Origin of the sequence: Halomonas sp. Ps84H-12 (assembly GCF_024124725.1) — a bacterium.
Taxonomy (GTDB): domain Bacteria; phylum Pseudomonadota; class Gammaproteobacteria; order Pseudomonadales; family Halomonadaceae; genus Vreelandella; species Vreelandella aquamarina.
The window spans coordinates 113923-157114 of sequence record NZ_JAMXSJ010000005.1 but is presented as its reverse complement, the minus strand read 5'-3'; the positions used below and the strand labels follow the sequence as shown (position 1 = coordinate 157114).

36 protein-coding genes and 1 rRNA gene (1 of these 37 cut by a window edge) are annotated in these 43192 nt (G+C 56.1%); 18 read left to right on the top strand and 19 right to left on the bottom strand.

Going from position 1 to position 43192, the window contains the following annotated elements:
* Positions 1-503: ribosomal RNA gene (locus NH344_RS04185) — 16S ribosomal RNA — on the bottom strand; the annotation flags it as partial.
* 415 nt (positions 504-918) lie between these two features.
* On the opposite strand from NH344_RS04185, the gene NH344_RS04180 reads away from it, so the two are divergent.
* Complete coding sequence (locus NH344_RS04180) at positions 919-1905, top strand: cytochrome c peroxidase (protein WP_253027577.1); 987 nt, start codon at positions 919-921, stop codon at positions 1903-1905.
* Between the two features lie 40 nt (positions 1906-1945).
* On the opposite strand, the gene NH344_RS04175 is transcribed toward NH344_RS04180, so the two are convergent.
* From NH344_RS04175 to NH344_RS04150, 6 genes are all read right to left on the bottom strand, one after another.
* On the bottom strand, positions 1946-2938 hold the full coding sequence (locus NH344_RS04175; protein ID WP_253027576.1) for an adenosine deaminase: 993 nt from the start codon (positions 2936-2938) through the stop codon (positions 1946-1948).
* Between the two features lie 31 nt (positions 2939-2969).
* Entirely contained in the window at positions 2970-4676 is a 1707-nt protein-coding gene (cydC, locus tag NH344_RS04170; RefSeq protein WP_253027575.1) for a thiol reductant ABC exporter subunit CydC, read from the bottom strand.
* On the bottom strand, positions 4673-6349 hold the full coding sequence (gene cydD / locus NH344_RS04165; protein ID WP_253027574.1) for a thiol reductant ABC exporter subunit CydD: 1677 nt from the start codon (positions 6347-6349) through the stop codon (positions 4673-4675). The genes cydC and cydD overlap by 4 nt, the downstream gene beginning before the upstream one ends.
* A gap of 3 nt (positions 6350-6352) precedes the next feature.
* A complete protein-coding gene (gene cydB / locus NH344_RS04160) occupies positions 6353-7354 on the bottom strand; it encodes a cytochrome d ubiquinol oxidase subunit II (RefSeq protein ID WP_054644964.1) in 1002 nt (333 codons plus the stop codon).
* 3 nt (positions 7355-7357) lie between these two features.
* Positions 7358-8773, bottom strand: a complete 1416-nt coding sequence (locus NH344_RS04155) for a cytochrome ubiquinol oxidase subunit I (RefSeq protein WP_062360351.1) — start codon at positions 8771-8773, stop codon at positions 7358-7360.
* A gap of 220 nt (positions 8774-8993) precedes the next feature.
* Positions 8994-9968 (bottom strand): calcium/sodium antiporter, encoded by a 975-nt coding sequence (locus tag NH344_RS04150; protein ID WP_137093362.1) that lies wholly within the window; start codon positions 9966-9968, stop codon positions 8994-8996.
* A gap of 185 nt (positions 9969-10153) precedes the next feature.
* On the opposite strand from NH344_RS04150, the gene NH344_RS04145 reads away from it, so the two are divergent.
* The 8 genes from NH344_RS04145 (at position 10154) to NH344_RS04110 (ending at position 18535) form a co-directional block, all read left to right on the top strand.
* The gene (locus tag NH344_RS04145) at positions 10154-11497 is read left to right on the top strand and encodes a paraquat-inducible protein A (RefSeq protein WP_044628394.1); all 1344 of its coding nucleotides are present in this window, start codon (positions 10154-10156) and stop codon (positions 11495-11497) included.
* Positions 11490-13172: an intermembrane transport protein PqiB gene (pqiB, locus tag NH344_RS04140; RefSeq protein WP_044628270.1), complete on the top strand. Its 1683-nt coding sequence runs from the start codon at positions 11490-11492 to the stop codon at positions 13170-13172. Before NH344_RS04145 ends, pqiB begins: the two co-directional genes overlap by 8 nt.
* 15 nt (positions 13173-13187) lie before the next feature.
* The gene (locus NH344_RS04135) at positions 13188-13775 is read left to right on the top strand and encodes an ABC-type transport auxiliary lipoprotein family protein (protein WP_044628271.1); all 588 of its coding nucleotides are present in this window, start codon (positions 13188-13190) and stop codon (positions 13773-13775) included.
* A gap of 272 nt (positions 13776-14047) precedes the next feature.
* Positions 14048-15304: a DEAD/DEAH box helicase gene (locus NH344_RS04130; RefSeq protein WP_044628272.1), complete on the top strand. Its 1257-nt coding sequence runs from the start codon at positions 14048-14050 to the stop codon at positions 15302-15304.
* 76 nt (positions 15305-15380) lie between these two features.
* Positions 15381-15881 carry a hypothetical protein gene (locus NH344_RS04125; RefSeq protein WP_044628273.1) on the top strand — a complete coding sequence of 167 codons (501 nt, stop codon included), beginning with the start codon at positions 15381-15383 and terminating at the stop codon, positions 15879-15881.
* A 10-nt stretch (positions 15882-15891) separates the two neighbouring features.
* Positions 15892-17094: an MFS transporter gene (locus tag NH344_RS04120; RefSeq protein ID WP_044628274.1), complete on the top strand. Its 1203-nt coding sequence runs from the start codon at positions 15892-15894 to the stop codon at positions 17092-17094.
* 30 nt (positions 17095-17124) lie between these two features.
* Entirely contained in the window at positions 17125-18195 is a 1071-nt protein-coding gene (locus NH344_RS04115; protein WP_044628275.1) for an asparaginase, read from the top strand.
* 100 nt (positions 18196-18295) lie between these two features.
* Complete coding sequence (locus tag NH344_RS04110; protein WP_044628276.1) at positions 18296-18535, top strand: DUF2789 domain-containing protein; 240 nt, start codon at positions 18296-18298, stop codon at positions 18533-18535.
* Positions 18536-18544: 9 nt separating this feature from the next.
* On the opposite strand, the gene NH344_RS04105 is transcribed toward NH344_RS04110, so the two are convergent.
* Positions 18545-19213: a VTT domain-containing protein gene (locus NH344_RS04105; RefSeq protein WP_052509912.1), complete on the bottom strand. Its 669-nt coding sequence runs from the start codon at positions 19211-19213 to the stop codon at positions 18545-18547.
* Entirely contained in the window at positions 19206-19622 is a 417-nt protein-coding gene (locus NH344_RS04100; protein WP_039182150.1) for an SRPBCC family protein, read from the bottom strand. Before NH344_RS04100 ends, NH344_RS04105 begins: the two co-directional genes overlap by 8 nt.
* A gap of 193 nt (positions 19623-19815) precedes the next feature.
* Between NH344_RS04100 and queC the strand changes: the two genes are divergently transcribed.
* From queC to NH344_RS04080, 4 genes are read left to right on the top strand one after another with little or no spacing between them, the layout of a single operon-like run.
* Positions 19816-20526, top strand: a complete 711-nt coding sequence (gene queC / locus NH344_RS04095) for a 7-cyano-7-deazaguanine synthase QueC (RefSeq protein ID WP_253027573.1) — start codon at positions 19816-19818, stop codon at positions 20524-20526.
* A complete protein-coding gene (queE, locus tag NH344_RS04090; RefSeq protein WP_253027572.1) occupies positions 20526-21188 on the top strand; it encodes a 7-carboxy-7-deazaguanine synthase in 663 nt (220 codons plus the stop codon). Before queC ends, queE begins: the two co-directional genes overlap by 1 nt.
* On the top strand, positions 21188-22021 hold the full coding sequence (locus NH344_RS04085) for a 6-carboxytetrahydropterin synthase (protein ID WP_228219143.1): 834 nt from the start codon (positions 21188-21190) through the stop codon (positions 22019-22021). Before queE ends, NH344_RS04085 begins: the two co-directional genes overlap by 1 nt.
* The gene (locus tag NH344_RS04080) at positions 22018-22299 is read left to right on the top strand and encodes a YkgJ family cysteine cluster protein (RefSeq protein WP_044628280.1); all 282 of its coding nucleotides are present in this window, start codon (positions 22018-22020) and stop codon (positions 22297-22299) included. The genes NH344_RS04085 and NH344_RS04080 overlap by 4 nt, the downstream gene beginning before the upstream one ends.
* A 4-nt stretch (positions 22300-22303) precedes the next feature.
* Here NH344_RS04080 and NH344_RS04075 read toward each other — a convergent pair whose 3' ends face one another.
* Together NH344_RS04075 and NH344_RS04070 are read right to left on the bottom strand one after the other, a co-directional pair.
* On the bottom strand, positions 22304-26209 hold the full coding sequence (locus tag NH344_RS04075; protein ID WP_253027571.1) for an AAA family ATPase: 3906 nt from the start codon (positions 26207-26209) through the stop codon (positions 22304-22306).
* Between the two features lie 29 nt (positions 26210-26238).
* Complete coding sequence (locus tag NH344_RS04070; RefSeq protein ID WP_054640852.1) at positions 26239-26895, bottom strand: tRNA-(ms[2]io[6]A)-hydroxylase; 657 nt, start codon at positions 26893-26895, stop codon at positions 26239-26241.
* Between the two features lie 524 nt (positions 26896-27419).
* Between NH344_RS04070 and acnB the strand changes: the two genes are divergently transcribed.
* From acnB to NH344_RS04055, 3 genes are all read left to right on the top strand, one after another.
* Entirely contained in the window at positions 27420-30023 is a 2604-nt protein-coding gene (acnB, locus tag NH344_RS04065; RefSeq protein ID WP_253027570.1) for a bifunctional aconitate hydratase 2/2-methylisocitrate dehydratase, read from the top strand.
* A gap of 150 nt (positions 30024-30173) precedes the next feature.
* Complete coding sequence (gene rraA / locus NH344_RS04060) at positions 30174-30668, top strand: ribonuclease E activity regulator RraA (RefSeq protein WP_062360376.1); 495 nt, start codon at positions 30174-30176, stop codon at positions 30666-30668.
* 6 nt (positions 30669-30674) lie between these two features.
* A complete protein-coding gene (locus tag NH344_RS04055; protein ID WP_253027569.1) occupies positions 30675-32618 on the top strand; it encodes a glycerophosphodiester phosphodiesterase family protein in 1944 nt (647 codons plus the stop codon).
* A 15-nt stretch (positions 32619-32633) separates the two neighbouring features.
* Here NH344_RS04055 and ggt read toward each other — a convergent pair whose 3' ends face one another.
* Together ggt and ppsA are read right to left on the bottom strand one after the other, a co-directional pair.
* The gene (ggt, locus tag NH344_RS04050; protein WP_044628286.1) at positions 32634-34421 is read right to left on the bottom strand and encodes a gamma-glutamyltransferase; all 1788 of its coding nucleotides are present in this window, start codon (positions 34419-34421) and stop codon (positions 32634-32636) included.
* A 151-nt stretch (positions 34422-34572) separates the two neighbouring features.
* Positions 34573-36957: a phosphoenolpyruvate synthase gene (ppsA, locus tag NH344_RS04045; protein ID WP_253027568.1), complete on the bottom strand. Its 2385-nt coding sequence runs from the start codon at positions 36955-36957 to the stop codon at positions 34573-34575.
* 236 nt (positions 36958-37193) lie between these two features.
* Here ppsA and NH344_RS04040 point away from each other — a divergent pair, with 236 nt between their 5' ends.
* Positions 37194-38027: a pyruvate, water dikinase regulatory protein gene (locus NH344_RS04040; RefSeq protein ID WP_044628288.1), complete on the top strand. Its 834-nt coding sequence runs from the start codon at positions 37194-37196 to the stop codon at positions 38025-38027.
* A 12-nt stretch (positions 38028-38039) separates the two neighbouring features.
* Here the strand turns inward: NH344_RS04040 and NH344_RS04035 are convergent, their stop codons facing one another.
* The 4 genes from NH344_RS04035 to NH344_RS04020 all read right to left on the bottom strand — a co-directional run bounded on the left by NH344_RS04035 (position 38040) and on the right by NH344_RS04020 (position 40929).
* Positions 38040-38618, bottom strand: coding sequence for a hypoxanthine-guanine phosphoribosyltransferase (locus tag NH344_RS04035; protein ID WP_089675309.1), 579 nt, complete (start codon positions 38616-38618; stop codon positions 38040-38042).
* A 47-nt stretch (positions 38619-38665) separates the two neighbouring features.
* Positions 38666-39676: a beta-N-acetylhexosaminidase gene (gene nagZ, locus NH344_RS04030; protein ID WP_253027567.1), complete on the bottom strand. Its 1011-nt coding sequence runs from the start codon at positions 39674-39676 to the stop codon at positions 38666-38668.
* A gap of 82 nt (positions 39677-39758) precedes the next feature.
* On the bottom strand, positions 39759-40274 hold the full coding sequence (locus NH344_RS04025; RefSeq protein WP_253027566.1) for a L,D-transpeptidase: 516 nt from the start codon (positions 40272-40274) through the stop codon (positions 39759-39761).
* A complete protein-coding gene (locus NH344_RS04020) occupies positions 40252-40929 on the bottom strand; it encodes a TetR/AcrR family transcriptional regulator (protein ID WP_044628292.1) in 678 nt (225 codons plus the stop codon). The genes NH344_RS04025 and NH344_RS04020 overlap by 23 nt, the downstream gene beginning before the upstream one ends.
* 228 nt (positions 40930-41157) lie before the next feature.
* Here NH344_RS04020 and lexA point away from each other — a divergent pair, with 228 nt between their 5' ends.
* Positions 41158-41835, top strand: coding sequence for a transcriptional repressor LexA (gene lexA / locus NH344_RS04015; protein ID WP_253027565.1), 678 nt, complete (start codon positions 41158-41160; stop codon positions 41833-41835).
* 21 nt (positions 41836-41856) lie between these two features.
* Here the strand turns inward: lexA and NH344_RS04010 are convergent, their stop codons facing one another.
* Together NH344_RS04010 and purU are read right to left on the bottom strand one after the other, a co-directional pair.
* Positions 41857-42528 carry an energy-coupling factor ABC transporter permease gene (locus NH344_RS04010; RefSeq protein ID WP_054640849.1) on the bottom strand — a complete coding sequence of 224 codons (672 nt, stop codon included), beginning with the start codon at positions 42526-42528 and terminating at the stop codon, positions 41857-41859.
* An 18-nt stretch (positions 42529-42546) separates the two neighbouring features.
* A protein-coding gene (purU, locus tag NH344_RS04005) for a formyltetrahydrofolate deformylase (protein ID WP_044628295.1) crosses the window boundary here: on the bottom strand, positions 42547-43192 show its 3' portion. It continues 209 nt past the right edge of the window; 646 of the gene's 855 nt are visible here — the last part of the coding sequence; its start codon lies off the right edge, out of view; the stop codon is at positions 42547-42549.

Sequence of the window (43192 nt, the reverse complement as noted above, 5' to 3'; positions counted from 1 at the left end):
GTTAGCCGGTGCTTCTTCTGCGAGTGATGTCTTTCCTAGCGGGTATTAACCGCTAGGCGTTCTTCCTCGCTGAAAGTGCTTTACAACCCGAGGGCCTTCTTCACACACGCGGCATGGCTGGATCAGGGTTTCCCCCATTGTCCAATATTCCCCACTGCTGCCTCCCGTAGGAGTTCGGGCCGTGTCTCAGTCCCGATGTGGCTGATCATCCTCTCAGACCAGCTACGGATCGTCGCCTTGGTGAGCCGTTACCTCACCAACTAGCTAATCCGACATAGGCTCATCCCATAGCGGGAGCCGGAGCCCCCTTTCTCCCGTAGGACGTATGCGGTATTAGCCTGGGTTTCCCCAGGTTATCCCCCACTATCGGGCAGATTCCTATGCATTACTCACCCGTCCGCCGCTCGTCAGCATCCAGCAAGCTGGATCTGTTACCGCTCGACTTGCATGTGTTAGGCCTGCCGCCAGCGTTCAATCTGAGCCATGATCAAACTCTTCAGTTTAAGATCAATGCGATCCTTACTCGCTGCCCGAAGGCAACAAAAGCGGATCAAACTTGGCTCAAGGTTCAAACGAATTCACTGTGATACTCCGAAGAGTATCCTGGTGTTCGCTTGCCTTGATATTAGGTGATGATTCACCCTCATCGGCAAGCGCCCACATGAATTACCTGATCAAATTGTTAAAGAGCTTTTCGAAGGGCGTCGCCGTTCGATGTGGGCGTATTTTACGCATTTGAATCAGCGCGTCAACACTTTTTTCGCATTAGTACTCTGACCGAGAAAGCCTCACATAAAGACTTAACATTTGACCCAGCGCAACCTTCCAGAATCGGCCCTTTTTTAAGCTAATACTCACGTCACACCACCGCTAATTGTCGGCGTGTCGTTAAAAAAGAGCCAGATGAGAGAGGGAACTATGCGTAACAAATATGAAGTGATTTCAGCGCTCGGCGCCACTCTATTGCTTTCTGCTAGCGCAGCGCAGGCAAGCGATGGCCTAGATGAGTATCGCCAGAGGTTTGAGCCTTTACCACACCTACCACCATTACCTGCCACTAACTCCCAGACAGAGGAAAAAGTTGAGCTGGGTAATATGCTGTTCTTTGAACCGCGCATTTCCTCTAGCGGGGTTATTAGCTGTGCCACCTGTCATAACCCTGCGTTGGGATGGTCAGACCGCATACCTCGCGCCGTTGGCCATAACGGCCAAGTTGGCGAGCGCAATACGCCCACTGTACTCAACAGTGGATTTTTAGATGCACAGTTTTGGGACGGTAGAGAACCCGACCTTGAAGCACAAGCATTAGGACCCATCCAAGCAGACGTTGAGATGGCGATGCAGCTAGAGCATGCCTTGGAGCGCCTAGCTGAATTTGAACGGTACCAAGATAAATTTTCAGCCGCATACCCTGATCAAGAAGACCCGATCAACGCTGATAATTTAGGACAAGCATTAGCCGCTTTCCAGCGAACGCTCAACACCCCGGATGCGCCCTTTGATCGCTATTTAAGAGGGGACATGGACGCGATTAGCGAACAAGCGAAAAACGGCATGGTAGCTTTTGTTAATAATGGCTGCATTGCCTGCCATCGCGGCGCCAACTTTACCGATAGTCAGTTCCACGCCATTCAGGTGCCGGGGTCGACAGATTTGGGTCGCTACGTGGTGACCGGCGAAGAAAGAGACAAGTACCGCTTCCGCACCCCCACCTTGCGTAATGTCGGCGTCACTTACCCGTACATGAACAATGGTGCCACCGAAACGCTCGAAGAAGCCGTGGCCATTATGGGCCAGGAAATGCTGGGACGTGAGTTTGACGAACCCACCATTGATAACATCACGGCATTTCTGCACTCCCTGACAGGTGAAATGCCCGATTTCGAGGTGCCCGCTCTACCCTGATGCACTATGCCGCCGCCCATAGGGGCGGCAGCAGGCTGTATCAGGCTGCTTCCAGGCGCTTCAACAGTTCGGCGCGCCGCGCGTCGCTGACGAAGGCTTCTTCCATGGCATTGCGATTCAGCCATTTGAAGGTATCTTCTCCCCAGCCAAAGGCATCGGCACAGGCGATATGATTTTCGAGCAGCCCACCACCAAAATAGGCAGGATCGTCAGAGCTGATGGTGACCTTCAGACCCGCTTCCAACAACGCCGGTAGCGGATGCTGATCCAATTGATCGACCACTTTCAGGCTGACATTGGAGAGCGGGCACACGGTCAGTACCGTCTGGGACTCCTTGAGACGCTGCACGACGTCTTCGCTTTCGAGACAGCGCACACCGTGGTCGATGCGCTGAACGTCCAACAGGTCCAGGGCTTGCGTAATGTAAGCGGCAGGCCCCTCCTCGCCCGCATGAGCCACACGCACCAGCCCAAGCTCCTTGGCGCGCGCAAACAGGGCCTGAAACTTCTCGGGCGGGTTGTCACGCTCGGCGCTGTCCAGGCCAATGGCATCCAGCATTTTCCAGTAGGGTGCCGCCTGCTCGAGAACGTGCAGTGCCTCGTCGGCTGGACGATCCCTCAGAAAGGCCATGATCATACCCACTGAAAGGTCTAGCTGGCTCTCGGCCTCCTGTTTGGCCCTGAGCAGTCCCGCCATGACCACCTCCAAAGGTACACCACGCTGCAGATGCGCCTGAGGGTCGAAGTGCATATCGATATGCAGCACGCCTTCCGAACGGGCACGCTTGAAATAATCCATGGCCAGGTCATAGAAGTCCTGTTCGCTGCGTAAGACGTTCATGCCCTGGTAATAAAGATTCAGAAACCCTTGCAGGTCTTTGAAATCGTAAGCTGCCTTGGCCTCTTCGACCGTGGCATAGGGGAGTTCGATGCCGTTACGTTCCGCCAGTTGGAACATCAGTTCCGGCTCGAGAGAACCTTCGATATGCAAGTGAAGCTCAGCCTTGGGAAGGTACCGTAAAAAGTCGTTCATGGTCGCCGCCTACTTGCCGATTCGGTGAATATCAAAATGAAGTATCGTGAATTAACTTACCACCATCAAGCCGCCATTGATAAGCCAAACCCGGCACCAGAGCCGCATCATCCACTTGATGAACAAAGAAAATCGCCGTACGGCCTACCAACCAGGCGTCCAGCGAGGCCGCCACGTGCCGGGCGGTTGCCGCATCCACTCCCGCGAAGGGCTCATCCAGCAATACCACCGAGGGCGAGCGTAAGAGCAGCCTCGCCAACGCCACTCTGCGCGCCTGCCCGTCTGAAAGCTGCTGCCCTCTTTCACCCACCTGAGTCGCCAACTGACGAGGCTGGCGTTTCGCCCAGTCCGAGAGAGCGACCTGGGCAAGCACCTGCCAAAGCTCTTCGTCTGTCGCATCAGGCTTGGCGATCCGCAGGTTATCGGCCAGCGATCCATCGAACAGGTCTATTTGCTGGGGGAGGTACCCCATATGTGCTGCACTACTTTCGAGGGTAACGGCAGAGGGTGCATGCTCGGCCACCCACACATCCCCTTCAGTGGGAGAGATACGGCCCATGATCAAATTGGCCAGCGTCGATTTGCCCGAACCCGAAATACCCATGATGGCACCACGTTGACCGGCAGGCAGAGTCAGAGAAACCTGACATATCGCCCAGCCCGCCGCATCAGGATAACGGAACATGACCTCACGCAGTTGCAGGGCATGGCCACCCTCGTCATCCGGAAGCGAGTCCACACGCGTTTGCTCTTGTGTCGCCCGCAGAGCATTCAGCCGCTGAGCCGCCCCGTGGCTGGTGCCAAACCGCACAAACGCGGCGGGCAGGCTGGCCAACACTTCATTGATACCAAACACGGCAATCACGCCCATGACCATGATGGGGCCCACCACGCGCTGCTCGGCCAGTGCCAGACTCCCCAGCCAGAGCACACCGATGATCAACAGCCCCGTTACCGCCATCAGTAGCGCATTTCCCAGCGCGGCCTTCACGGCCAACTGACGCTGGTTATCCAGCGCTTGCTGTTCGTGAGCTCGTATTTTCCTGCGGTACCAGTCACTGGTTCGGTAGCTCATCAGCTCAGCGGACGCCTGTACCTGATCCAACACCAGCCGCCGAAGCTCCTCCTGATCATCCACTTGCCGATGGCTGTTGGTGAAACCCAGCCTGGCAAAGCCCAGGGTGATGACCAGCCACAGCAGCGTCAATACACTGGCCACGACGGCTCCCACCAGCGGCAACCAGATAGCGATGAAGCCTGCAATGATCCAGACACTCAACAAGGCCACTACTGGCGGCACTAGCAGGCGTAGATATAGGCTATCCAGGGCATCGATATCCGCCGTCAGGCGACTCAACCACTCACCGACTCGCCGACGCCGCAACGATGCGTCATCCAGGCGCGTCAAGTCACCAAAGACGCGATAGCGTAAATCCGCCAGCAGCGTCAGCACGGTATTGTGGTTGTAGAGCCGCTCGGTATATCGAGCGACAGTGCGCAGCAAGGCAAAAAAACGAATGCCGCCGCCGGGCACATAAATATCCAGTGATGATGGCAACCCGGCAGCCAACGCAATGCCCGCCAGGGCACACGCCGCAATGAACCAGCCGGACAAACCCAGCAGCGCAAGGCCCGCCAGCAACGTTACCCATACCAGCAGCGCACCCACGAGGAAACGCTGCCTGCGCCTTAACATGAGCGCCAGCCATGGGCTCAGGTCATTGTGCAGAAACTTCATGGCGCCACCTCGTGAAGCTGGCCGTCTCGACACACCCAGTGGCGAGTGGCAACGGCCATCACCGCAGGGTGATGTGTTGCCATGACTAACGTTCGCCCTTCCGCCGACCAGGCCAGCAGTGCGTCGATCACGCTCTTTTCCGTCGCCGAATCAAGGCTGGCCGTGGGCTCATCCAACAACACCAGCGGTGCCTGGCTGAGAAATACCCGAGCCAGGGTCAAGCGCTGCGCCTGACCTCCCGACAAGCCGACCCCGCGCTCCCCTACCACCGTCTCCAGGCCATGAGGCAAGGCAGCCAACAATTCCCCCAGGCCTGCGTTTTCCAGGGCCTCCTGCATGGCAGCCGGTGTCGCATCAGGCGCCGCCAGGCGCAGGTTATCGGCCAACGAGCCTTGAATGATGCAGGGTGATTGATCCAGCCACGCCACTTGCTCGCCCTGGCGGACTCTGCAAGCGCCACGCAGAGGCGCCATAAAACCAGCCATCAGCGACAGCAAGGAAGATTTGCCACTGCCTGACTCTCCGGTAATAACCACCACATCTGCCTGACGTATCGTGGCCGAGACGCCCGTCAAGACCGCCGAGTGCCGACCATAGCCCACCTCGACATTCACCAATTCAATCAGTGCATCTGGTTCGACGGGGGCGTCGAACCGGGTCGGCACCACGTCAGGCTCATCGAGGATGGTCACGATGCTCTCTGCCGCCCCCAGCGCCGCAGCACGGTCGTGATAATGCTGCGAGAGGGTTCGCAAGGGCTGGAAGAACTCCGGAGCCAGTAGCAACACCGCCAGACCGCTGAACAGGGTCAGCGAGGGGGAAGGACCGTAATCGATATAGCCTAACAGACCAAACCCCACGTACATGGCGACGACGGCGATGGCCACCGAGGCAAAAAATTCCAATACCGCTGACGAGAGAAATGCCAGCCTGAGAGTGCGCATGCTCAGGCGGCGATACTGGTCGGTGGCATACCAGACGTCCTGCTGGGCAGCACGCGTATGACCAAATAGCTGCAACGTCGTCATGCCGCGTACGCGGTCGACGAAATGCGCCGAGAGCCTGGCAACGGAAGCAAACTGCTCCTTGTTGAGACGCTCTGCCCCCATGCCGACCAGCGCCATGAACAGCGGAATCAATGGCGCAGAGAGCAGCAAGAAGATGGCCACCAGATAATCGAGCCAGCCCACCACGACGGCTATTAGCAGTGGCAGTAACAGCACGATGCGCATTTGCGGGAGGAAACGCGCGAAATAGCCATCGAGGGCTTCGATGTGCTCGACCGACTGGGTCGCCAGGGCACCGCTCTGCTGCCGCGTCATCCAGACCGGGCCTAGCGCGGCGACCTTGTTCAAGACCTGCTCCCGAGCATACTGACGGATGCGCAAGCTGGCAGTTGCACTCAACGACTCTTGTAGGGCAAGAAACAGTGAGCGCAACGCCACGGCGACCACCAGGCCGAGCAGCACGGGCACCAGCGTGACAGGTGAGCGGCCATGAACGACCAGTTGCTCGATCGACCACGCCAACCCGACCACCAGCAAGATCGTCTGAGCGCCGGACAGCACGCCGAAGCACGCCGCCAGCGCCAGCCGAGCACGCTCACGACGAGCCAGCGTGCTCAGCCAACGGCGCGGCGTCAACGAATTTGACTGGGCCGCAGGAGGGGGCATGAATCAGTGGTACCCCTCTCCTACACGCACCTTGCCGCGGAAGACCCAGTAGGTCCAGGCGGTGTAGGTCAGGATGATCGGAATGACGAACAGCACACCGATCAGCAGGAACAGCTGAGATTCAGGAGCGGAAGCGGCATCCCACAGCGTGTAGTTGGGGGGCACGATGATGGGCCACTTGCTGACGATCAGCCCCAGGTAAGTGAACACGTAGATGCCGATGGTGGCTACAAAGGGAATGCCCTCGTCACGACGTTTCACGGAGCGATACACCATGAAAGCCGACAGCAGCGCCAATGCCGGGAACACCCAGATCAGTTGCAAATGACCGAACCAGCGCTCCCAGACCACCGGATTCACGAACGGAGTCCAGATGCTGATGATACCGAAGACGCCCAGTACCAGCGCCAACAGCAGCGGGGTGATCTTGTACGCCCACTCCTGAATGTGGCCCTCGGATTTCAAGATCAGCCAGGTGGCTCCCAGTAACGCATAACCTGCCATCAGGCCGAAGCCGGTCAGTACCGAGAATGGCGTCAGCCAATCGAAAGCGCCACCTGCAAAGGCAAAGTTTTCGACATGAAACCCCTGAATGTAAGCACCAACCACCGCCCCTTGAGCGAAAGCGGCCACGCCGGAGCCCCAGCAGAAGGCGCGGTTCCACCAGCGACGATTGCGCCGGGACTTGAAGCGGAACTCGAAGGCCACACCCCGGAAAACAAGCCCCGCCAGCATCAAGAACACACCAATATAGAGTGCGGGCAGGAAGACCGAATAGACCAGCGGGAAAGCCCCGAGCAAACCGGCACCCGCCAGCACCAGCCAGGTCTCGTTGCCGTCCCAGACCGGCGCCACGGAGTTCATCATCACATCCCGGGCGTCTTCGTCCGGGGCGAAGGGATACAGAATCCCAAGCCCCAGATCGAAACCGTCCATCAGCACGTACATCATCAGTCCGAACCCGATAATGCCTGCCCAAATTATCGTCAGATCAAACATTTCCATGTCTCAGTTCCTCACCGGGTCGACATCGTCATCAAAGGGAGTTTCCGTGGCCGACAGTGGACGCATGGGGCGTCTGAAATTGTCGCCTGCCGCTTCACGCTCTTCCTTGGGCAGCATGCCGTTACGCACCACGCGGGTCAGATAGTAGATACCGGCATAGAACACCACCGCGTACACCAGCACGTAGCCCACCAGCGTAAACAGCGCCATGGGGCCGGTTAGCGAAGGCGTAACGCCTTCCGCATGGGTCATCATGCCGTATACCAGCCATGGGGCACGTCCTGACTCGGTCACGATCCAACCAGCCAGCACGGCGACGAACGGCATGGGGATCATGTACACCAGCGTCTTGAGGAACCCGGTGTGCTGATGGAATTTGCCTTTGCGACGCAGCAACAGTCCTATCAGGGCGGTGGCAATCATCAACAGTCCGATCCCTACCATCACGCGGAACGCCCAGAAGACGATCCAGACCGGTGGCTGCTCTTCAGGAGCAAATTCATTCAGCCCCTGAATAACCCCATCCGTAGAGTGGGTCAGTATGAGACTGGCAAGATTGGGGATACCGATTTCAAAGCGATTGGTTTGCGCTTCCTGGTCCGGAATGGCGAACAGCAGCAACGGAACGTTGCCAGAGGTTTCCCAATGCCCTTCCATGGCCGCCACTTTGGCCGGCTGGTGCTCCAGAGTATTCAAACCATGGAAGTCCCCCACGACCGCCTGGGCTGGCGCCAGAAACAGCAGCAACCAAAGGCACATGGAAAGCGCTCGACGGTTGGCTTCCGGGTCGCGACCACGCAGCAGGAACCAGGCACTCACACCGGCCACCACGAAGCCACCGGTCAGAAAAGATGCCATGGCCATGTGCGCGAAGCGGTAAGGAAAGGAGGGATTGAATATCGCTTCGGTCCAGGAAACCACGTGGAACCGATAGTCGATGAGTTCTACCCCTGCCGGCGTATGCATCCAGCTGTTGGCAGAAAGAATCCAGAACGACGAAATGAAAGTACCGATCGCCACCATGATGGCAGCAAACAGGTGAACCCCTTGTGGCACCTTGCCTCGGCCAAAGAGCAGGACACCGAGGAATGCCGCCTCAAGGAAGAAAGCGGTAACGACCTCGTAGCTGAGCACCGGCCCGAGGAAGTTGGAGGCCGCCTGGGAGAAGTTGCTCCAGTTGGTGCCAAACTGGAAAGACATGACGATCCCGGAGACGACGCCCATTCCGAAAACCACGGCAAACACCTTGGTCCAGAACAGTGCCAGGCGGTCCCAAGCGGGGTTGTTGGTCTTGAAGAACAGCCCATGAAGCAGCGCTATGTAAGACGCCAGACCGATGGTGAAGACCGGAAAAATCGCATGAAACGATACAACGAAGGCGAACTGCATTCGCGATAGTAAAAGGGGGTCGAGTTCCATCACACGCTCCTAAGACCTGGATTAAAATCCCATCAATGGGTGTCACAAGCTTAGTTGAGCCTTAATGGCGCTGCATTTTAGTTATAAGCACTAAGCTTATTCTTTACATGTGTTGTAGTTTAACGTTTCGAGCGCCGTTATACAGCGATAGTTTGCCTGAAAAGCTGTGTCGCATTGACGCATACTCCTCAGACAAACCACCATTTTTCGGTGCAATCGTTTAAGACATCACCACAATGCTGACCATATAGCCTGTGTAGGCGATAAAAATGGCGAAGAGAACACCGCCTTCAACGCGGTTGATACGCCGTGGGCGACCACGCCAAGAAAATGCGAAGAGCACCATCATAAGCGTCATAAAGGTCATGACACTCCAGTCACGCACCAGCACCTCACGACCCACTTCGATAGGTGTGATGACACCCGCCAACCCTACCACGGCCAAACTATTGAACAGATTGGAGCCCACCACGTTGCCCAGCACCATATCGTGCTCTTTACGCCGCAGTGCGCTGATTGAAGAAGCCAGTTCCGGCAAAGAAGTACCTACGGCGACTACGGTTAAACCGATAATTAAATCACTGACTCCGAAAGCTACCGCGATCTCGACAGCTCCCCATACCAGCAGCCGCGAACTGGCAATCAACAGCACCAAGCCAATCAGCGTCCACATGATGGCCTTACCGCGCGACATCGGGTTGCTATCAAGACTTTCGGTCACTTCACCCAACAACGGATCATCCTCCTGACCTCGAGAACGAATAATGCTGATCGCCATAAATATGCCCAGCGCCACTAGCAGCACAATAGCTTCAGCACGGGAAATCCAACCGTCGAAAAGCATATAGCCGGTAAGCAGCATCACCGCTACCAACAGGGGCATTTCTTTACGGATAACACCTGAATGAACAGCTAACGGAGAGATAAGTGCGATAAAGCCCAAAACCAAACCAATATTGGCAATGTTGGAACCGTACGCATTCCCCACCGCCAAGCCTGGGTTGCCTTGCATCGCTGCCAGCACCGACACCATCATTTCCGGTGCAGAAGTACCAAAACCGATTACCAACATACCAATCAGCAGCGGCGACAGCCCCAGCCACCGCGAAGTTGCCGCAGCGCCATCAATAAATTTTTCTGCGCTCCAGATGAGCAGGACCAAGCCTACTACCACAGCAATAAAGGCAAGTAACATTTCAGTTCCTTGATGTCATAATGTTAGGCACTATCGCGGCTGCATCCTTGTCTAACTCTGGTATTTGGTCAAGTACTGTTTGCAAGTAGTTATCAGGTTACCTAGGTTGACACACACGATATACCATCGTATTGGTTCTAACCGTATTATGCACAGAGAGTTTGCTGTTGCCCCATTACGCCTTTATGAAACGGCCTTCGCTGCCGGTTAATACACCCCAGGTTGATTGCTCCCCCCCTGAAACTCGCACCCAGCGAAGGCGTTTGCGTGCGTGCCATGAATGTGACTGGGTATCTGCGCTCCCCCCCCTGAACTCTGGTGAAAAAGCCACCTGCCCTCGCTGCTCGCATGTGTTAGTGAAGCGCCACCGTTATCCTGCTCAGCGCAGTATGGCGCTAGCGTTAGCCTCATTGGTCGCATTAATAGTCGCGGTATCTTTTCCTTTTGTCAGTTTCAGCGTTAGCGGTGTTGGCAACCGCATTGATCTATCGCAGACCGCCACCACGCTGATTGCTTTCCACCAGCCGATAGTAGCTATTGCGGTCATGATGACTATTGTCGTGCTGCCCGCCGTATATCTTGTAAGCGTCGTCTGGCTTCAGTTTGGCTTACTGCAGTCTCGCCCTATGCCTTTTAGCCGTGACATTGCCCGCTCCCTGGCACATCTAACCCCATGGATGATGGCCGATGTATTCATCATCGGCGCACTGGTAAGCTTAATTAAAGTTGCTGGCATGGCGCAGATTGAACTTGGCATCTCCTTTTGGGCATTCTGCTTGTTCGCCATACTGTTATTAATGACGGTGCAGTCCATTGACGCTGACTGGATGTGGTTCTCATTGGAAGGCGAACCCCTTGCTCCTGAAGGCACGCTCACTGGCACCACCGCTGCTAGCCAGCATGTCACTGGCTGCCCTACCTGCGGATTGATTAATCGCATTCAGTATGGAAAAGAACGCTGTGTTCGCTGCCATGAAAAACTGCATAAGCGCCTACCACATAGCTTACAGCGCACCTGGGCGCTTCTCTTTGCAGCTAGCATCATGTATATACCCGCCAACCTTTACCCCATCATGACCACTACCAGTTTAGGCAGCTCAGCACCCTCCACTATCGTTGGCGGCGTTGTCCAGCTCATTCAAATGGGGTCCTGGCCGGTGGCTGCGGTGATTTTTATCGCCAGTGTGATTGTGCCTGTTGGCAAACTGGTGGCACTCGCATGGCTATGCTTGATGATTAAGCGCAGCAACGAGCTCAACGCACAGAGCCGTACCCGCCTCTATCGATTAACTGAATTTATTGGACGCTGGTCAATGGTTGACGTATTTGTCGTGGCCATTTTGGTCGCCCTCATCCGCGCTGGGTCATTAATGTCGATTACACCAGGTCCTGCCGCGCTAGCTTTTGGTGCCGTCGTAGTGCTCACCATGCTGGCTGCCATGACATTTGACCCTCGTTTAATCTGGGATACCCACACTCCACGCCCTCTTCGCCGTAAAGCGGCCACCAAGGAACCTGTTGATGGCTAATGATTCAACACCTCAGAATACCTCAAACGCTGAAAACAATGAGTTACATAAAGCAAAATCGTCGCCACAAACTCGGCTATCGCCTATTTGGATAGTTCCTTTGGTGGCCGTCATTATTGGGCTGTGGCTGGTTTATGATAACTACTCAAGCCGGGGCACCATGGTGACGCTGACCATGGACAGCGCAGAAGGTATTGAGGCGGGCAGTACGCTGATCCGCAGCCGCAATGTTGAGATTGGCCGCGTACAGAGCGTTCGTTTGTCTGATGACCTGTCTCACGCGGTGATGATGGCTCAAATTCAACCCGAAGCCGAAGCCATGCTCCGCGAAGACAGTCGCTTTTGGGTCGTCAAGCCGCGCATTGGTCGCGAAGGCATCAGCGGCCTGGGCACGGTACTCTCGGGGGCTTATATACAGCTTGAGCCTGGGCAATCAGAGGAGCCTAAGCGGGAGTTTGAGGTAAGCGATCTCCCACCGGTCGCGCCTGCTGGGCAAGCAGGATTACAAATTAGCCTTGTCAGCCAATTAGGCAATTCGCTGCGTGTTGGGGATCCCGTCTCTTATCAAGGTTACACGGTAGGGCGCGTAGAAGACGCTCGCTTCGATGCAGACACACGTACCATGCACCACCAAGTATTTATCGAAGAACCCTACGCCCAGCTCGTGACCGATAGCACCCGCTTCTGGACCGCTAGCGGAGTGGACTTCCGCCTGGATGCTGACGGCGTGCGGGTCAACGTAGAATCGCTGGAAGCTCTGCTGGGTGGCGGTGTCACCTTTGGTGTGCCTGAAGATCTTCCCATGGGTAAGCCGGTAGAAGCCAATACACGTTTTAACCTCTATGCTGATGAAGATACTGCCCGGGAAGGCACATTTAACCGCTATCTAGAGTATGTATTGCTTGTTGATGACACGGTTCGCGGGCTATCACGAGGCGCACCGGTCGAGTTTCGTGGCGTCCGAATTGGTACCGTGGCAGCAGTACCCTGGAATTTTACGGCGCCACAGCCCGATTCGCGGGCTCGTTTCGCCATCCCTGTGCTCATCCGCATCGAACCACAACGCTTAGGGATCGAAAACACCGATATCGACCTGGAGGAGTGGGATAACCGCTTTAAGCGCATGTTCGGCCTAGGCCTTCGGGCATCACTCAAGAATGGCAACCTGTTAACGGGTGCGCTGTTTGTGGACCTTAACTTCCGGCGTGACCTTACCGACGAATACGTCGCGGAAGTTTTCTCCGAGCGGACCGTATTCCCGACGGTAGCGGGCGGTTTTGCACAGATTCAGGCTCAGGTGACTAGCCTGCTTGAAAAACTAAACGCCTTGGAAGTAGAACCTTTGATAGCCGGGCTGGACCGCAACCTGCAAGCTTCTGAAAGTGTACTGAACGAAGTGCGTGCAGTCAGCGCGTCTATCAATCAGTTGCTCAATGATCCAGAAACGCAAGCCATCGGGAGCAACCTCAACGGCACGCTGGAAGAGCTGCGCAGCACCCTTCAAGGGGTCTCGCCTTCATCGCCCGCCTATCAAGAGCTTACCGGCGCCATTGAGCGTTTGGATCGGCTGATGCGTGACCTACAACCGCTCACTCGGACGCTGAACGAGAACCCACGCGCGCTGCTGTTCGACAATTTAGAAACGCAGGACCCGATTCCTCGTGCTCCCCGTTAAGAAGGATTGAACGTCATGTTACGCCGATTACCGCTACTACTGCTGATCATCAGTTTGAGCTTGCTGCTTTCCGCCTGCGCTAGCAGTGTCTCTCCCCCTGCACGCTATATGCTTCCTGCCAGCCCAGCAGTGAACGCACCGGCTAACGCCCAGGCCACACTGCAAGTGCGCACACCTCGACTAGCCCACTATTTAGACGTGGACGGGATTGTGATGCAGTTAGACGACATCACGTTAAACGAAGCGCGGGAGCACCAGTGGGCGGAGGGTATTGGGCGCCAGCTTGAACGCGCCTTACGGGCCGAATTGGCAGATCAGTTACCCAGCGTGCAAGTGGTACGAGCAGAAGGTAGCAGCCCTGGGGCGCTCACCCTGTCCATGGAAGTGGATCAATTCCAAGGCCGCTTTGACGGTGTCGCGGTAGCCAGCGGCCAGTGGCAGCTTCGAGATACCGATGGCGAGTTGCTCGCACTCAAAAGCTTCACTGCAGAAACCACTCTTGAACAGGATGGCTACCCTGCCCTGGTCCGTTCGTTGGGCGAAAGCTGGGAGAGTGTTGCTGCACAAATTGCTCAGCAGGTTCGACAAGGCGGCTACTTCTAAACCTTTATTGCAATCGCTAGGGGAACAGCATTGGTGTGAGACTTTCGTGCTACACTCTTTGCCAATAAATGACATCACTGTCAGCGCTACCCTGTCACCCCCTTGTTATGCCTGGTATGGCGTTACAAGACGTATAAATGCCCGTCGCGGCACAGCGTATTATCTGGCAAACTTCGCTGCCGCGACGGTGTACCATCCTCGCTTTTTGAACATTACGCCTAGCAACGCCGCCGAGCTAGTGGCGCCGATTGCTATGCGATTGCGGAGAACGCATGAGTTTTTCTGATCTTGGTCTGCATGACGATTTATTGCGCGCGGTAACTGCGCAGGGCTATACACAGCCTACGCCTATTCAACAACAGGCCATCCCCATCGTTCTTGAAGGTCGCGACCTTCTTGCCAGCGCACAAACCGGTACCGGCAAAACCGCTGGCTTTACGCTACCGATGCTACAGCGCTTGGCAAATGGCAAACGCCCTGGCAAACGCCAGGTTCGCGCACTGGTCCTCACACCCACCCGCGAACTGGCTGCACAAGTGGGGGAAAGCGTGGCTGCTTATGGGCAGCACCTCTCACTACGTTCACACATTATTTTTGGTGGCGTGGGCCAGCAGCCCCAAGTCGACGCTTTAAGAGCCGGCCTGGACATTCTAGTAGCCACCCCTGGGCGCTTGCTTGATTTGCACCAGCAAGGGCATGTCGACCTCTCCGCCATTGAAATTCTGGTGTTAGATGAAGCCGACCGTATGCTAGACATGGGCTTTATCCACGATATCAAACGGCTATTGCGTCTGGTGCCGAAACAGCGCCAAAACCTGCTGTTTTCTGCCACTTTCTCTAACGAGATCCAAACGCTGGCCCAGCAACTGCTGAATAACCCTGCCCTCATCGAAGTGGCTCCACGCAACACCACGGCAGAAAAAATTGAGCAGGCCATCTACCGCGTTGATCGCGACAAAAAACGCGATCTATTGGCCCATCTGATCCAGCGCCACAACTGGTTCCAGGTGCTGGTGTTTACCCGCACCAAGCATGGCGCTAACCGGCTCGCTGAACAGCTCTCCAAGCAGGATATTCCCGCGATGGCGATCCATGGCAACAAAAGCCAAGGAGCACGTACTCGGGCGCTGGGTGCTTTCAAGAGCGGCGACCTACAAGTGCTGGTAGCCACCGATATTGCGGCACGCGGGCTAGATATTAATGAACTTCCTCACGTGGTGAATTTCGATCTGCCCAACGTGGCTGAAGACTATGTCCACCGTATTGGGCGCACAGGGCGCGCGGGTAGCAATGGCGAAGCGGTGTCTTTGGTGTGTGTCGATGAACACGGCCTACTCAAAAACATTGAGCGCCTGATTAATCAAACGCTGCCGAAACATATTGAGCCAGGCTTTGAGCCAGACCCCAACGCCAAGCCAGAACCGATCGAGAATGGCCGCCGCGGCCAGCGCCAGCCAAGGGCTAACCGCAAGCCTGGCGGCCAAGCTGCCAATGCTGGTGGCGAGCGCCGCCGTCGCACTCGCCGGTAGCCCGAACGCCCGGAATATGCGAAGGTAGCGCCTCGCTTATTCCGGCGTTTTTGCTGAATTAATTCATGGAGTGATTATGGCGTCTTCACAACTCATGGCAGATTATCGTCAATGGCTGACTTTTCAGCGTCAGGAGCAACTCAGCCGCGAGCATCAAGGTATTTCTCAGCGCCTAGAGGACGCCCGCGCCTCAGCTAATCAGGTCTTGCAGGCCTATCGCAGCATGGCTGAAAAAGCCTCAAACGAAGGTGCCTGTTATCGCACTCTGTTTTTACGCGAACGCGATAACGCCTCACTCCCCTGTGAAGGTTGGTTATTTGTACGGCGCGTACTAAGCGAAGGCAACAGCACCCGCGTTCGGGTCACACTATTGGAAACTTTTACCCTAGAAGATGGCATCATCGCGCCAGGTGATAAACCGGCACGCAAGCTAACGCTGGAAATTTACGACAAGCTTGATATCAATAAAGGCATGCGTACCCAGGCACGTGTTGATTGCTTGGATACCACGCAAGATTATCACTTCATCACCTTGCTAGATGCGGTGCGAGGCGACCTTCGCCCCTACTTAAAATAAGCGCCGCTTCATGATCTCACGCCACGCTTGCCGATTCATTTTGCTGATGTTTATGGTGGGGCTAAATTTACGCCCTGCCATGTCCTCGGTCGCCCCCCTGCTAAGTCGGCTGCAAGAAAATGCGGGGCTTTCCGCCTCAGCGGCGGGCTTGCTAACCACGCTCCCCGTTCTTTTTCTTGGCTTAACCGCCCCCTTGGCACCAATGATTGGCAACCGTATAGGGAGTGAGCGTGCACTTAGTGCCGCATTACTCCTGCTGGCCAGCGGCTTGCTGTTACGGGTTTTGCCTTTTCCTGGATTGCTTTATCTAGGTACCGCCATGGCCGGTAGTGCTATTGGCTTGGCGGGCACGCTGTTACCCGCGCTAGTCAAGCGTGAGCTGCCTCAAAATGCGGATTTGCTCACCGGGCTCTACACCATGGCACTCTGCTTGGGGGGCGCTCTAGGCGCTGGGCTCAGCGTGCCGTTAATGCAGTGGCTGGGCAACTGGCAAGCCAGCCTAGTCAGTTGGTCACTGCTCGCACTAGCTACACTCATCGTATGGATCAGCTATGCACCATCTCCTGCGCCAAAACCAACGCTTAACCTGCCCACCGGCATCCCCCTCGTGTCGCTACTCAGGCAGCCGCTAACCTGGCAGGTGATGCTCTTTATGGGCATTCAATCTTCCATGGCATATATCGTTTTCGGCTGGCTGCCAACTCTTCTGATTGAGCGCGGATACAGCGAGGCAACCGCTGGCTGGACGATGGCCGTTTCCATTATGTGCCAACTGGTCTCAGCACTGAGTGCGCCTTGGATTGCGCGATTGCATCACGACCAGCGCCCGGCCCTGCTGTTGGTATTGGTATGTACCGCCCTAGGGCTTGTCATGCTGTTAGCCGCTCCGTTGGCATGGCGATGGCCCGGTGCCGTGTTGCTGGGGCTTGGGCAAGGTGGAAGTTTTAGCCTTGCATTAAGCTTATTGGTACTGCGAACCGCGAACGAACGCCTTGCAGGCCAGCTTTCTGGCTTGGTGCAAGGGGGCGGCTATACCCTGGCCGCACTGGGGCCCTTTGGGGTTGGTCTGATGCTCCAAGCCGGTGCTACCACGCAGCATATTGCTTGGCTACTGATTGGATTGATCGGCGTTTGCTGCGGCTTTGCGTTCTTTGCGGGACGCAAACGGCAGCTTGATGACCAAAGCGGCCAACTACAGGTATATCACCGCTAACTACTTCTTAGCTTTCAACAGGATACAGCGATGAGCCAGGCTCCTCTCCTTGCAGATGCTCAAAGCAGCCAAGAGCGGTTGCTTGTGATTTACACCGGCGGCACGATCGGCATGCAGCCTCAGGCTAACGGGCTCTCACCTGCCGGTGATTTTCCTAAACGCTTGGCCAGCGCACTGAGCCAGCTGCCGTTGCGGGACCAACAAATGCTCCCTGCTTATGATGTCATCAGCTACTCACCTCTGATTGATTCCAGCGCGGCGACCCCAATAACATGGCAGCAGTTAGCCGCCGACATCGCCGAGCGCTTTACAGAGCATCGTGGTTTTGTGGTAATTCACGGTACCGACACGCTAAGTTGGACCGCCGCTAGCTTAGCCTACCAATTGCAGGGCTTAGATAGGCCTGTGGTGTTGACGGGTGCCATGGCTCCCCTAGAGGCTCCTAACAGCGATGCCTTACAAAATCTCTACGGCGCTCTACGATTTGCTGCCCATCCCGAACTGCAGGAAGTGGCCATTTATTTTGCCAACCGCCTGCTCAGAGGCACGCGCGCCATCAAACAGCACAGCGAGGCTGTCGAGGCGTTTTCATCACCCAGCTACCCACTGCTGGGCGAGCGCATCGGCGACGACTTTATTCTGTTCCCCAGCCGCGGCTTGTCTTACCAGCAGCGCGGGGCTCCGCGCTTTGAGCTGGTGGACTACCAGCCTGTCGCCAATGGCGAGGTGGTTCGCATTACCCTATGGCCTGGCATAGCGCCCTGGCAATTAGAGGCGTGGCTTAGCCATCCAAACGTGAAAGGCGCGCTGCTACAGCTATGGGGCGCAGGCAACTTACCGGATAATCCCGCACTACTAGAGGTGATTGCCAAGGCGAGCGGAGAAGGCAAACTCATCGCCGCCATCAGCCAATGCCCACAAGGAAGTGTGCATATGGGAGCTTATGCAGCAGGGCACGGTCTCAACAATGCTGGGGTGCTATCCGGCGATGACATGACGCCCGAGGCCGCCTACACCAAACTGGTGCATGTACTAGCGCAACCAATTTCATTAGAGGATCAGAGGCGACGGTTTTTAACGACGCTAGTGGGCGAACGTTAAATGATCTAGCCAGTACTACACTGGCATAGTGGATTATTCCCGCTATGGTTAAACAATGTCCTTAACGTGTATTAACCACCCACTGGATAGGAAGCCACTTATGGATCAACCGGTACATCACTTTAGCGAACTATTTGAGCAGTTAGGGTTACGCTCGGATGCTGAATCCATCGAACGCTTTATTCAGCGGCACTCACCGCTGCCAAAGGAGATGCCACTGGCAGACGCCCCCTGCTGGAATGAGGGCCAAGCTGATTTTCTACGCGAAGCAGTTGAAGAAGATGCCGACTGGGCCGAGGTCGTCGATCATCTGGATGCCTCGATGCACAAAGCCGAATAGGCCTTCGCATCACGCCTGCTCCTGCGCCGCTTCCAGGCGGCGCCGGTACCAGGCCCCCGCCAGCAACAAAGCCGTCAACGCCAGAAGCGGCAGCAGTACGTCCATCTGCAGCGGGTCTTCTTCTTCGATGGCTTCCAGCGCACCGTAAATGGCACTGCTGTAGACAGCCCATTTCACGGCCAGCCCCAAGGCTGCAGCCAGCAGATAACGCCCCAGGGCAATATGCCCCAAGCCTGCCGCAAAATTGATCACTGAATGTGGAAAGCCCGGCAACACACGCATGGCACATTGCGTCAGCAGATCGCTACGCGCTTTCAGCGTGTCCATGACCTTGAGGGTCAGCCCCTTGGGCTGCCAACGCTCGCCGACCCGTGCAGCAAGCAGATAGGCTCCCCAGGCACCCGCGACGCTGCTGATGGTCAACATCACCGTAGCGACCAAGGGGGGATAAAAGGGGGCAATCAACCACAGTCCAATACTGCCAGGCAAGCCAATCGCCAGGGTGACCGCCATGGTCAGCATGACCGTCACCACGACCACGGGATGATGAGACATGGTCGCGGCCCAGCGTTTCACCGCCATCAGGTCCGGAGAGTACCAAAGCCATATGTAGGCCAGCATGGCAGCCACCGCAAACGCGGCCGCCCAACGCCAGGAATAGAGAGATAATTTACGCATTGAGGCGTGCTTCAACCCGCTCGAGAATTTGTCGACTGACCTTTCCGACCAGCGGTTTGGCCGCCTTGTTCACCGCTTTTTCCATCAGACGATTGCGGATGTCATAGCTCAGCGTCAGCGACACCTCAGTCCCTTCGGGTACGGCACGCAGCTGATAGCGCCCCTGGTTTTTGACACCTTCCAGGGATTCCCAGGCCAGCACCGTTGGAGGATCGATATCGGTTACCTCCACGTCAAACGCCCAATCCATGCCCACTGCCCGCACGTGCCAGCGGTAGCGGTTTTCGCCAAGACGATCGATCGAGCGTATCAGGTCCGAATAATCCGCAAAATCTTCCACTCGGCGTAACAAGTCAAATACGCGCTCCGGGGAGGCTCTAACGATTTCACTATGTTCTATGGTGGCCATGCGTCCATCTCTAGCGGCTGTAGATGAGTAGCTTATCACGCCAATTCCCTTGGCACACCGGATGCCACCACCCAGAACACTGGTCAGCAAGCGCGGCATTGCGTAAACTGCCCGCCTTCCGGACCGGACCCCGGAACACCGCCCTGCTGCTTGGGCAGGCACGACATAAATTCTCCGACCATGAGTACCCAGCATGTCATCCACTGCATCATCCGGCGCCCAGGCGCCATCCACCGTCGTCATCTACTCCGGCGGCATGGACTCCTATACCGTCCTTCACCGTGCGCTACGCGAGGGCCTCGCTGTCCATGCGCTATCCTTCGATTACGGTCAGCGCCACCGTCGTGAACTGGACGTTGCACGTCAGGTATGTGAGTCCTTGGCCATCCCTCATCAGGTCGTCGATATTCGCGCCATCCACGGGCTGATCGACAACTCGGCATTGACCAACGCTGCGTTGACCATGCCTCAAGGGGAGTACGATGCCGACTCGCTCCACAGCACCGTGGTGCCCAATCGCAACATGATTCTGCTGTCGTTAGCCATTGCCAAGGCAGTCAATATCGGTGCCAGCCGTGTGGATTATGGCGCCCACGGCGGCGATCACATCCTATATCCCGACTGCCGCCCCGAGTTTGTGGAAGCCATGAACCACGTAGCTGGCATTGCCAACTTTGAGCCTGTTGCGCTGCATGCCCCTTACCTGCATGCCAGCAAGGCGGATATTCTTCGCGACGGGCTGAGCATGGGCTTGGATTATCGCCAGACCTGGACCTGCTATGAGGGCCGCGAGCTTGCCTGCGGCCAGTGCGGTAGCTGTCGCGAGCGGTTGGCCGCCTTTGCGGCTAACCACAGCGTCGATCCTCTCGACTACGCCATCGACACTTCACAGGTGGCGCACTGATGTATCACGTTAAAGAAGCCTTCTACACCTTACAGGGTGAAGGCACCCAGGCAGGTCGTGCCAGCGTGTTCTGCCGTTTTACAGGCTGTAATCTTTGGTCAGGCCGGGAAATAGATCGAGCGAACGCAAAATGTACCTTTTGCGACACCGACTTTAACGGTACCGACGGAGTTAATGGCGGCCGGTTTAACACAGCCCAGGCGCTGGCAGAACACATCAAAGCGCTGTGGCCTCAGGAAGCTAACAACGCCGTGCCATACGTGGTATTTACCGGCGGCGAACCGCTGCTACAGCTCGATACCGAGCTCATTGCCACGCTGCATAGCGAAGGCTTCGAAGTGGCAGTGGAAACCAACGGTACGGTGCCCGCTCCTGCGGGCATTGACTGGCTCTGCGTTAGCCCTAAGGGTAGCAACCCGCTAGCGATCACCCAAGGCGATGAGTTGAAACTGGTTTTCCCCCAGGCCGATGCGCCACCGGAGCAGTTTTCTCACCTCGCCTTTAGCCACTTCTTTTTACAGCCGATGGATCTCAGTGCCGTCGCTCAAAAGAGTATTGCCACCGACGGCGCAGCGACCGTTCAGGCCACCACCGCGTACTGCATGGCCAACCCACAGTGGCGGCTGTCACTGCAAACGCACAAAATCGCAGGATTCGAGTAATGGCGCTATTTGTTAATCATCTGACCCATATCGATGTCTCTCTTTGGTGCCCCACGAAAGGGTTGGTTGGCTGTAGCTGGCAAGTGGATGCTCAACTAGAGGGTGAACTAGGCGAGGACGGAATGCTGTTCGACTTCGGTGAAGTAAAGCCGTGGATCAAACGCACCCTGGATAGCGGACTGGACCACACCCTACTGGTGCCCACCCAAGCACCCGGTGTTGAGGTCAGCGAATGCGATGAAGGGCTCTGCATTCGCACCACCACGCCCTACGTGATGGAAGTTCGTGGACCGACAGAGGCATTTACCCTGCTTCCCTGGGCATCGATCACTCTAGAACGGGTGACTCAGCACCTCAGCGCCCAACTCACCGAGCAGCGGCCAGCCAATGTTGAACGCGTGACGCTCACGCTAAGCGATGAGCTTATCAATGGTACTGCCTATGGCTATAGCCATGGATTAAAACGTCATTCGGGTAACTGCCAGCGCATTGCCCACGGGCATCGCTCTCGCCTGCATATCTTCCAGGAACAACAGCGACAGCCGCAGTTGGAACAGCAATGGGGAGCGTGGCTGGATAATCGTTATCTTTTGGAAGAGGCAGATATAGCAGAGCATAGCGAGTCACAGCTCACCTGCCGCTATGAAGCAGCCCAAGGCAGCTTCTCAATCACCTTGCCATCTGAGCGCTGTAGCGTGCTGCCAAAGCCCACGACGGTAGAAAATATTGCCCTCTGGCTGGCCGATCAGATCGCCAAGCAAACGGGGATCGCCACTCACGTATACGCCTTTGAAGGAATCGACAAAGGCGCGACAGCACAAGCGAGCCCATGAGTGAGTTGATCACCAGTGACAGCAGCGCCACATGCCGAGCAGGCTGCGGCGCTTGCTGTATAGCTCCGTCTATTACATCGCCGATACCCGGAATGCCCGAGGGCAAACCGGCGGGGGTGCGCTGCGTTCAACTCGACGCCAACAACTTATGCACGCTGTTTGGCAGCCCGCTGCGCCCGATGGTGTGCGGGCAGTTCGATTATGACCCCACCGTGTGTGGCGAGCACCGCGATGAGGCGCTCGCCACGCTGTCGTGGCTAGAAGAGAGCACTCGCTAAACGTTTAAGCCTCGTTTTCAGCACTCAGCGAGTGGGGCAAACGGCGACCCAGTAGGCTAACCCAGCGCACCAGCACCGGTGCATCACTGTGGCTAACCTCGCTCAATAGGCGACGGAACGCCTCTTTTGCCTGCTGATCATGGGGTGAAATCCGCGTAAGCCAAAGCTCCAAGGCCGCTAACTCTTGATGGCGGTTGCCGTGTTCCCGTGACTGCACAATCGCCATTTCGGCAAGCGCCTTTACTTCACTGGCCGGGTGCCCCAGCAAGTCACGCACTCTGGCCAGTTGAGTCGCCAACTCGGGCAAAAAGAGCGTGGTGCGCTCTCGGGCAATCACCAAACACTGATCCAGATACTCCTCGGCGGCCTTTAACTCGCCAAGTTCAATACAGGCATCTGAGTACCAAAGGACGGGGCGCTGGAAACGATCTCGCCCATTCAGCTCAGCCATCTGGTCCAGACTATCTCTTAATTGAACTAAACCAGCGTGATCCCCCGCCATGGCCCTCTGCCAACCCAACACACCTTGGGCGGAGAGTTGCCACAGCTGAAGGTCCGGCGTGCCCGTCATGGCGGCCGCGCGCTCAGCATGGCGTGCCGCAAGATGCACATGCCCTAATTGGCGATAGAGCGCTGCGGCAAACATTAACGCCATGGCAAGCGTTCCCGGATGACCAATTTTCTCAGCAAGACGGATGGCTGACGAGACGTGACGCTCGGCGCGCTGATAGTCGCCACGTAAACAGAGTGCCCAGCCCTGGAAGCAGGCAGCTGTCACTTGCGGGTGATCCGAGAAGGGCAGCCACTCGATCATCATTTGCGCATTGAGCGGGTCGATTTCATCCAGGTGGTCATGGGCCTGCTGAATTCGTCCGGCCCAGTACTCACAGTGCGCCCGGGCATAGTCGGCCAAACGGCGATAGCGCGGGTCTTCCAGACGCTCGGCAATATCCGCCAAGGTAGAGGCAAGTGCAAACGCATCGGCATGGGCGTAGCGCTGGCTGCGGCCTACCCACAGCCCCCACTTGACTAGGAAAATTTGTTCTAAATCTTCCGGGTCGTCCGGCGAATCACCACCGGATTGACGCAGCAGCTCCCGGGCGCGCACAAAGCTTTCGTGGGCAGTGGGCGAGCCATGGCCTTCCAGCGCAAACGCTGCCTGCCCACGCACGGTAAGTAGGCTGACCTCACGCTCCACTTCATGGTCAACGTGGCGCAAACTGGCCAAACCGAAGTCGGCCATCCGCAGCGCCGTACGGTTCGCGCTCACCTTCAGCGCTTCACGAGCAGACAGTTCGAAATAGCGCGCGCCTCGAGCGTAGTGGCCGCTGCGGCGCAGATGGGTGGCAAAATCCCCCGGATGGCGGCTGATCCACACAGGGAAGCGCTCTTCAATCAGCGTAACGACCTGCTGGTGCAGCTTGACCCGTACATCCCGGGGGCAGGAGAGATAAGCCGCTTCTTGTAGTAGCTGATGGCTAAACTGGTACTCGTGCTCGCCGCTCTCTTTATCAACCGGCTCAATAATTTCCAGCAGGCGCATATGCTCTACGGCTTGAGAAATCCGCGCTTTATCCCAGCCGCTGCATTCAGCCAGGAAGTCGAGGCGGAAGCGTTTACCCAGCACCGCCGCAATATGGGCAATTTCCCGATCCCCTTCCAGCTGATCGATACGGCTGGCCAGCAGGCCAAGCAGCCCTTTGGGCAATTCATCGAACTGAACACTACGCCCTTCGCGACGATCCATATCCAGGCGACGGCAAATCTCCTGCATATAGAGCGGCACGCCATCGCATCGCTCAATAATTTGGTTACGCAGTCGAGGGCTTAAATGCATACGATAGCGGCGCGATAGCTGGGAGAGCAGCCGAGACGACTGCAGCGCATCGAGCTTGCCGAGGGTAATTTGCTGATCCCAATGCAGCTTCACTGGTAGCGCTTCACGACCGTGATGACTGGCCACCAGCATGAAGGCTGTATTGATGGGCAGACGAGCTTGTAAACCGGCCAATACTTTGAAGGAGGGTTCGTCCAACCACTGTAGATCATCAACCATCAAGACGAGAGTCTGGGCGCCAGCGCGCTGGTCGATCAGACGGTGCAGCAGTTTCACGACCAACTCTACCGCTTCCCCGCTTTGGGTAAGCTGAGTAATTTCCTGAACGTCCCTAACCCCCAGCGCCTCTTCCAACAGCTGTTGGCGAGCATCGTCTAGCGCTGTATCACCCAACGATGCCTGCAACTCATACAATGCTGCTTGAGTAGGCGTGGCGCCTAGATGCCACGCCAAGAGAGAACGGGCCACCCCGTAAGGCTCTAACACCGACAAGCGTGTGGTTGGCTGCCAACAGATAGCGGCGTCGCGGCTAAGTTCAAGCTGACGAAAACCAACCATCAGCGCCGATTTTCCCATGCCTGAGGCCCCCCGCACCAAGACACTTTGCCTTAAGCCGATACCCGCTCTTGCCAGCGCATCACGCAGCGTACGCAGAGACGTTTCGCGGCCGACCAGACTGGGCGGCAGCGCATCCCGGCCGCCTTCATTCTGGCCTAACACCAGCGCCCGCAAGCGCACTCGACCATCGCTTGCCATCAAGCGCGACACCAAGCGCGGCTGCAGGTCCAGTGCCGGGGGCATGTGCTGGCTGGCTTCTTGAGAAATCACTAGTTCACTACCTTCAGCAGCGCCCATTAGCTCAAGGGAGATCTGTGTGACTTGGCCAAGCGGGTCAGCCAACTGGCGTTCAGGCAGATAGACCACACGGCCGCTATGTAACCCAGCCGCCAGCTCAAACGAAGGCGCTTCCCCTTCCCCACTCCAATGGCGCTGAGTTTCCTGCGGCAGCGCTTGGCGGCAGTGTTCATAGAGCGCTACCAGCTCGGCAAGCTGATGCGCAGGGCCGTGGGTGCCGAAACACGCCAGTCCCAAACCGCCGGTGGCCCCAGGCAGCCAGAAGCCACCTAAGTGATGGCACTGCTGCTCTAGCCAGCGCAATAGTTCCAGCTGAAGCGCTAGACAGTTACGAGTTGCCGCCCGGTCTTGCCAGTCGCCTTTCAGACGTAAGCGAATCGCCATGACCGACAGTTGGCGAAGCTCAATCTCATCTTCACGCAGCGGCTTACTATCGGCTGCCAGTGCACGAGAAAAAGCGCCCTGGGGCGACAAGGCTCGCGGGTCGTGGTGGCCGTCCGACCAGTAGCTGGCCAACTGTAAGAAACCGGGCTCCGGCTGCTGGCCCGACAGCGCGAGCAACTGCAAATAGCTGTTGTACTGTTCATGAGCAGCGGCCATTTGATTTTTTTCGGCCAGTTGACGCACCAAACGTTCATGGAAAGGCCCATAGCCTGAAAAGCGGCTCACCAGGCCTTCCAGCATGTCGTCTGGCGTTTCGTCATGAGCCTCGAGCACTTGCTCGGCAAACCGGATCACCCGCTGACGCCACTCATTGCGCACCTGCACTAGCCAGCGCTGAAATTCGCTGCAACTTGCCAACTGCAACTCTTCAATTAGATCGCCTTGGTAGCATGACATCACCTCCTCAAGGGTTTCTAAATCCTTGGGGCCTTCTAGCAACTGCTGCAGGTCATGTAGATCTACCTGCCAGTGGGCAGGTAAATGAAAGGCGATAGTCTGTCGCGATACGTTCAATACCTGATCGGCGTTATCACCCATGGACTGACGCAGGCAGTGCAACGCGTGGCGCAAGTTGGTACGACCTGACGAAAGCCCCTGGTCTGGCCAGAGCAGCTCAGCCAGTGCCGCACGATTGACCGGCTGGCGATGCAACAAAAGATACACCAACAGGGCCTTAACTTTGTCGTAATTGAAATGAGTGAGTACATCCTCCCCCTGGGTTAAGGAGAAGTGACCAAACAAGGTCAGCTGGTCTGTCTGTTGAGCATCGCGCATGATACACATCCCGCCTAACTAGCAGCGCCTTAAGCGGGCACGCCGCTATGGAAACGAAACGCCGTATCCGGAGTCGTCATCAGCTCCGCTTCACGTGCGACAAAGAAGGCAATACGGTCATCAATCGGCTCAGCGGTCTGTTGGCGCGCCAACAGCAGATAATCTTCAAAATGGCGCCCTTCTGACTTCACCAGCGTGCGGTAGAACTTCGCCAGTTCTTCGTCTAAGTAAGGGATAAGGCGGGCAAAACGCTCACAGCTTCGTGCCTCAATTAATGCGCCAATAATCAGTACATCGATTAAGCGCTCAGGATCGTTACTGCGTAAATGTTTGCGCAGCCCCTCGGCATAGCGCGAGGCAGTGAGGTGATGATAGGCCACACCACGCTTTTCCATCAGGCCCACCACTTGTTCAAAGTGCAGCAGCTCTTCGCGGGCAAGCTGAGACATTTTGCTTAATAAAAGCGGCTGATCGACATAGCGGTAAAGCAAGCTCATCGCGGTGGAAGCCGCCTTCTTCTCACACTGCGCATGGTCAATCAGCAGCGTTTCAGGATTGGCAAGCGCCCACTGCAACCACGCATCAGGCGTTGGGCAGGCAAGAAACTGATGCAGACTTTCTGGTAGCAAATCATCCGCTGAAAGGGAGTGATCTGCTGTTTTTAGTGCCATTAGTTGTATAGACATAATACCGCTACCGAGCGCTTATCTCACTATTGTATAACATATAAACGCCGTTGGCGTTTGTTCCCTAGCTATCCGAAGGCCACTTATTTAATGGCGCCTCAATTCTCATATAGCATATTTCTAATATATAAGCCCAGCTTATTTGGCGCTCCACACACCGCCTAAACCACTTCACTACGTTACTTAATAACGAATTAATCGTATGCCTATGGTAACGCGGCATCACAATAATCACACCCGCGCTTACCTCAAAACACCCCTGCTGGTAAAAAACTTTCAGATTTTGGGCACATTAACTAAAAAAGCCGCAAGAAAGGAGCTCAATATCAGCGCCTCAACATAAAGTACAAGCAGGCACTTAGCTTGGCTTCTTAACATTGTCGACAGTTTCCCGTAGAATCCCTCTCATCCACCAGACGCTGTTTGTCAAGCGTCTGTCACGTGTCCGAACGCTTCACCCACCGTGCTAGTAGTCGTTCGGCACCACTGATTCATCACTACTAAGAAGATGAGAGGGCCCCAACGTGCTTGAAGCTTACCGCCAACATGTCGAGGAACGCGCCGCAGAGGGCGTCCCACCTAAGCCCCTAACCGCCGAGCAAGTCGCCGCCTTAATTGAGCTGCTCAAAGCGCCCCCGGCGGGTGAAGAGGAATTCATCCTTGACCTGATCACCAACCGCGTTCCGCCCGGTGTTGATGAGGCCGCCTACGTAAAAGCGGGCTTTTTGACCGCGATTGCTAAAGGGGAAGCCACCTCTCCATTAATTGATAAAATTCACGCCGTTAAACTGCTAGGCACCATGCAAGGCGGCTACAACATCGCCACCCTGGTCGAGCTGCTGGACGATGCCGAGCTCGCCAAGGAGGCCGGCGAACAGCTCAAGCACACCCTGCTGATGTTCGATGCCTTCCACGACGTGGAAGAGCGCGCCAAGGCCGGCAACGCGGTGGCCAAGGACGTCATGCAGTCCTGGGCCGAGGCCGAGTGGTTCCTCTCCAAGCCGGCACTGGCCGAGAAGATAACCCTTACCGTCTTCAAGGTGCCGGGCGAGACCAACACCGACGACCTCTCCCCCGCGCCGGACGCCTGGTCGCGCCCCGATATTCCACTGCATGCCAACGCCATGCTCAAGAACGAGCGCGAAGGCATCGTGCCTGAAGTACAAGGCACCACTGGCCCGCTCAAGCAGATCGAAGACGTCAAAGCCAAAGGCTTCCCGGTTGCCTACGTAGGTGACGTGGTAGGTACCGGGTCTTCACGCAAGTCAGCCACTAACTCCGTGCTGTGGTTCTTCGGCGACGACATCCCCTACGTGCCCAACAAGCGCGCTGGCGGCTTCTGTTTCGGCGGTAAAATCGCGCCTATCTTCTTCAATACCATGGAAGATTCCGGTGCACTGCCGGTAGAAATGGACGTTTCCAAGCTGGAAATGGGCGACGTCATTGACGTTTATCCCTACGAAGGCAAAGTGTGCAAGCACGGCACCGATGAAGTGTTGAGCACTTTCGAACTAAAAACTCAGCTGATTCTTGACGAAGTGCGCGCCGGTGGCCGTATCCCGCTGATCATCGGCCGTGGCCTGACCGGTAAAGCGCGCGAGTCGCTAGGCTTGGCGCCTTCAGACGTATTCCGCCTGCCCGACCAGCCTGTCGATACCGGCAAAGGCTTCACCCTGGCGCAGAAGATGGTCGGCAAGGCCTGCGGCATGGATGGCGTACGCCCCGGCATGTATTGCGAGCCGAAGATGACCACTGTGGGCTCGCAAGATACCACTGGTCCGATGACCCGTGACGAACTGAAAGACTTGGCTTGCCTAGGTTTCCAGGCAGACTTGGTAATGCAGTCGTTCTGCCACACGGCGGCATATCCGAAGCCAGTAGATGTGGACACTCACCACACCCTGCCCGACTTCATCATGAACCGCGGCGGCGTCTCGCTGCGTCCGGGCGACGGCATCATCCACAGCTGGTTGAACCGCATGCTGCTGCCGGACACCGTGGGTACTGGCGGTGACTCCCACACCCGCTTCCCGCTGGGCATTTCGTTCCCTGCCGGTTCTGGCCTGGTGGCCTTCGCCGCTGCTACGGGCGTCATGCCGCTGGACATGCCGGAATCCGTTCTGGTGCGTTTCAAAGGCAAGCGCCAGCCGGGCGTCACCCTGCGCGACTTGGTTCACGCCATTCCGTTGTACGCCATCAAACAAGGCCTACTGACCGTCGAGAAATCCGGCAAGAAAAACGCCTTCTCTGGTCGCGTGCTGGAGATCGAAGGCCTGGAAGACCTCACCGTTGAGCAGGCATTTGAGCTTTCCGACGCGTCCGCTGAGCGTAGCGCCGCTGGCTGTACCATTACGCTGTCTGAAGAGAGCGTGACCGAGTACCTGAAATCCAACATCACGCTGCTGAAGTGGATGATTGCTAATGGCTACGGCGACGAGCGCACCATCAGCCGTCGTATCGAAGGCATGGAAGCGTGGCTGGCCAACCCGAGCCTAATGCGCGCCGACAAAGACGCCGAGTACGCCGAAGTCATCGAGATCGACCTCAGCGAGATCAAGGAGCCTGTTCTCTGCGCTCCCAACGATCCGGACGACGCTCGCCTGCTCTCCGACGTGGCTGGCGAGAAGATCGACGAAGTGTTTATCGGTTCGTGCATGACCAACATCGGTCACTTCCGTGCCGCCGGTAAGCTGCTGGAGAAACAGCCTGCGGGCAGCCTGAAGACCCGCCTGTGGTTGGCGCCGCCGACCAAGATGGATCAGCACCAGCTGACCGAAGAGGGTTACTACGGCATCTATGGCCGTGCAGGCGCCCGCATGGAAATGCCGGGATGTTCACTGTGTATGGGTAACCAGGCACGCGTTGCAGCGAAGAGCACCGTGGTGTCCACGTCTACACGTAACTTCCCGAACCGTCTGGGCGATGGTGCAAATGTTTACCTCGCCTCGGCAGAGCTAGCAGCGGTTGCTGCTGTAGAAGGTCGTCTGCCCACCGTTGATGAGTATCAGCGTTACATGGGTGAGTTTGACGCCATGGCAGGCGAGATCTATCGCTACATGAACTTCCACGAAATCGAGGAGTATCAAAAAATCGCCTCGAACGTGATTCCGGTAGCCCAAGAGGCTTAATCGCCAGTGGCACCGACCCATCGCCGATGCTCGCAACATCGCAGCCTGGGTAATCCCTCGCTGAGCCGATGACAGAACGCCCCTTCCTATTGAGGTTGGGGCGTTTTTTATGACGCTGTGAACATAGCGCTGTAACCATAGGAGTAACTCATGACAACGACAACCCAAATGGTCACCCCCGATCTATGCGACGCTTACCCCGACGTAGAGGTGCTAGAGCCCCTCTTTGCTAACTTCGGCGGTGTCGACAGCTTTTATGGCCCAATTCGCACGGTAAAGTGCTTCGAAGATAACTCAATGGTCAAACAGGCTGTAGCGGAGCCTGGCGAAGGTGCCGTACTGGTTGTGGATGCCGGTGGCTCTCATCGCTGCGCGATGTTAGGCGATATGCTGGCAGAGCAGGCAGCGCAAAATGGTTGGGCAGGCGTATTGATGTACGGTTGCGTGAGAGATGTCGACATTTTGGCCACGCTTCCTTTAGGCGTGCAGGCACTCGGCAGCCACCCGCGTAAAAGCGAAAAGCGCGGCGAAGGCCAGCGGGATATCGCCGTAACGTTTGCGGGCGTTACTTTAAGAGTTGGCCAGTGGCTGTATGCTGATAATAACGGCATTATCATCGCCGAGCAGCCCTTAAAGCTCTCCTAATCCCGCTTGTCAAGGGTGGCAGTTAGTGCCACCCTGATGCTTCACTCTGACACTTTTGTGACTATGCAGCCGCTCACTCAATTAGGCAACGCCCTTCTTCGCACTCTCCGAGATCACCTCCGTCCGCTCATAGCTTATCACTTGCTGTTTACCCTACTGGCCTCTGCCTTATTGGTACCGGCCGTTGCCTGGGTATCGCAACGCTTTTTGGCACAGCTAAACCGCACGGTGGTCACCACGGATGCACTCTTAGCGCTGCTCTTCAGCCCATTAGGGCTATTGGTCATGCTGGTGGGCCTTGGCTTTACGTTTTTACTCATTTACTGGCAGCAGGCTGGCATGTTGCAAGTGGCTGTCCGGCCAAAAGATAACCATTACCGGCTAGCGTTCGAGGCGCTCTGGTTGAGCACACGACGGCTTCCCGCTCTGGCGGTGCTGGTGATTCTCCAGGTCGGGGCTCACCTATTGCTGCTTGCCCCTTTTATGATGGCGCTTACCTGGCTATACGATCTATGGCTTAGCGGTGTCGACCCCTACTATTTGCAGCGCATTCGCCCTCCTGTGCTGTGGTACTTTTTAGCTTGCGCGACACCGTTGGTGGTTATCTGGATGATCTTAGCAGCGTGGCTGTATCTGCGCTGGCTGCTGGCACTGCCACTAGTGTCGCTGGAATCTTGCTCACCGTATCAAGCACTCACGCGAAGCGTTTATTTAACACGTGGCTGGCACCGCTCTATTGGAGTGGCTGTGCTCACCCTGCTACTGATCATTATTAGCTTACCCATTATTACCACATGGCTGTTTGACATGCTGGTCACGCCCTTATTGTGGTGGCTACCAGAGCACAACACGGTGCTGATTCCAGCGATGCTGGCCTATTTAACCGGCTATGTGCTGGTAACACTCACCATCACTTTCCTTGGTATTGCTACTAACGCTCTGCTGTCCGCCTGCCTCTACTTACAGCTGGCCCATCACGAACCACGCCCTGCGCCGCCTTCCCACGATGCCCACCCTGGACGCATGGCATGGGCGATTGAACTTAGCGTGCTGCTGCTCGCTGGGCTACAGGCGTGGTGGATTCTTAACAGTTTTGAGATTCGCGATAACGTGGCCATCATCGCCCATCGCGGAAGCTCCATGGTGGCACCGGAAAACACCCTTGCTGCCGTGTCTCAAGCGCTGAAGGATGGCGCTGACGCCGTAGAGCTGGATGTTCGCCTGAGCGCCGATAATCAGGTCATGCTCTATCACGACCGAACGCTCGCCCGCCTCACCAGTGATCCTCGAGAATTTGGCGACCTCACCCGTAGCGAACTCAGCGAGTTTGATGTGGGTAGTTGGTTTGGCGACGCCTTTCAAGGGGAGCGCATAGCGGGGCTGGATGAGGCGTTGGCCGCCGTCCGCGGGCGCGCATCGCTGATGATCGATATGAAAGCCCTACCGGGACAAGAAGAGAGGCTGGCACAAGCAGTCATCGATGCACTGGGGCAGGAAAGCGACATACGCTATCGCTGCTGGGCCACCCAGCAAGAAGCACTAACAGCCGTGACGGCCTGCGGCTTTCCTAACGCACTGATGGATATGCGTCTGGCGACCACGTCGCCTGCACTGGTGCGCTACATCAAGCAACAGGCCCCGGGGCTGCGTGTTACTCTGCTAGCACAGCTCATTCTTCCAGGCACCCTAGACCGACGCCAATTTGATGCATTAGGCCTGCGGCATAACCGCATTAGCGCCCAAGAGGTGCGCCTGGCGGCGCTTTTCGGTTACGAGATTCATGCCTGGACGGTCAACGATCGGGCGCGCATGTCGGCACTGATAGACCTCGGCGTTGATGCCATCATTACCGATTATCCTGATCGCTTGCACGCCTTAACAGAAGACCGCCGTGCGCTAAGCGACGGCGGTCTTATGCTGGTCAAGCTACGCAACTGGTTACGTCAGTAACAGTCGGGGCGTCGTTTACTCACCCATCACGACGCCTTCCCGACGCGGGTCGGCACCACCAAACAGTGTGCCATCCTCCAATCGCCGAATCGCCTGAAGGCCGCTCGTGAGCTCACGTTCGCTCACGTTGTGACCCCGCTCACGCAGCGATTCGATGATCTCTTCAGGGAAGCGACCCTCCTCTAAGTAAACATCACCACCCAACGTAATCGCATGGGGAAGACTCAGCGCTTCCTGAGCGTTCAACCCCCAATCGCGCATTGCTGCCAGTGTTCGAGCAGTATAGTGGATGATCGCAGCGCCACCAGGGGAGCCGAGACTCGCCACCAGCGCACCGGTTTCCTGATCAAATACCAAGGTGGGGCTCATACTAGAGCGTGGCCGCTTACCAGGCTCCACTCGGTTAGCCACCGGCTGCCCGTCCACCTCAGGAGTAAAAGAGAAATCCGTCAGCTCGTTATTCAATAAATAGCCGCCAGGCAGGTCAGTGCCGCCATCTGCCAGAATACGTGAACCAAAGGCTTGCTCAATGGTGGTCGTCATCGCAATCGCATTGCCATCGGCATCCACAATGCTGATATGGCTGGTGCCATACTCAGGTTGCTCGGGCTGGCTGGCAAAGCTAACAGCCAATTCACCTGGATTGCCCGGCTCGGCGTTCTCACCCATGCTCTCTTCACCGATTAGCTCGCTGCGTTTACCAAGGTAATCAGGCGCTAGCATGAGCGACCAGTCACCGCCCGGTGCCTCGACAAAGTCAGGGTCAGCGATGTAGCGGCCCCGGTCAGCAAACGCCAGCCGCGAGGCTTCTAGAAATTGATGCAGCCAGCCACTACTGGTCACGCCATTTTCCAGCGGCGCCTCCAACAGCGGTTGCTGGTCCAGCATACCGAGAATTTGCATGATCGTTAGATGGCCAGAAGAGGGAGGAGGAAACCCGCACACTTCCCACTGCTGCCAGGGGGTGCATAGCGGCTCACGCTCAAGAGATTGGTAACCACTGATGTCATCAAGCGAGATCTTACCGGGTCGAACCGGATGCGACTGCACCTGCTCAACGAGATCCTCCGCGACCTCACCTTCATAAAAGGCAGCGCTGCCCTCTTCTGCAATGCGACGCAAAATAGCGGCTAAGGCAGGATTTTTTAGTGTGGTGCCCACTTCCAGGGGCTCTCCATCGGCGGAGTAATAAAACGCTTGAGCCAGGTCGTTTTCGCGCAGATATTCGTCATTAGCCAGGCTGGTGTGCAGCCGCTGGCTCACCGCGAACCCCTCTTCCGCCAGTGTAATCGCGGGGGTAAAGAGTTCTTGCCAAGCCAACTGGCCGTGCTCAGCATGGGCCTGTTCCAACATACGCAAGGTACCGGGCACGCCCACCGACAACCCGCTGGCGACCGCTTCCATAAAAGGCAGCGGCTCGCCATCTTCCATAAAGAGCTCGCCGGTTACGGCGGCAGGCGCCGTTTCACGGCCATCATAAGCCTGTACATCAGCACCATCAAAGTGCATCAAAAATGCGCCGCCACCAATCCCACTGGATTGCGGCTCCACCAGAGTTAATACCATTTGTACGGCGACCGCCGCATCAATGGCATTCCCCCCAGCCTTGAGCACCTGATAGCCCGCGTCGGTAGCCAGCGGGTTAGCCGCCGCCACCGCGAAGGAGTCTGCCGCCCATCCCGGCTTCTCCTCAAAGCCTGACCCTACTTCCGGTGTAATGGAGGGTGTTTCGTAACCAAACCCCCAACTCACCATTGGCGCCAGCAGTAAACCAGTGAGTGAGAGCGCCCTTTTTGGCAGCATAACCTTTCTCCTTAAACCGTGTCTCAGACGTGAATCACCAAGGCGTAACCGCCTTTTGAGCGCTCAAGCAATAGCGTAGCCTATAAAACGACTGCGCCCGGCACAATGGCCAGGCGCAAAATAGCAAGCACGCTAATCAAGCTGAAGGAGGCTAAGCAATAGTTTCCCCCGCCAACATGAACCACGTTTCCAGCACTGCATCGGGGTTGAGTGACACGGAGTCAATGCCCTGCTCCATCAACCACTTGGCAAGATCCGGGTGGTCCGAAGGGCCTTGGCCGCAGATCCCCACGTACTTACCTTTCTCTTTACAGGCCTTAATAGCCATGGCCAGCAGCTTTTTCACCGCGGGGTTACGTTCGTCAAACAAGTGCGCCACGATGCCTGAATCCCGATCCAAGCCCAGCGTTAACTGGGTAAGGTCATTCGAGCCAATGGAGAAGCCATCGAAATACTCGAGGAACTCGTCCGCCAATAGCGCGTTGGCAGGCAATTCACACATCATGATGATCTTCAAACCATCAGGGTGCTCATCACCGCCACGCTGCAAACCGTTAGCCGCTAGCAGATCGACTACTTCACGCGCTTCATCCGTGGTGCGCACAAACGGCACCATGATTTCGACGTTGGTCAGCCCCATGTCGTCACGCACACGTTTCAGCGCGCGACATTCGAGCTCGAAACAAGGACGAAATGCCTCGGAGATATAGCGAGAAGCCCCACGGAAACCCAGCATAGGGTTCTCTTCACCGGGCTCGTAGAGCTTACCGCCTATCAGGTTTTCATACTCGTTGGATTTGAAATCCGATAGACGGACAATCACACGCTGTGGATGGAAAGCTGCCGCTAGCGTAGAGATCCCTTCAACTAATTTATCGACGTAAAAGCTCACCGGGTCGGCGTAACCAGCAGTACGTAGATCGATCACCTGCTGAAGATCCGCAGGCAGCGTATCGTACTCAAGCAGCGCTTTCGGGTGCACACCAATCATGCGATTGATGATGAATTCAAGACGCGCCAAGCCAACGCCTGCATGGGGCAAACTAGCGAAACCGAAAGCGCGATCCGGGTTGCCCACGTTCATCATAATTTTAAACGGAATCTCCGGCATGGAATCAACGCTGGACACGTTGCAGTCAAATGCCAGCAACCCTTCATAAACGTGGCCGGTATCCCCTTCCGCACACGAAACCGTAACGTCAATGCCTTCTTGTAGCTGCGTGGTCGCATCGCCACAGCCAACCACCGCAGGAATGCCCAATTCCCGGGCAATAATCGCCGCGTGGCAGGTACGCCCACCACGGTTAGTCACGATTGCCGAGGCGCGCTTCATGATGGGCTCCCAATCTGGGTCCGTCATGTCGGTGACCAAGATGTCGCCTTCTTGAATTTTGTCCATCTCGTCTGGGCTGAGGACAATCTTAACTGCCCCGCGGCCGATACGCTGGCCAATGGCCCGGCCAGTAATCAGCGTGCGCCCTTTCTCACGCAGTTGGAAGCGCTCAAGCTTACCGCCCTCCTGCTGTGACACGACGGTTTCAGGACGCGCTTGAACGATATAGAGCTTGCCGTCATCGCCATCCAATGCCCACTCAATATCCATCGGGCGCTGGTAGTGTTGCTCAATGGTCACTGCTTGACGAGCAAGATCCATCACCTGCTCATCGTTGATGCAGAAGCGGCCACGGTCTTTGAAAGGCACGTCAACGGTTTCAACAGATTTACCGGCGCTGGCATCTTGGCCGTAAACCATCTTGATCAACTTGGACCCTAACGTGCGGCGCAGAACGGCCGGGCGGCCAGCAGCCAGGGTGGGCTTGTGAACATAGAACTCGTCAGGATTGACGGCTCCCTGCACCACGGTTTCGCCCAGCCCCCAAGAGGCCGTGACAAAAACGGCATCACGGTAGCCAGATTCGGTATCCAGGGTAAACATAACGCCTGATGCGCCGGTTTCAGAGCGCACCATCTTTTGAACGCCCGCTGACAGCGCAACATTCTCGTGGGCGTAGCCACGATGCACACGGTAGGAGATGGCGCGATCGTTAAACAGCGAGGCAAACACTTCATGCACCGCATGTTTGATATTGGCAAAACCTTCAATGTTCAAGAAGGTTTCCTGCTGCCCAGCGAAGGAGGCATCGGGAAGGTCTTCCGCCGTGGCGGAGCTGCGCACGGCTACTTTGAGGCTTGGATGTTGCGTTTGGAGCTGTTCGTAGGCATCGCGAAGCGCGGCTTCAAAGCCAGGCGGCAGCGGTGTATCAATGATCCACTGGCGAATCGTTTTTCCTGCCTCAGCCAGTGCTTTGACATCATCGACATCTAAACGAGCAAGCTTGTCGTTAATGCGGTCGTTCAGACCTTCGTGAGAGAGAAACTCGCGGTACGCGTGAGCAGTGGTCGCGAAGCCGCCTGGCACCGTGACGCCTACACCCGATAAATTGGAAATCATTTCGCCAAGCGAAGCGTTTTTACCACCCACGCGTTCGACGTCTGCCATACCTAGCTGATCGAACCACAGAATGTACTCTTCCACGCAACCCCCTCGCTTTTAGACTTCGTTACGACCCGTTGGGACGACACTAATAGACGTTGTCACCCTAGCACTGCGGCAGCGTATTCGCCATTGGTCTAACAGCGAAGGGAGTGGAGGATTTTTACAACAAATACACGAAATTAGCGTTTTATGTAGTATCGACTAGGCGTTGTGCTCGTCGTTTGCACAGCACACAATAGCTTATCTATGAACATGGCAGACTGGCGGATCAGGTTATGAAACGAACAGCTTTCTTTATTTCGGATGGTACCGGCATCACCGCAGAAAGCTTAGGGCGCAGTCTCTTAGCGCAGTTCAGTGATGTGGAGATCAATATGCTGACTAAACCGTATATTGATACGGTTGAAAAAGCACAGGCACTGGCACAGATTATCGAATCGACCGCCGTACGCGATGGCTGTAGACCGATCATCATTGATACGATTGTGGATCAACAGATTCGTAACGTTATCCGCCAAGCGTCGGGGTTTAAGGTCGATATTTTTTCGACGTTTCTAGAACCCCTTGAGCAGGAGCTGGAAACGCACTCTTCCTACAGCGTCGGCAGAACACACTCCATCGGTAGCGACGACGTATATATGGATCGCATCCACTCGGTTCACTTTGCACTCGATAACGACGATGGAGCACGCACCCACCAATACGACAAAGCCGATATTATTCTAGTGGGGGTTTCCCGCTGTGGTAAAACGCCGACCTCACTCTACTTGGCGCTGCAGTTCGGCATTCGCGCCGCGAACTATCCGCTCACCGAAGATGACCTGGATGAAGATGGCAGCTTGAAGCTACCCAAAGCGCTGGCACCTCATCGGCACAAGCTGTTTGGCCTTACCATTGATGCACGCCGACTCTCGGCCATTCGTAATGAACGCCGCCCCAATAGCCGCTATAGCTCGATGGATCAGTGCTTACAAGAAGTAGAGCAGGCAGAATCGCTGTACCGGGCAATGCATATTCCGTTTATTGATACGACGCGATTTTCAATAGAAGAGATCTCTACGCGCATGATTGCGGAAACCGGCCTAGCGAGGCGGTTCTCACCCCGCTAGGATTGCGCTAGCTTACATGCCCTTGGGAGCAAAAATTCCAGGGGCATTACGCCAGTAGCCTTTGTAGTCCATACCAAAACCAAACACGTAACGGTCGGCCACTTCTAGGCTGCAGTAATCTGCTTTTAATCCCGGAACGGCTTTGCGGTCGTGCTGCTTGTCGACCAACACTGCGGTAGTCACACTGGCCGCCTGGGCTTCTTTGCAGTATTTCAGAATGGCCGCTAGGGTTGCGCCTTCATCGAGGATGTCGTCAACAATCACTACATGTCGGCCCGCCATGGGAATTTCAGGCGATACGCGCCAGAAAAGCTCACCGCCGCGCAGCTCGTTGCGGTAACGGGTCGCATGTAAATAGTCCACTTCCAGCGGAAAACCAAGACGCGTCAGCAGATGCCCCGTGGTAATGAGCCCGCCATTCATAACGCAGTAAAACACCGGTAGCTTGTCGCCCAAGTCTCGCGTGATCTCTTCCGCCATGCGATCCAACGCTCGCTCAACCTGCTCTTGTGAAATCAGGCAGTCGGCGTTATCCATCAACTCACGCATAGAATCTAACGATTCAAGCGCTTCTTTATCCAACTTGGACATGCTACTTCTCCAAAAACATCTAATAAGAAAACGGTATAAAAATGGAATTAATTCGCTAGCGCTTCGAGCTTGGCATGCGTGCGGCGCCAACGGCCGAGTGCAGCCAGTGCATCCAGTTCAGGCCTAGCACGACCGTAACGCAGCTTGGCAGGCCGTTTATTCAGCACCCCTTGGCAGGCCCCTAGTACCTCAATGGCTGCCGTTCGGTCATTGCAGATCAGCAACATATCGCAGCCAGCGGCCAGCGCCGCTTTGGCACGCTCAGCCGGGCCGCCTGCCTCATGCGCCCCCGTCATGCTTAAATCATCGGAAAAAATACACCCTTTGAACCCCAATGATTCACGCAGCATGCCTAACCAGTTGGGTGAGAACCCTGCAGGGCGAGTATCAAACGCTGAATAAGTCACGTGGGCAGGCATGACGCCGTTCAACACACCCGCTAACTCGCGAAACGGCACGAGGTCTCGGGCTTTCAGCTCGGCCAGGGGTCGCTCATCCACTGGCAGCGCAATATGGGAATCCGCCGCCACTCCGCCATGGCCAGGAAAATGCTTACCAACTGCCGCCATGCCGGCTTCATGCAAGCCTTCGATAAAGGCGCGCCCTAGTTGGGCGACATGCTCTGGATCGCTGCTGAAACTACGGTCGCCAATGACGCTGGAGATACCGCTCTCAACATCCAACACTGGCGCAAAACTCATATCCAACCCACAGGCGGCCATTTCCATCCCCAGCAACCAGCCTGTGTCTTTGGCTAAGGTGAGCCCTGCTACTGGGTCGCTGGCATACAGATCGCCAATTCGCGCCATGGCGGGCAGGTTGGTCACCCCTTTTTTGATCCGCTGGACTCGACCGCCCTCTTGGTCAATACCTAGCAGTAGATCACCACGCACACGACGAATACTGCTGCAGAGCTGCCGCACTTGGTACGCATCTTCGACATTACGGGCGAACAGGATAACGCCGCCCACCGCAGGGTCTTTTAGCAATGTCTTTTCAGCGTTGGATAACTGCGGCCCTTCTAGGTCAAGCATGACCGGGCCAATGGGTTGCGTCATGGGGAGGATCCGACAAAAAGGGCGCCATTTTAGACTAACCGCTTAGCGTGTCAAAATTCTGGCAGGACGCCCGGAAGTGGGCTTAATGCAACCAAACCGGCGTACCGGGTTGGGCGTGTGCAAACAGGTAGTGTAAATCGTGATTTCGCAGGCGGATGCAGCCGTGAGAGGCAGCCACACCCATCGGTTGGTCTTCAGGCGTGCCGTGCAAATAAATGTAGCGCCGCTGGGAGTCCACGTCAGCGCCGCGGTTAACGCCGCGCTCCAGCCCGCAGAGCCACATAATGCGCGTTAGAATCCAGTCTCGCTCAGGGTAATTGGTCGCCAATTCAGGCGAAAATACTTCGCCAGTCCATCGGCGACCACGAAATACCGCATTATCAGGCAAGCCCTTGCCGATAGACGCACGGACATAGTGCCAGCCCAGCGGTGTTTGGCCGCTACCCTCTCGCTGCCCTACGCCAGCAACCCCAGTAGAGATCGCGCACTCATAGTTCACTTCCTTTCCCTGCCACCAGCGCAACCGCTGCCGCTGGGTGTCAATCTCCACCCAACCAGATTGGGAAGGCGGTAATTCAGCTAGCCTGGGCGTTGCCATGGTTTCCCTCTTCAACCGCAGCCGGTAGCGGCGCGTTCATCGCAGCAACAACGACTGGACGTAGCCGCCGCACAAGGTCACGCACCGTCACCTGCTCTTGATAATCCTTTGCAGCAATATCACGCAGGGCATCCAGTCCTGAGAGCGTAAATATCACTGTGCCTAGCATAAAGTGTAGCCGCCAAAAGCGCTCGGCGTCCGGCAGCTCAGGCGTGGCTTTACGCACCAGCTCGGTAAAACGGGTAAATACATCGCCATACTGCTGCTGAATGTAGCGACGCAGATGCCCTTGCGCCTGACTGTAGGCTAACCCTAGTAGCCGCATAAATACCTTCAGGCTATTACGTTCGGCGGGCACTGCCAGTACCGTAGTGGCCATGGTCTCTAACAGCACTTCTAGAGGAATAGGCTGGCCTTGATAGTGAGCTTCTAGCTCGTCCAGTGCGGTGTGAAAACGCTCTGAAAATGGATCGAGATAGCGGGAAAACACCGCTTGAATTAGCGCTTTTTTGGAACCAAAGTGGTAGTTCACGGCCGCCAAATTAACCCGGGCCTTGCTGGTGATATTACGCAGCGACGTCTCGGCAAAGCCTCGCTCTGCAAACAGTACCTCTGCAGTATCTAAAATACGCGTTACCGTATCCGATTGGGCCATAGCGCCCTCCAAAAAACAGGTGTTTTAAACATGGCTGAATACTATGTCATAACCCCTGCTGGCTCAATCTCTTATCCAAATGGTAGTAAGCGTTAACTAAACACTTAACGACTGTCTCGGTTGGGTGTAACTCGTCATGTACTGGACAGAGCAACATACTGTATACTTAAACACATACTGATTAAGCCGACATGTAGCTACTGTCTTTTCACTGTTTTGGAGTTTGGTATGTCGCGTCCACTCACAGCACGTCAGCAGCACGTATTTGATTTTATCGTTAAGACCATGGGTGAGTTTGGCTACCCCCCTACCCGCGCCGAAATTGCCAAAGCGCTGGGATTCCGCTCGCCTAACGCAGCAGAAGAGCATTTGCGTGCGCTCGAGCGCAAAGGCGCTATTCGTATAATTCGCAATACATCACGAGGCATCCGCTTACCTAACCAGGAGCCGCAGGAGCTTACTGAAACGCCAGCGGCTGCAGCACCTGCTACTAATGAGCCGCTGCCCAATGGGCTTCCTGTGATTGGTGAGGTCGCCGCTGGCAGCCCTATCCTTGCGGCTGAACATATTGACCGTTACTGCCCGCTGCCCGCTGAGTACTTCACGCCTAAAGCAGATTACCTGCTACGGGTGCGCGGCCTATCCATGAAAGATGTAGGCATTCTTGAAGGCGACCTTCTGGCCGTGCATCGCACTGACCGCGTTCGCGATGGGCAAATTGTCGTGGCACGATTAGAAGACGAAGTAACGGTCAAGCGTTTTAAACGCCAAGGGCATCAAGTAACACTGATTGCCGAGAACGCAGATTTCGCACCAATTGAGATCGACCTACGCACTCAGCAGCTTGATATTGAAGGCGTGGGTGTTGGTGTTATTCGCGGTGGTAATGGGCAAGCGCTTGGCTAGTTGCCCAACCTGTAAGGCAGGCTACTGCAAGTCGATATAACGGTGGTCATTAAAGGTGGCCACCCAGCTTGGGTGGTACACTAGTAAAATACTCAGCAGCATACCGGTTATAAATGCCTCTGACGGCATCAGTAACGGTAAAAAGCGGGCATACTCTTGGGCGAGATAGACGGCCTCGGGATCAGTGCCCGCTACGATAATCAGCGCAACAGCAGATAGCCCTCCCCCTAAGGTCGCCAAGGCCGTTCCAAAAAAGCCACAAGCAAATAAAAACACCATCAAATTATCAGGCAACCGACGGTCAACGATTCGCCATACAAAACCGGTCACGGTCGCAGGCACAATACCTGTCACCAGCATATTTGCCCCCATTAGCGACCAATCGTTTCTGCCAATAGCCACCATGGCGACATTAATCATCACGTTGCTGATCAACGCCAGCGGCATTTTAAAGACTAGCGTCATCAGCACCGTAAACACCAAGTGAAGCGTTAACCAGTCCACCGCTTGCGCACGCAATTGCCACATCAACATGACGGCCAACGTAGCTGCCATCCAGCGGTGCTGAAGCGCTGTATCCTCAAGTAGTGGCCGCCAGGGGCGCAGGCATAAGCACCAGACGATGACACCCAACGATAAAAGCCACGTCATCACGAGTGCCCACGGTGCCAATACGCTTTGTGCAAACGACATAGCGCCCCCTTCTGCCGATTAGCTAAAAACGACCGTTTTGTTGCCGTGAATTAGCACGCGATCTTCTAGGTGCCAACGCAGCCCCCGCGCCAATACCGCTTTTTCCACATCGCGACCAAAACGTACCAAATCAGTAGGCGTGTGACAGTGGCTGACCCGGTGAATGTCCTGCTCAATTATGGGGCCTGCATCCAGCTCTTCTGTCACATAGTGGCAAGTTGCCCCAATCAGTTTCACGCCCCGCTCATAGGCTTGATGATACGGCTTGGCACCCGCAAAGGAAGGCAAGAAGCTGTGATGAATGTTAATCACGCGCCCTGCATACCGTTCGCAAAGCGAAGGCGGCAGAATTTGCATATAGCGTGCTAGCACTATGCAGTCAGCGCGGGCAGCATCAATCTGCTCCTGCACCTGTTCAAAAGCCGTTTGTTTATTAGCCGGGTCAACTGGTACATGATGATAAGGGATGCCATACCATTCAGTCAGCGAGCGCATATCATCGTGATTAGAGATAACGCCGACAATATCGCAATCCAACTCACCTGCCTGCCAGCGGTAGAGAAGGTCCACCAAGCAGTGGGATTCCCGAGACACCATCAACACCACACGGCGGCGCTTTTGGGTATCCACCAGCGACCACTGCATATCAAACTCAGCCGCCACC

Bases quoted from the DNA above. Each gene is read 5' to 3' on its own strand.
- queC (WP_253027573.1), top strand. From the start codon at position 19,816: ATGTCATCCACTGCATCATCCGGCGCCCAGGCGCCATCCACCGTCGTC.
- NH344_RS04130 (WP_044628272.1), top strand. From the start codon at position 14,048: ATGAGTTTTTCTGATCTTGGTCTGCATGACGATTTATTGCGCGCGGTA.
- NH344_RS04180 (WP_253027577.1), top strand. From the start codon at position 919: ATGCGTAACAAATATGAAGTGATTTCAGCGCTCGGCGCCACTCTATTG.
- NH344_RS04150 (WP_137093362.1), bottom strand. From the start codon at position 9,968: ATGTTACTTGCCTTTATTGCTGTGGTAGTAGGCTTGGTCCTGCTCATC.
- NH344_RS04175 (WP_253027576.1), bottom strand. From the start codon at position 2,938: ATGAACGACTTTTTACGGTACCTTCCCAAGGCTGAGCTTCACTTGCAT.
- NH344_RS04145 (WP_044628394.1), top strand. From the start codon at position 10,154: ATGAAACGGCCTTCGCTGCCGGTTAATACACCCCAGGTTGATTGCTCC.
- NH344_RS04110 (WP_044628276.1), top strand. From the start codon at position 18,296: ATGGATCAACCGGTACATCACTTTAGCGAACTATTTGAGCAGTTAGGG.
- NH344_RS04040 (WP_044628288.1), top strand. From the start codon at position 37,194: ATGAAACGAACAGCTTTCTTTATTTCGGATGGTACCGGCATCACCGCA.
- NH344_RS04135 (WP_044628271.1), top strand. From the start codon at position 13,188: ATGTTACGCCGATTACCGCTACTACTGCTGATCATCAGTTTGAGCTTG.
- NH344_RS04120 (WP_044628274.1), top strand. From the start codon at position 15,892: ATGATCTCACGCCACGCTTGCCGATTCATTTTGCTGATGTTTATGGTG.
- rraA (WP_062360376.1), top strand. From the start codon at position 30,174: ATGACAACGACAACCCAAATGGTCACCCCCGATCTATGCGACGCTTAC.
- NH344_RS04085 (WP_228219143.1), top strand. From the start codon at position 21,188: ATGGCGCTATTTGTTAATCATCTGACCCATATCGATGTCTCTCTTTGG.
- nagZ (WP_253027567.1), bottom strand. From the start codon at position 39,676: ATGACGCAACCCATTGGCCCGGTCATGCTTGACCTAGAAGGGCCGCAG.
- NH344_RS04035 (WP_089675309.1), bottom strand. From the start codon at position 38,618: ATGTCCAAGTTGGATAAAGAAGCGCTTGAATCGTTAGATTCTATGCGT.
- queE (WP_253027572.1), top strand. From the start codon at position 20,526: ATGTATCACGTTAAAGAAGCCTTCTACACCTTACAGGGTGAAGGCACC.
- lexA (WP_253027565.1), top strand. From the start codon at position 41,158: ATGTCGCGTCCACTCACAGCACGTCAGCAGCACGTATTTGATTTTATC.
- ggt (WP_044628286.1), bottom strand. From the start codon at position 34,421: ATGCTGCCAAAAAGGGCGCTCTCACTCACTGGTTTACTGCTGGCGCCA.
- pqiB (WP_044628270.1), top strand. From the start codon at position 11,490: ATGGCTAATGATTCAACACCTCAGAATACCTCAAACGCTGAAAACAAT.
- NH344_RS04025 (WP_253027566.1), bottom strand. From the start codon at position 40,274: ATGGCAACGCCCAGGCTAGCTGAATTACCGCCTTCCCAATCTGGTTGG.
- NH344_RS04115 (WP_044628275.1), top strand. From the start codon at position 17,125: ATGAGCCAGGCTCCTCTCCTTGCAGATGCTCAAAGCAGCCAAGAGCGG.
- NH344_RS04125 (WP_044628273.1), top strand. From the start codon at position 15,381: ATGGCGTCTTCACAACTCATGGCAGATTATCGTCAATGGCTGACTTTT.
- NH344_RS04080 (WP_044628280.1), top strand. From the start codon at position 22,018: ATGAGTGAGTTGATCACCAGTGACAGCAGCGCCACATGCCGAGCAGGC.
- NH344_RS04100 (WP_039182150.1), bottom strand. From the start codon at position 19,622: ATGGCCACCATAGAACATAGTGAAATCGTTAGAGCCTCCCCGGAGCGC.
- NH344_RS04020 (WP_044628292.1), bottom strand. From the start codon at position 40,929: ATGGCCCAATCGGATACGGTAACGCGTATTTTAGATACTGCAGAGGTA.
- NH344_RS04155 (WP_062360351.1), bottom strand. From the start codon at position 8,773: ATGGAACTCGACCCCCTTTTACTATCGCGAATGCAGTTCGCCTTCGTT.
- NH344_RS04075 (WP_253027571.1), bottom strand. From the start codon at position 26,209: ATGCGCGATGCTCAACAGACAGACCAGCTGACCTTGTTTGGTCACTTC.
- NH344_RS04070 (WP_054640852.1), bottom strand. From the start codon at position 26,895: ATGTCTATACAACTAATGGCACTAAAAACAGCAGATCACTCCCTTTCA.
- cydD (WP_253027574.1), bottom strand. From the start codon at position 6,349: ATGCCCCCTCCTGCGGCCCAGTCAAATTCGTTGACGCCGCGCCGTTGG.
- cydB (WP_054644964.1), bottom strand. From the start codon at position 7,354: ATGGAAATGTTTGATCTGACGATAATTTGGGCAGGCATTATCGGGTTC.
- NH344_RS04010 (WP_054640849.1), bottom strand. From the start codon at position 42,528: ATGTCGTTTGCACAAAGCGTATTGGCACCGTGGGCACTCGTGATGACG.
- cydC (WP_253027575.1), bottom strand. From the start codon at position 4,676: ATGAAGTTTCTGCACAATGACCTGAGCCCATGGCTGGCGCTCATGTTA.
- NH344_RS04105 (WP_052509912.1), bottom strand. From the start codon at position 19,213: ATGCGTAAATTATCTCTCTATTCCTGGCGTTGGGCGGCCGCGTTTGCG.